The sequence below is a fragment of the Streptomyces sp. M41(2017) genome (genome assembly GCF_002078175.1).
Lineage (GTDB): Bacteria > Actinomycetota > Actinomycetes > Streptomycetales > Streptomycetaceae > Streptomyces.
Genome location: NZ_MWFK01000003.1, coordinates 1 through 56,894 on the forward strand (window position 1 = coordinate 1; position 56,894 = coordinate 56,894).

A 56,894-nucleotide genomic window follows, 5' to 3' on the forward strand; every position below is an offset into this window, starting at 1 on the left:
CCGCGCCCAGCACCCGTTCCGGCCCCACCGGCCGGAAGGACACGCTCCATTTCACGCCAGCCGGCAGTGCACCTTCAACGCTAGAAACTAAACCGGTTGGTCTGTATGTTGAGGCATCTGAGGCGCCCGGTCCGGTCCGGCGCATCATCTCGTTGCCACCCAGGGGGATCAGACATGTCCACGAACACGTTCCACCCCGCAACAGGCACCTCGCACCGCATAACCACCGGCCGGCCGCCGGCCGACACCCGGGCGGCCGCACCCGCCCCGCAACGGCTGACCTGCACGGTGCCCAAGGAGTTCGTCCACCGGGCCGCCCTCGCCGAGGTCCTGCTCACCGGCCGCACCCGCCTCAGCGACAACCGCTTCCAGGTCACCGCCCAGTGGCCCCGCAGCCACAGCTTCTACACCCCCATCGGGGGAACCCACCACGACCCCCTGCTCGCCGCAGAAACGATCAGGCAGGTCGGATTCCTCCTCCCCCACGCCGAGTTCGGCGTCCCCATCGGCCACCAGTTCGTCATGCGCACCTTCCACCTGCAGGTCGACCCCGCCCACCTGCACGTCGGCGCGACCCCCGCGGACCTCGACATCGACGTCACCTTCCACGACGTACGCACCCGCGGCACCACCCACAGCGCCGCCCGCTACGAAGCCGTCATCCGCCGCGCCGGCCACATCGCCGCCACCGGCAGCTTCACCTACACCTGCATCACCCCCCAGGCCTACCGCCGCCTGCGCGGCAACCACGGCCACCTCCACACCCCCCTCACCGCCCCCCTGCCCCCGCAGAACGTGGGACGCCTCTCCCCCACCGACGTCGTCCTGTCCCCCACCACCACCCCCAACACCTGGCAACTACGCGTCGACACCCGCCACCCCGTCCTCTTCGACCACCCCGTCGACCACGCCCCCGGCATGCTCCTCGCCGAAGCCGCCCGCCAGGCAGCCATCGCCACCACCGGCACCACCACCCCCCTCATCCCCACCGAAATCCACAGCACCTACGACCACTACGTCGAACTCGACACCCCCTGCCACATCCACGCCCGCCCCCTGCCCACCACCACCCCCCACCACCACCACGTCGACATCACCGCCACCCAGAACGGCAAAGAAATGTTCCACACCACCCTCACCACCACCCCCCTCCCCTAACCCCCAACCCCCAAGCCCCAACACCCGGCACCCGGCACCTGGCACCCGCTCACGCCCCAGCACCCCACACCCCGCCACTCCGGGCACTCCGGCACCCGCGCCCGCACCCAGCCCGGAGCCCGGCCTCCACAGCCCGTAGCCCGGAACAAGGCACAGCGGAGCGGAACGAGGAAGAACGAAACCGGGCGAAGCCAAACCGGGCGAAGCGGCACGGGGCGAGGCGAACCGAAACGTGGCAGAACGGGGCGAGGCGAAGCGGAACCGGGCGAGGCGAAGCGGCACGGGGGCAGGCAGGGCGGGGCGACCCAGCAGACCAAGCCACCCCGAACACCCGGCACAACACCGCCGGCCCGCCCCACCCCGAAGACCACGAGCCCGCCCCCCAGAAACCACACCCCGCGCAAGACCACAGAACCGCAGCCGCCACGAACACAGGGCCGGGGCCGGGGACCAGCACGGGCGCGAGGCCAAAGGCGGGCGCCTGTCCGGACACGAGCCGGGACAGGAACGGCAGTTCAACGCCGAAGCAAGACCGAGGGAGCCGGGAGCAGAGCCCGCGGGCGGGGGCCCGGGCACGGCAGCCGGGGCCGGGCACTGGGCCGGGGCCGGGCACTGGGCCGGGGCCGGGCACTGGGCCGGGGCCGGGCACGGGGGCGAAGGCCGGGGCCGAGTGCGGGCACCGGACCGGCAGACGGCGGCCCGGGACACCAAGCGAGGCCGGGACACCAAACGAGGCCGGCGACCAGGCCCCGCCCGAAGACGACGGCAAAGGCAGGCCCGGAGACGCGAAGCCGCAGGCAGGGGCAAAACCCGGGAGCAAGCCACCGGGCGCCACACAAGACCAGGACGGCGGCCAAGCCGGATATGAAACGGGGCCCCCAGGTGCGAAGCCAACGCGCGGGCGTCAGACCCGAGGGACCGGGCCAGGACCGGGCCGGAGACCGCAACTCCAGGAACGAGCGCGGATAAGAAGAAGACGCCCAGCACACGGGGAAAGCCACACCCCCCCGCCGCGAAGGGCGACCGGACGGACGCGCACGCACCAGAGCCGCACAAGAGGGCGCCGGGCCCAGCAGACCGGGACGGACACGAAACCGCCGCCCACCCCGCAACCCACCACCCGTATTACCGCCTTGCGCCGCCACGCACACCGTGGGCTGCCGTGCAGACGACAGAGGCAGACGGCAGACGGCGAGTGGGCGGAGTGGGTCCACCCCGCCCAGACCTTGCAAGCGCCAAAGCCCTGAGACAGGACTGAACTTTCCTTTCCGGCAACGGTGTTCAAAACGGAGTAACCCCGTCACACCAACCCACCGCCACACGACCCCCACCGGCCACACCTAGAGCACAGACGCCCCCCGCCATCGAACTTTATGAATAAACCCCTACATAGCCACCCACACCCACCAAAACACACAGCACACACACCAACCGGCCCCACCCCCCACCCCCTCACCACCCCGATCACACCCCCGCGACCCCACGACACCCCCCACCGAAACCGCTAAGATACAAACCTGACGGTTTCTTTTAAGGGCGCCTCCCCAGGCACCACAACCCCGGAGGCGACACCCCATGGCCAAACAAGACCGCGCCATCCGCACCCGACACACCATCCTCGTCGCCGCAGCCTCCGTCTTCGAAGAACGCGGCTACCAAGCCGCCACCATCACCGACATCCTCACCACCGCCGGCGTCACCAAAGGCGCCCTCTACTTCCACTTCCAATCCAAAGAAGACCTCGCCTACGGCGTCATGGCCGCCCAAGGCCGCCACATGGGCACCGTCCCACCCCGCACCTGCAAAACCCAGGAAGTCGTCGACACCGTCCTCCTCCAGACCTACCGACTCCAAAAAGACCCCATGGTCCGCGCCGGCGTCCGCCTCGCCATGGACCAACAAGCAACCGAACTCGACCGCGGCACCAGCTTCCAAGAATGGAGCCACGGCATGACCACCCTCCTCACCCAAGCCAAACAACAAGGAGAACTCCTCCCCCACATCAACCCCACCGACACCGCCGACCTCCTCGTCGGCGCCTACGCCGGCATCCAAGCCATGTCCCAAGCCATCACCAACTACACCGACCTCGACCACCGCACCACCACCCTCCTCACCCACACCCTCCCCAACATCATCCACCCACCCATCCTCACCACCCTCAACCTCACCCCCCAACGCGGCAAAGACACCTACACCGAAATCCAAAACAACCTCAACAACACCAACGAACCCGGCACCGACGGCGAAAGCATCAACAGAAACAGCAACAACATCAGCGAACCCCAAACCGCCAACTAACCCGCCCCCGCAGCACACCACCCCGACCACCCCCAAGGCCCGCCGGCGACACCACCGCCCAGACACACAAAACAGCCCCACCCCCGCCCGACCCCAACCCGACCGACGCCCCCATCCGAAGCTGAAGCCGGCACCGGTGGCGGACAGTCAAGCGGCCCCGAACACCCGCAACTCCGCAACCAGCCCCGCACCCCAGGCCATCCCAGCGCCGGACAGGACGGCCCGGGCCCGCCGGTACTCGCCGCGCGAGGTGATCCGCGTCAACCTGGTCGTGATCGACCACTCGTACACGGGCATCGCACGCACCAGCTACGAAGGCGCCGAGCGGCTGGCCTCCAACCTGTTGCTGTGGCCGTACCCCGACCAGTCGCCCTCCGACTGCTCCTGGCGCGACGCCACACGCATGCGCCAACGCATCCACCCCGGCACGGGGGATCCGACTATGACGGACCTCGAGGAACCAGTGGAGGCACGACCCTGGCGGGAGGGCGTCGACCCGAAGCCGACAGGCAGCGTCAGGTCCTCGCCCATCAACAGATCGACGGGAAAAGAAACGCGATCCCGGCCGTCGGCGCCCTCACTGCACTCGGCCTGCGCATACTCGACGTCGGCTCACCAATACGCCCCCACGGGGTAAAACCAGCGTTGAGACACATTTCGAGGGTGCTCGAAATGCTGGCACCCCACGCTTTCCCACCGTCATCGTTCGTATCGCCCAGCCGCAGCCGAGGAGTTCACCGACTGCGGTCTGCAGAACGAGCCGACACAAGGGGGAACACGCGTGATCGTTCCGGTCCGAAAAATGCCTGGGCTTACTCGCATGACAGCAGTCGCCATTGGCGCGGCATCCGCCGCGCCGTCCGCGAGTCCAGTCTCCTCCTTCGTCAGCCGCGACGGCGTGCGCATCCACTCCGAGCCGAACCCGCCGTCCACGGTGCTGGGGCTGGCCAACTCCGGTGACAACGCGGCCGAGCCTGCTCGCAGCGGCAACACCTACGCCCACGCCACGGACGCCCGTACCGGCCAGCTTCACCGCTTGGTCCTATCTGCGCGACGGCTACGAGTGAGATGCGACGGCGGGACGAAGGCGACACTGACGTGAACCACTGGCAGGCAAGAGCGCGGCCGCTGCCAGCGACAACAGCCGCGGCGGTTATGGCGGCTGCCCTTTTGGCCGGATGCAGCAGTAACCAGCCGCCGTCGCCGGCAGCACCCTTTGCGGCGACCCGCAATGTCCACCCATTGACCGATGCGCAGTTGCTGCGCATCTCAGACGCCCAGCAGGTGCTGCTGCGCAGGTGCATGAACCGTAACGGCTTCGCGTACTGGCAAGCGCAGCGCTTGAGTCTCGAAGAAAGCCGCACGGCGGGCTACGTGTCGGACGACGTCAACTGGGCTCGCAAACACGGATATGGCAGTCGGATCACCGTGAAGGACGATCGCAGCCGGCGTCACAACCCCAACATCGCCTACCACGCGAGCCTTTCCGCAGCCCAGCGCGGAAAATGCGACGCTGCCATGGATGGCGGCCTTGACGCCCCTGTCATAACGGCTGACCTTCCCCGTGGTGGGATAGTCAAGAAGCGAGAAGGGGGGTGCGTGGCCGAGTCGGAAAAGCAGCTGTATGGGGATGTGCGCGGCTGGTTCCGCGCCGACAAACTGGCCAGCAGCCTCCAGGCACTCTACGTCCCCAAGATCATGGCCGACCCAAAGTTCACCACGACGCTAAGCGCCTGGTCGCAGTGCATGAACCGGACTGGCCATCCCTTCACGGACCCAGGGGCGGCCCGACAGGCCGCTGCACAACAGTCATTACAGCTAGATGCCGCCCAAGCATTCCGGGCGGAACGCGACCTCGCAGTCGCCGACGCCACCTGCGCACGACGTACCTCACTCACAGCGATCGGCAAAGAACGCGAGAACCACTACATCAAAGAACTGCCCCGCACATACCGGCAGGCCCTGAACCTCAGCCGCGCGTTCCAGCACCGGGCGCTGCAACGCGCCGCCGCACTCGCACCCCCTCGAACCTGAAACGCCATCTCTCGCAAGGAGTACGACATGCCTCGAATACGCGCGCTCATCGCGGCCGCCAGTCTCGTCCTGTGCCCCCTGCTCACCTCGCCTTCTCCCGCACACGCCTTCCACGCAAGGCGACAACTGCAACGCCAAATGGCCCGGACGTAACGGAAGCATGCACGCCTGGGACTGGACCGACTGCACCGGCACCTACCTCGGCGGAACTACCGGAAACGACCTCGACTGGGGCGACGGCGCCGGCGCGTTCACCAACGCCAGCAACCGGGCCAGGTCCGTCATGAACGCAGGCTTCTTCGGCGGCAGGGACGTCGTCGCCTTCTACTTCCTCCCCGGCGGCAACGGCTCCTACGGATGCCTCGCACCCGGCGAGCTGTATGCGGACTACCTGGGCGACAACACCTTCACCAACGGTGCAAGCATGGACAGGAACATCATGGCCAGCCAGTGGGTAACAGCCTCCGCCTGCGCCGGCAACAGCTGGATCACCTGAGCAAGCAAACACCCGCCCGCGAATCTGGCCCAAGGACCACCCAGCCATCCCTATCCCATTCACACCAGCCCCTGCCCAATCCCGACCTACGACCCCGGCGCGGACACCTCGACACGCACCGCCCGTTCCCTCCCCTCCCGGCGCAAGGCAGCAACCTGACACCGCTGACGCACGCGATCGACGCCGAGCGATGGGGCCCTGCAGAGCAGCCAACCGCCAACCGTGCACACCACAGCCATGCTGCTGGCCTTCGGCGCTCACCCCCAACCCGCCGATCCAGACGGCCGCACCCCCATGCACGTGGCCAAGCACTACAGCCACAACCCGACCGTGCACCTACTGCGGCCACATCAGCGACTGAGCCGCCGGAAAGGGCAGAACCACGGCGGCAACAGCATCCCGGCGGGGCGGACCGACACACAGCCGGCCCGCCCCGCCGCTTCACACCGCAGCCGGCCGCCTCCGGTATCCGTGGCGAAAGCACCCGGCCGGGCGGTCAGCGGTGATGGTGACCGCAGTGGCCGCGGTCACCCCAGGACGCCTCGTCGACGAGACGGCCGTGGTCGTTGCAAAGGGTCGCGGTGTCGGAATCGTCGTCCCACACGTAGCTGCGGCGGTCCTGATAGACATCGCAGCGCATGTCCAGACCGATCCCGGTGTGGACACGGACGGTCGCGCGGCCGTCCAGACGGTAGTGGTCGAAGGTGTAGGCACGGCCGTCCTCATCGGAGAGAGTCCGGCCGCCCAAGTTCCCGCCGTGACGCGAGTAGTTGGCGATCTCCACCCACTCGCTGCATGATTCACACAGCGACACCCACGGCGACCAGCGCCGACGAGAGCCGCCCGTATCCGGCTGCCCGCTCGGTCGTTGGACATAACAGCACGCAGGCTACTTCCCCCAGCCCGCCGCGCAGTCGTTGAGGGCCCCTCCCGTGCGTGCACCACCGGAAGCAGGCCCTCAGCCCTTCCCTCGCCGCGGCGACGCCGGATCGGGGCCGACTTCGCCACAGTCCGTCCGTGCGTCGAGGTCCTTCGCTGAGCAAGGCCTCGCGCGGGCTCCCACCATCAGAGCCGTCATAGACAAGACGTCGGCCTTCGATCCCGCACGCCTCCTCATCCCCGAGCAGCCTCGAAGTGACGCGCGAGACCGTGTGCTCTCGGTACCGGGCGAACCGATAGCGATGGGTGATCGGGGTGTGTGGGCCGATGACGCTGGCGGCCGCGGCGGGATGCCCGGCAGGGACAGCTTCAGCAAGGTCCTCAGCGCTGAGGAGCTCAGGACTACGGCCGAACAGCGGCTGCTGGGAAAGCCGGATGCAACGGATGGTGGCGCGCCGCCCAGCTTTCGTCTGGGTGTTCGTCTGGATCGAACGTCCCCTGACCACTGCGCCACGACTGTCACAGCCGTGTGTCCAGGGGCTGGCAGCGGCCCGGCGCAGCAGGCCGACCGTGCATGATCGCGTCTTCGACTCACTGAGGGGGACTCCCATGCTGACCACCTTCCGCGGTGCTGTGGCCGCAGCCGTCATGGCGGGTGCGCCGCTGGCGCCGGTGGCGGTCGCCACCGACGCTGCAGCTGCTTCGTGCGCCCGCCACACCACCGGCGTCTGCAAGGCCAACTCTTCACATCCGCGTGCGGCGACGGCGAAGTGCAAGGACGGCACCTATTCCTACAGCGCCCACTTCCGCGGCACCTGCTCCCACCACCGGGGCGTGAAGTACCGGTACCAGTAGACAGGACAAGCCAACGCCCCCGCCCTCGGCGGGGGCGTTGGCCAGCCGCTCCGACGCAGCCGGCTTGTCGGAGGGCTGATCTTCCAAGGCGGAGAGCATGCCGGGGCGGTTACGGGACCTGCTCGTAGGTGACGGCGGACGCGGGACAGGCTTCCGCGAGACGATCCAGCACGGCTCGTTCGGCGTCGTCCGCCGTCAGTTGCCAGCGCAACTTGTCCGCGACCCAGTACACGGCGTACGTGCACCGGTCCGCCGGGGCGGGGAGCCAGGCCGCCGGATCCTTGTCCGCCTTGGAGCGGTTGGAGCCGGCCGAGCCCGCGATCAGGCTGTTCGGCGCGCCCTGGTCGTTCGCGTACGCCTCACGCCGCGCCGCCGTCCACGCCGCGGCCCCGGAGTCCCAGGTTTCAGCCAGCGGAACCACGTGGTCGACGTCGAGCAAGGACGCGGAGGTGACCCACACCTGGTCGCACGACGACCACCACCGACCGCCCCACAATGCGCACCGCGGCCCTACCTCCGGAGCGCACCGCCTCGGAAAGCATCACCTCCCTGCGGGTGTCACAGCCGTCTGCCGAGTCCAAGCCCTTGTTCCAGTGCTTGAACTGCTCGCGGCTGTGCCCCGCCCGCGGCGCCTCCGGAGCCGCCTCCACCCACGCGAGCGGCACGTCCGTCCCCGTCGGCGGGGCGCCCTCCCGCGCGGCTGCGGCAGTCGGGCAACCCGCGGACGGCCCGGCGGTCATGCGGGCATGGACGGGTGAGGGGGTGGCGGCCACAGGGCCGGACAGCGGGAGAACGGACAGAGCGAGCGCGGGCACAGCGCGCAGCAGGTTCTTGATCACACGGCGGGTCTAGCGGGGAACAGCAGCTTCCCGCCGACGAACCAGCCCGGTCATCACCCGGGTGGGCAGCAGCATTGACCGCAGGAGCGATCAGCCCCGCAGGCTCCGCAGCGGTGTTCGCTGCCCGGGTTGGGGCCTGGGTCCGCAACGCTCCCGCCACACAGTGAACAGGTTCTTAGAACGAATCCGGGCAGGCTCGGGGTCCGGCGGCACGCGATTGATCTTGCTCGCGGAAAAGACCGTTTACGGGAAGGATCCGTCGCGATCGCAGGGGCCAACTGCTCAGGATCTGGGCGTGTGCGGGTGAAGGTGCTGGAGTCCCATCGGCGCTGCGGGTGGCAGAGGTTCGGCGTGATCGTGGGATCGCATGGACTGCAGGAAGTAGGCGAGCAGTCGCTGGGAGGCGGCAAGGGCAGTCTCCTTCGGTTGTCCGGCCAGGGAGCCGTTGGCCAGGAGCAGGAGGGTGACGTCGGAGAGGTCGAAGTCGGCGCGCAGTTGTCCGGTGTTCCTGGCGCGCTCCACGAGCCTGCTCAGGCCGTCTTCGGCGCGGGCGCGGCGGTGCTCGTGGTCGAGGGTGTCGGGGAAGTTTGCGAGGAATGCGCCGGCGAATCCCCGGTCGGTGGCCTGCATCATGCACACCTTCTCCAGGAGCAGGCGCAGCCCGTGCCAGGGGTCGGGGTCGTCGAGGGCGTCGTCCAGTGCGGCCGCGCACTGGGTGAGCTGTTCGGTGAAGGTGGCGGTGACGAGTGCGGCGCGGGTGGGGAAGCGGCGGTAGAGGGTGGCGACGCCCACTCCCGCGCGGCGGGCGACGGCGCTCAGGGGAACGTCGATGCCCTGTTGTGTGAACGTCTCACGGGCGGCTTCGAGGATGCGTTCGCGGTTGTGCCGGGCGTCGGCTCGCAGTCCGGCGGCCTCCGCTGCGGGATCGTCGCCGGACGGCGGCCGGTGTGCGTTGTGAGATGGCTGAGCAGGCATTTCTCTCACTTCAACGTAAGTGGAAGATGGCGTCCGCTTAGCGGGTTAGCGTGAGTGTACCGGCGGACGTAATCGCTCCGCTCGCCCCCTTCGCCACGCGAAACGAGAGAAAACCATGAGTGAGATGCGCGCCGCGCTCTTCGACCGCTACGGGCCCCCGGAGGTCCTGTACGCGGGCAGCATGCCCATACCGTCCGTCCAGCCCGACGAGGTGCTGGTACGGGTGCACGCCGTGAGCATCAACGGCGGTGAGCTGCCGGGGCGGGCGGGAAAGCTGCGCCTGGTGACGGGCCGCACCTTCCCGAAGGTGACCGGTATCGACTTCGCCGGAGAGGTCGCCGAGACCGGTTCGTCGGTGGCCGGGGTACGGGTGGGTGAACGGGTATGGGGTCTGCTGGGCCGCAAATCCGGCAGCATGGCCGAATACGTTGCCGTCCGGCCCCGGCAGATCGCCCCCGCCCCCCAGAACCTCACCCCGGTGCAGGCCATCTCCCTGCTGGCGGGTGGCACGACGGCGGTGACCGCCCTGCGCGACAAAGCCGCCCTCAAGCCGGGTGAGCGTCTGCTGGTGCGTGGCGCAGCCGGCGGTGTGGGCAGCGTCGCCGTGCAGATCGGCAAACTCCTCGGCGGCCAGGTCACCGCGCTGGCCGGCGCCAGGAATCTCGACTTCGTCCGCGACCTGGGCGCGGACGAAGGCTTCGACTACCGGGCCACCCGCCCCTCACAGCTGGGCCGCTTCGACGTCGTCGTCGACACCGCCGGAACGCAGCAGCACATCTACCGCCGGCTGCTGGCCCCCGGCGGACGCATGGTCGCCGTCACCGTCGACACCAGCAAGCCCTTCATCAGCCTCGCCCGCATCCTCGCCTCGACCGTCCACGGCACAGGCCGCATTCGCGCCTTCAGCGGCAACCCCGACACCGTCCTGCTCACCGAACTCACTCGGCACGCCGAGAACGGCGACATCGTCCCCGTCCTCGACACCGTCTACCCCCTCGAAAAGATCGCTGACGCCCACCGGGCCCTGGAAGCGGGCGGGGTGCGCGGCAAGCACGTCATCCAGATCGTGTAGACCCCACGGATCTTGCCATGATTGCGTTGCTTGGTCGCAGTGCGGCGTGACCAGAAATGCCATTATGGGGGATTGTTGAGCAGGAACAGATACAGGGCACTTGGTGTAATTGGCGCCCTGTTAGCGGCGCTTCTCACTCCGAGTATCGCTTTGGCAGACAGTTCGCGTGACCATCATCTCGCGAGTTCGGCAGAGTCGTCGAACGGAACGCGAACGCTTCAGAATAGGACGAAACACTTCCAGACCCTTCGTGCCTCCAGCGACACGCGAGCGAGTAACTAATGTGCTGAGGTCAAGCACAACCTCGAGGCGCTCCGTGACGCAGGACGGAAAAGGGCAGTCTGCATCGACTGGCAGACACCCCAGGAGATGGCGAAGACTCAGGGGAGGTCTCTTGCGCGAGCCGCAGGGACAGTTGTCTGGCGCAACATCCAGGTACCGAACCAGGTGTACCTCACTCGCTATTCGCTGTGCTCCGTGCGCGGAGTCGTTGTTGTCCTTATGGACACTGTAAGCGGCATGTTCTGGGCAATGCCTACGGCACTGTAGAGCAAGAAATTGACACTCAGAACGCCATCCCGGAGTTCTTCGAGAATGTGAACTTCCGTCTGACGTCGGCCGACGTGGCGACGGACGGGATGACCGTCCAGATCGACTCGACGTGCTCGCTCGACTCCAGTTGCAAGCAGACTTCCGGGCCTTGGACAGCACCTCGCCCGATCACGGTTGGCCAGTCGATCGACGGCACCATCACGCGCCAATGGGCGGGCCCTCAGGCCGCGGGCACCGAGAGAGCGTTCCGGATGAGCTACCAACTGAGCGTCAGCATCGGCGGGTTGAGCGGTTCAACGCGGTAGGGTGGCAACAACGAGGCCGGTGACGGGCAGTACTTTGTGCGCTGCGACTTCAAGGTAAGCGCCCGAGCCGGTTGCGTCGCGCCTGATTTCACTCCCACCTTCGAGGTGGACAAGAAGTACTCAGAAGCGCGCCAGTACGTCGGCATGGTCCAGGCCAGCATGTCCACGCACCCTGGCTGGGAGGGGCGTGGACAGCCTCTGCATCGCGAATCGAGCGAAGCAGAGGCGAGGAAGAACCGAGACGTCGTCTGCGACAGCACCTTCAAAGCCCACGCAAGCACCCCGGCGCCGGCGCAGTGCGACGAGTGGCCGTTCGCCAAGTCGAAGGAGAGCGGGCGCCAGTTCGGTGTCAAGTCCGGGGTGGACTGCCAGCAGTACTACGTCACCTCTTCGACGATCAACGGCAAGGTCTACCTGTCCCTCGGGTGGCCTGGCTCGAACCAGGGGAAGATGCCTCCGGCTACGGCAAAGTGCGCGCGTGCCAGCATGCCGAAAGCCCAGAACGAGGGCGTGGGTGGCGACCTCGGCCGTTTTACGACGGAGCAGCGGCTCCTTGAGAAGGACCCCTACTGGGTAAACGCCGGACAGCCCCTCCCCTAGGCTCTGACGTGCCCTAGCGGCAGCTCGAAGATGCGCGACTCGATCCGCGAGGGCGGACCGAGTCGTGCATTTGTTCACGCCACGAGAGGCTAGAGAATGAATACCCTCATATTTCCGAATTCCAATCTCTACGAGACGGGATATTGCGTCATTTTTGTGCGGGCGATCCCCCCGACTGAGGCGCTTTCCAGGATCCCATACGACAAATCGGAGGTGGTAGACCTCGACAGGAGCGAACTTGATGCAATCAAGGAGCTCGGGAGCGAGGTCGACCAAGATGATGTACTGGGGGTAGATTTTGACGGCTTGGAAAACAGTGGGATTCTGGATTCAAGAGGGCCGCTTCTGCGTTCGGGCAGCCATGCGGGTTGTACATTCATAGTTGAGCCCGAGGGACCTTTTCTCGCGCAGGAGGAGGTATTGAAAGCTGTGTCACGCGGGACCAGCGCGCTTCTTGCGCAGGTGAGCGAGACTGCGGCCGCCTGGATTTTCTATGCGGAGGACGGCGAGATCCTCTCGTCCTTCGATCCACTGTTTCCGGACAGCGACTTTGGAAAGCAGCCGACGGTTTTGGAGGGCCTGACCGGATATCGGAGGGCCATCGACAGTGGTGAACGTGCCGATGCTTACGAGAACTCCCTTCGACAGATCCAGGAGTCGCTGGAGTACGCCATGCCTGCAACCGTAGACGCCCCTCGATTGCCGTCAGTTCGGGTCCCCAACGGCTACTAGCCTCGAAGTTTGATGACGGTCCGCCGACGGAGTCGGTGAGCCGTCCGGCCAACATTCAGAAACGGGCGCGCGCTACGGCCCGGGCAGCATGGACCGCTGCCAGAGCCTTCTCGACGGAGGCGGCGCGGGTCTCGATGGGACGGGAGATTGTCGGGTCGAAGGCCACCGGCCCGAACACAGCCGGATCCGCCCGCTGCATGCCGGCATCCGCGAGGCAGTCACCCTTCAAGGCGACCGCCAGGCCACGTTCAGGAGGACCTTGCAAGGATCGTGGCCGGCCCTCGGGCAGGAGACCAGGTGAGCTGACCCCGTCAAGGCACTAGCGCCGCAGAGCAGCCGCGGCTTCGGCGATAGCCGCTCGTGCTTGGCTTCTGCTTCTGGGTGCTTACAGAGGAAGAGGTATCCCGAGCTCCCGCATGGCCGTGGAGGGCGGACCGCCCTCGGAGCGCTCGGTCTTGTAGCCCTTGACGCGGGCTTCGAGCGTGCGGGGGTCCACGGCTTCAGCGGGTGCGCTCTTCGCGTAGAGCCCGTGGGACTCGATGTCCCGGTCGTGGGGCAGGAGCCAGAACACGCGACGGCGGAAGGTGCCGGAGGCGCGGGAGGGTTGTCACCCTCCGGTGTCCTCTGTCACCGGTGGTCAACCTTTCACGGCCCAGAGACGGCCCGGTAGCCCATGCCTGGCTTTCAGAGACGGGCAGCCGACCTGGCCTTGGGGATCTTGACCTCGCCTGCGTCGGGAAACGGGTACCGGCCGGGCGGGAACCCGTGTAGCGTCACGCTCTTCGCCCGGCTCACGGTGCGGAGTCCCGGTAGGTAGCCGCCATGCTCGATCAGCCTGTCCCCGACCCGTACACGATGTGGCGGCTCGCCCTCGCCGAGGTGGACCGGATCTTCGCCTCCCCTCCGGAACTCGACCGGCCGGTGGAGGGGTGCACTCATTGCTTCACGGAAGCGGAACTGCGCATCCTTGGCGGTGATCCGCGAGATGTGCCGGATGACGTCCTCGAAGGCTTCATGGGCAAGGTCGTCGATCACTGGGACACGGACCAGTACCGGGTCCTGTGGCGCCGCCTCATACCGCGTGCCTTGCGTCACTGGGGCCCGGAAGGCCCCGGCACCGACCCGTCCCATGAACTGCGCGGTCTCGGCCGACACGGGGCCGAACTGATCAGCTGGCTGGTCGCCGAGCGCACCGCGGTCGAGCAGGCGTTCCGGGCACTGCTCACCCTCGCCCTCACCGGCGGCCAGTCCCCGGCGGACATCCGCGACCTCGTCGAAGGCGTCGCCCACGCCACGGGCGGCCTGGAGCCGTGGCTGGACCACATCGCCGGCCTCTCCGGCCCCGCCGCGGATGCCGGCCTCGTCCGACTGACACTGGGCTGGGGGACGGATTTCCTGTGGGAGGAGTTCGATTTCACGTGGTGGTACGACGGCGACCCGCGAGCCGTCGCCGACTGGCTGCTCACGCAGCGCCCCCGCATCGCGTCCTTCACGGCACGCCACCCACGCTGCAAGAACGCCGCCGACGCACTCATCGCGATCTCCCACCTTCAAGAAGGTGACTGGAGCCCATGGCTCTACCCCTACGGCCCGCGCCCGCGTCCCCTCCTCCACCTGGTCACCAGCGGGTGAAGTCCTCGCTTTCGACTGGTGCGACGGCCGGACAGAGATACTGGTGTAGGACTCCGTCCGGCGCCGTAGATGTCAGAAGCCTTCTGACCCGTAGCTCTAGAGAGACCCTCAACGGTGGCCATATAGGTTGCCTTACGGTCTCCGGCGGGCACTGTTGGACGAGAAATGGTGCTGTGGTTGCTGTACTTCGCTGCTGTCCGCGAGGGGCTCAGTAGCGGCGCGGCGGACTCCACGAACGGCACTGGCCGGACGTCACCCGCCGCGTGCCCTCTTCGTCGAGGCGGACGTACGCGACCTGATCGCGGCCGGGTGCCTCAACGGCATGCCCGCCGTCATTAAGGCCCGGACGGAGACCCGCTGCGGCGCATGCAGGTCACGGACTAGCGGGACAGGCGGCCCACCACCGCACGGAACCTCTCCCGCCCTGCCATGACGCTCGCGTCCCAGAGGCCTGAAACGTCACCGCTCAGCGAGAGGGACTGGAGCCGTTGTTCCTCGGCGAGAAAGCTGGCACCCGCCACGTTCTGGTCCAGCATGCCCATCGCGGTGAGCGCCGCATGGCCGCAGGACGCCGCTTCAGTGCTTCCCGAGCCGTGGGCTAGCAAGGCATACCGCAGGCAGAGAGCAGCGAAGAAGGCGTAGGTGTCGGCGACATCCGTGATCCCCTCCTCCGTCGGCTGAAGCTCCGGGAACCGCTCCAGCAGGCGCACGCGCTCGGGGGCGTCGACGAGCGGCCGGTCGGCATACCAAAGATCGCGCACGGACTCCGCATAGAAGTCCATGTCGGCTTCCCGCCCCGGCTCGCCAGCACGCAGGCCCACGAACAGCGGCGCCATGCGTTCGGTGCAGGCGGCAACATACAGGCGGATCCCCTCGCCGCCCCCGCCATGCAGCGCCTCGGCGACAGCCTCCTCCACAAGCGTCTCCACGCCCCACCCCATCCCGTTCGAACAGATCGACAGGCTACACAGCGGACCGAGGACCGCATGCTTGACGAGTTAGTACCCTGAGGTGTCTACGCGGCCCCACCGCCGTCACCTGACCGGTGAGTGTCAGACCCGACGGCAATACTCACCTCATGGCGAGCTACGGAATCCGCTGGACCGACCGCGACGGCGTGCCGCGCGTAGCAGGGGTCTCCTACGACAAGGCCAGCGCCGAGGACCGCAAGACGCGACTGACCGCGGAGAAGTGCACGGGCATCGAGATCGTGCCGGTCAAGCCCGGGGAACGGCTTCAGCCTACGAGCTGACAGCCGCATAGCCTCCCGTGGGGAGCCGGGAGGAGCGGCGGGCGCCCGACCACGGCCACACGGCGGGGCCCGAGCGGCTTCCGTGCCGGGGACGTCAGGAAGACCGCACCACCACCATGCACCCCTTCCAGCCAGTGCGATAGATCACGGCCGGAAATAGGTACCTGTCCAGCGCTCAGACGCCCGCTCCCTGGGCGGGGAGCTCGGCACTTGTGTGCGCTGAGGTCCTTCACGGCCCTGTTTGAAGCCCTGGTCACGGAGCACTATGGGCCTGAGAAGTAACCTGCCCTTCGAGCTCGATCGAGGTGCCGGCCGTTCGGGTGTACAGCCTCGGCGGGGGGCCTGAGTTCGTGGATCTGCCCGGGCGGCGTGTGCCGTCCGGGCATCGTGGAGTGCTGGAGTCATGCATGCGTGATGCGCAGTTTCGTCGCCCTGTCGTAAGCGTCGGCCCTCGGCCGGTGGCCGAGCCCAAGCCGCGGTGGCAGGACCTCTTCCTGGCCCCCGCCTACAGCCCTGGGTTCACCTTCGCGGACGAGCTCATCGAGGAGCCCGCGGTGGACTGGTCGAACGTGTCGTCACTTCCTCAGCGCCGTCGGCACGCTGGCCGGCGTGCCAGCGGACGCGCAGCCTGACGCACGGGCGGCCGTTGGCGGTCACGGGTGGCGGAAGCCGCGTTCAGGCCTGGCAGATCTCTCTCATCTGCCAGGGCGAGACGGTGGCACGGCACTTCACGACCGACGACGGGATCCGGCCACGCTCCACCGGCGAGGAGATGGCCCTGCATTTGGGCATCGCACGTGCACAGGTCGGCGGTGGACTGGTCGCAGGTGTCGTCGATCTATCAGCGCTGTCGCCTGGCCGCCGCCGCATCACTGGACGCGCGGCCTGACCCGGAGGAAGCCGGGGGCCGCCTCTAGGAGGAAACGTGAGGGCTCGTCAGTGCGGCTCCGAAGTAGCCCTGCGTGTTGCGGATGGTGATGCCGGCGCTCTTGCCGCACAGGTTGACGGACCCGCTCAGGACGGGCCCGGAGGCTGAGCCGCGGGCGATCCACACGCAGCCGTCGGTGTTCTCCCCGGGTATGCCGACGACCGTCTCGGCTTTGCCGTCCCTGTTCAGATCGGTGAGGTGGACCGCTGCGCCGAACTGGTCTCCGTTCTCGGCGTTGCCGGGCACGCTCGCCGTGTCCTGGGTGTATCCAGCGGCCGTGGCGGTGGTCAGGCCGTTAGCAGAGCCACGCAGCAGGACAGCCGTTCCGGCGTAGAGGCGTGTGCCGACCGCCTCGCTGGGTGAGCCGACGAGGACGTCGGCGTATCCGTCGGCATTGACGTCACCGAGGCTGAGCGACTGGCCGAACTGGTCGCCGTCCTCAGCGGTGCCGGGGACACCTGCCGTGGCCTGGTGGAACACCGTCGGCCTTTGGTCGACGGTGATGCCGTGCGCGCTGCCGTACAGGACCTGGATCTCCCCGCCGCGGTGTGCCGCCCCGGTCTCATTCATCCTGAAGTCGTCGTCCGCGATGCCGGTGACCAGGTCACCGTAGCCATCGCCGTTGATGTCGCCGATCTGGCCGGTGTGGCCGTCGGCGTTGGTGAGTTTGACGAGCTCACCGCCCGCACTCTCCTCATGGACCGGACCACGGAGGTCGCCGGTCGTGGGGCCGGCCATCCAGAAACGCTCTGCCGTGCCGTCACCGTTGACGTCGCCCATCACCACACCGCGCGCCTCACCGGTGCGCCACTCCCGGTAACCGGAGACGGCCTTGCCGGTACGCGTGAAGGGCCCGCTGTAGGCGGCACCCTCGCAGCGCGAGCCGATAGCCACCTCCGGGGCGCCGTCGCCGTCCATGTGGCCCGTGGCCAGGGACATCCCGAAGCCGCAGTACGTCATGCCGCCCCCGTACCCGGCCGGAGGGGACACGGTTGCGCCGCCCTGCAGACCGCCGGGGCCGCCCCACACGACGGTCACCGAGCCCCGGGACTTGTTGTCGCCGACGGTCTCGTCCGGAGTGCCGACGAGCAGATCCGCATAGCCGTCCCGGTCCAAGTCGGCGCTGGCGACCGCCGTGCCAAAGGCGTCCCATTGCTCGGGGTCGCCGGGGATTCCGGAGGTCGCCTGGGTGATGACCGCGCGGCGCGTGGTGCTCACCGAGGATGCCGCCCCGTACAGGACGACGACGGCGCCGGCCTTCTCCACACCGCTGTTGGCGGCGCGGGGCGCACCCACCACCAGGTCCCGGTAGCCGTCACCGTTGAAGTCGTCCTGGACAGCGGCCGTGTTGGCCCCCTTGAAAGGGGCGGTTGCCGAGGCCGGCGCCGGACTGAGAGTGACGGTGAGAAGGGGGGCGAGCACGGCCGCCGCCCTGACTGCTCTGTGCAACGGAAACTCCTCGGCGGGGCAAGTACGGCAGAACGGCGACAACGGGCGGCGCGGCCTGAAGCTCAATCGCTTCACCGGAGGCACGAGATCCCCTGAGGGCTGTGCCCGACTGTCCGTCCTTCCCGGCTGCCGTCACGGTCGTGGGAGAGTCGCTGATCTTCCTACCTCCTGTCAACTGGGTTCTCCTGCAGCCGAGTTTGGCCACCCTCGCGGATCGGGTGCAGGTCCTCACACTCGTCGACGAGAGCACTCCGGCCGACCAGACACTTCTGTCCTCTCTCGTCGCCGCGGGAGACGCGGACATGACCACGGCCTACCGCCTGATCGCGGGTGCCCAGGGCCTGGACATGCCCGCCACCCACGACGACCTGCGTGACATCGTGGAAGCCGACGCGCACAAGGTCCTTCGCGCACTTACTGCTCACCACCGCTGTCGTGATCGTCCTCGCGCTGTCGGCCGCCGTTGTCGCGGGCAAGGTCGCCCGCATGGACCACGCCGGCTATCCCACCGCCCTCACCCGCGCCGCCGCCAGCTTCGCCGCGGTCATCACCCGTGCCGCCGTCGTGACCGGCGCCCTCACGCCCTGCACACGATCCCGCGGCAGCCGACAGGATCGGTGGCCGTGTGCGCGCCATGCCCGCAGTGCGACCAGCCAGGCGGTGGCAGTGTGCTCATGTGCAGCGGCTCCGCGGGGTCGGGGTGAGCAGGCCGGGACACGGGTAGGGACGTGCCGGCGGCGGGCTCGGTTCAGGCGATTGTGCTCGAACGTCCGTCCCCGGCATCGGCAAGAAACTGCGGTGAGCGAGTCACGCAGCGTGCCCGTCCCGGCTGTTGACGCCACCCCAGGCGCCTTTTTGAGCGGTCGCTGGGGTGCCCTGTTGACCCCGGGCGCCTGGAGCCGTCAGCGCGTCACGGAGGGCGTGCGGCACCACCCGGGAGCGCGCCTGAGCTGGGAAAACAGCGCTAGGTTCGATGCCGCCCCCACCCCCCTGCTCTCCTGGAGTGATTCTTGTCCAGCCCTGCGCAAAAGACGGCTGCGCCCGCCTCTGACAGCATGTCCTCGACGGCCTCCGGGCGGCGGCTGGGCTTCCTGGTCCTGGCTTCGCTGACCGCTCTGCCGTCTCTGTCTTCCGACGTCTACCTGCCGGCCCTGCCGGACGTCGCCGAAACCTTCGCCACGACCGCGGTCGTCGTCCAGTTCACCTTGACCTCGTGCCTGATCGGCATGGCCCTCGGGCAGCTCGCCATCGGTCCCCTCTCCGACCGCCTGGGCCGCCGCCGCCCCCTCCTGGCGGGCATGACCCTCTACACCGCCGCGTCCCTCGCCTGCGCGCTGGCCCCCACCGCGGGCACGCTGATCGGACTGCGGTTCGTCCAGGGCGCCGCCGGGGCCGCCGGTATCGTCATCGCCCGTGCGATCATCCGGGATCTCTACGAGGGCGTGAAGATCGCCCAGGCCTTCTCCACCCTCATGCTCATCTCCGGCGTCGCCCCCGTCATCGCCCCGCTCTTCGGAAGCACGCTCCTGCACGTCACAAACTGGCGCGGCGTCTTCGCCGCCCTGGCCGTCCTGGGCCTGGCCGTCGTCGCCGTCATCGCGCTCGGCCTGCCCGAAACCCTTCCCGCCACGTCACGCCGCAGTCGGGGCGTGGGCCTGGCGCAGATGCGGAGCCTGTTCGCCGACCGCGTCTTCACCGGCTGCCGCATCGCCGCCGACGGCGCCTTCGCCGCCTTCTTCGCCTACCTCGCCGCTTCCCCCTTTGTCCTGCAGAACCTCTACGGCGCCAGCCCCCAGACCTACGCCCTGCTCTTCGGCCTCAACGCCGCCGGTATGGTCGCCACCGGCCAGCTCAACGGCCGCTACCTCATCCGCCGCTTCCCCCTCCACACGATCATCACCGCGGGCCTCGGCCTGCTCCTGCTGGCCGGCCTGGGCATGCTCGCCCTCGCCACCGGCCTGCTCGGCCACCCCAGCCTGACTATCGTCTGCAGCGTCCTCTTTGTCCTCGTCTCCAGCCTCGGCCTGCTCATCGGCAACGCCAACGCCCTGGCCATGAACCGCACCGCCCATGCTGCCGGAGCCGCCTCCGCCCTCCTTGGCTCCTCCAGCTTCCTCGTCGGCGCCCTCGTCTCCCCTCTGGCCGGCCTCACCAACAGCGCCGTTCCCATGGCCCTCATCCAGACCCTCGCCGCAGCAGCCGCCCTCACCTCCTACACCGTCCTCACCCGCAGCCACCTCAACCCAGAGCCGCAATAGCCACCGAGGCGCACGCCGAGACCTCTGCTTCAACGCCCCGATCACGGAGCACAATGGAGCCTGTGCCCCCTGCGCTGTCCACCTTCCGGCGGGATGGCCAGCCGGGGCGCGTGGATCTGACCAAGCGTCCGCGGTCCGATCGCTGACCCAGTCCGTGAACTTCGTGCCAGCCCGGGCAGGTCTGGCAAGCGGGACCCTGCGGAGGTGAGCGTGACGAGGAGTGACTCGTTCGGACAGACATGGACCCGTCTGACCGAGTGGCTGGCCGTGATGGCCCCGGAGAGTCTGGCCGCGGTGCGGCCGGCTGTTGCCAGACAGGGCATCCCCCAGGAACTGGGGGAGTTGTACGCGCATTGCGACGGATCGCTCCCCACCGAGGCAGGGCGGTTCCTGGTGTCCGGATGCGGTCTCCTCGGCCTGGACGAGGCCATGGCGCTCCGTGCGCGCCTGGCGTCCCTGGTGGACGGACCGGATGTGGAGACCGACTGGTGGCGCCTGGACTGGGTTCCGTGGGCGGCGAACCACGACGGAGCGAGCTGCCTCTTCGTCGACATCGGGACCGGCCCGGGCCGGGGCAGCATCGGCTACTTCTTCCAGGAGTCAGGTGGGGAAGAACAGCTGTGGCCCTCGATCACCGCCTTCCTGGAAGCTTTCGCCCACGCCGTGGAGGAGGGCACACCGTTCTTCGGCGAAACGCCGATCGTGCACGGCGGGGCACTGGGCTGGGATTGAGAACAGGGCCGATCCCACGGTGTGACTGGGACCGACCCTGATGCTGAGAGGGAAACACCAAGGCGGAGCGTGCCCTTCGGTGGAGGGGGCCGCACGGGGCAGGATGCGTGCCGAAGCCGGCGAAGAAGCGCGGGGTGCGGATCCCGTGGGTCACCGACGCCCGCGGGGAGCGCTACGACCGTTCCGAGGAACCGCCGGGCGGCATGTTCGTCGAACCCCGAGACCACGGACTGGACCGCTCACGCGGTGGGTTCACCACCAAGGTCCACCTGGCGGTTGAGCAGGGTCAGAAGCCCATGGCGATCGTAATCACGGCAGGACAGTGCGGTGACTCGCCACAGTTCGAATCTGTGCTGGACAAGGTTCGCGTGCCCCGCATCAGGCCCGGCCGGCCACGCGTCCGTCCCGCTCGGGTGCGGGCCGACAAGGCGTACGCCTCCCGCAAGAACCGTGCCTACCTGCGCCGGCGCGGGATCCGTTACACCATCCCGGACAAGGCCGACCAGGCCCGCAACCGTCGGAAGCTCGGCTCCCGCGGCGGCCAGCCGCCGCGCTTCGATTCGGTTGACTACCGCGAACGTCACGCGGTCGAGTGCGGGATCAACCGGCTCAAGAGGCACCGCGCCGTCGCCACGCGTTACGACAAGCTCGCGGTCTGCTACGAAGCGACTGTCCTCATCGCTGCCATCGACGAGTGGCTGTGATCCCCGGCCGTCATACGGCGGGATCCACGTTCCACGTCTCCGGCAGATCGCCGCCGCAGAATACGCAGACGAAGTCGCCCTCGCGCACGATGTTGTGCTCCTGGCAGTCGGGGCATCGTCGGAACACCATCTCGTGGGTGAAGCCAGAGGGCCGCCCAAGTTCTAAGTCGTCCAGAGCATGAGCGACTGCCGCCCAAGAGGTGACGTCCGGGCAGTACCCGGTTGACTGGTTGCTGACCTCGCCCACCGTCCACCGGTCTGCCTCGCGCACGAAGCTGATCTCGCCAGCACCCAGAACCATGTTCCCGCCAGCGCAGGCCACGTGCTCGCTTCGCCGCGGCGCCAGCCGAAGCACACCATCCGTGCCGACCACGAAGGTCCACGGCTCGGTCAGCTCTGCCGCCGATCGCTCAGCGATCCAGTCGTCGAAGTCAGCCGCCGAGCTGATCCGGCACCCGCCGCTGCCAGACCGGACCGCAGCCTTCAGCTCCACCGGTCCCACATATCGGTAACTCCGCCCCCGCACACTCACATCAGCCAACCTAGAGCACTTCCGACACACGCCCTAGTGCGGCGGGGGCCGCTGTCGTCGCAGGGAGGCCGGTGGCGGGATGGTAGGCGAGGAAGTCATGGGGGCCTGGCGTTCCACCTCGCTGATCGCGGTGGGTGTCACGTTGCGTAGTGGACGCAAACGGGCAGCGACTTTCTGTTGCTGTGGTCAGCGCCGACAGGGCAGGGGTGATCGCTTTCGCGACACAGCGATAGCCCCTCACCAAGGCCGTCGAGGGTTCCGAGCACGGGGGTGTGCGCTACGAGATCACGAAGGAGCGGTGGGAGCAGCGGCAAGCGTAGGCGGCGCGCGTCGCCGATCACCGCCCCTTGTGTTGCAGGGCACCTGCAGCCGCTGAATCCCGGACCGCAGCCCACCCCCGGCGGGGTCGGGCAGTTGGCGAGGCCGACATCTCCGCCGGAAGGCGTCGCGATCTTGTCGACGCAGGTCACGGACGTCTGGGTTGTGACTGAAGTACTGCTGTCGGTGCGGCTGTTATTGCCGAGCTGGCCGGAGCCGTGGGCGCCCCAGGAGCGCACCGTGCAGCCGTCGAGCAGGCGATGCTATGTCCGCGGCCGCGGCCCGTGTCAGCGCTCAGCCTGTCACCGAAGCTCGACGGTGCAGGGCTCCTGCTGAACTCGCAGCCGTCGGTACCCACTCCAACGTCGGAGAGGATGACCGGCTAGCAGGCAATGACTGCTGGCTAGCCGAGCCCCCGTCCCACTACGCTCCTGAAGCGCAACGTGGCTGGTGAAGGCTGTCACGCCTGTCACGTCGCGCGTCTGAGACTGAATGGGCAGGGGCTGTCGGGTGACGAAGCGACTGACCCGGCTGTGTGACGGTGCGACAACGAGGGGGGCGTACATGGAGTGGGGAACAGTTGCCAGCGTCATCGCTGGCGGGTTAATAGGCCTCAGCGGCGACACCATCGGCAGAATCGGTGCCCGGCGCCAAGCTCGGCGGGCCCGGCAGGAAGCCCTGGAGGATGCCGAGACAGCGCGACAGCACGCGATCGAGGACGAGGGCAGGAAAGCACGGGAAGACCGTCAACGCCACGCGGTGGAGAAGATTCTGGGCGCCTACCTGGAGCACCCGATCCTGCTGGTCGGTCAGGAGCATGAGGACACTGTGCGGAGCGCCACCGACATCTATCGCGTCCTGGCGTTCGAGCAGTCGTTCCTGCTGGACGACGACCTACGCCACCGCATCGTGGAGATCAGCGATCTTCTGGACCTCGCCGTAGCTGGCGCGGTACCGGGATACTCCCTCCCGGAGGTCGCGTTTTTGTCGAGGAGCGAGACACGGATGCTCATGGGGGTCTGGTCCCGCGGCAGCGAGCTGCCGGACTCCATCAAAAGCTGGCACGACATACGGCAGTTGCGCCCACAGATCGCAGCCCAGTGGCAGCAAACGCTCCGCGACGGGGGCCTGTCCATCAGCCTCCCGCCACTCTCCATCTACTGAGTCCGGCGCCGACGCAGCGCCGAACGCTGCCCGGGCATACAGCAGCCCCCGACCGGAATCCGGTCGAGGGCTGCTCGCCGCGCTGTGGCCGTGAAGGGCGGTCGCCTTGCGGTCGGACACCTCCGGTGACGACCTGCGCGTCCTGGAACTCGATGTGCAGTCCCAGGAATCCGCGGACGTTGCGGTGCGGGTCGTCATTGACGAAGCGGGGCCTGGACGTGGTCGTGCACAACGCGGCTCACCTGCTCGTCGGCTATACCGCGGCGTTCACCGCCGACGACATCGCGCACCTGTTCGATGTCAATGTGCTCGGTGCGCAGCGCATCAACCGGGCGGTGCTCCCGCACCTGCGCGCGCGCCGGGCCGGCACACTGCTCTATGTCGGCAGCACGACCAGCGTCATCGTGCCGCCGTTCCTGGGGCCCTACGTCGCCTCGAAGTCCGCGTTCGACGCGCTGGCACAGGTCACCTCCTACGAGGCCAACCACTTCGGCATCGAGACCGTGATCGTGATGCCCGGACGCTTCACCCAGGGCACCGAGCACTTCCCGAACTCCGGCCGGGCGAGCGACACCGCGGTGACCGCGCAATACGCCGAGCTTGACGACTTGGTGGCACGGAACGAGGACGCCACCAACGGCCTGTTCGACCCGCATACGACGCGAACCCGACCGCCGTCGCTGACGAGATCGCCCGTATCCTCGCCCTGCCGGCCGGCGCGAAGCCGGCGCGCAGCGTGGTCGACTTCTCACACGGCGGGGTCGAGAAGGTCAACGACCTGGCGTTGACCGCGCAGCGCGACTACGTGCGGCGCATGGGGTTCGGCAACCTCCTGGGCAGCCAAACCCGCTGACCGCAAGCCCGGCCGGGCACCGCCTCACGAGCGGGCGGGGCCCGGCGTATCAGGCAGTGGCATTGCGGCGCAGGACCGCCGCGAGGGCGTTGCGCAGATCATTCTGCGCGTCCGCGGAGAGCCCGCCGAGAAGGTCGGCCTCCATCTGCCGGATGTCGTGGCGAGTGGCCAGGACCAGGTCACGACCCTCCTCGGTGAGCCGCACCGTACGACGACGGCGGTCCGCCCCGTCGACCTCGCGGGCGATCAGGCCACGGTCGCCGAGGGCGTCCAAGTGGCCGATCAGCCGGGTGGGATCGCGGCGGCTGCGACGCGCGAGCTCCTTCTGCGTCAGCCCGGACTCGCCCATAAGGCGGCTCAGGATCACGTACTCCCACGTAGTGACGCCGTGAGCCTTCAGGATCGGCGCCTCGCGCTCGACGACGAGGTCCAGCAGCCCACTGAGCAGCGCGCCGAGCTCCTCACCGGGCCCGTCATCCCTTGCAGCCATTCATACACCCGCGTAGATTATCTACTATGACAAACGAAGTTGCGGCCGGAGCCGCGTCTGACAATACCGACCAGGACACCCCACCAAGCCGCGTGCGTTTCGGCATGGTCGTGCTCTACGTCCGCGATCTTCACGCCTCGATCGCGTTCTACCGCCTCCTCGGGCTCAACATGCCCGATCCCGACCCCGAGCGCCCGGTCGCGGCCTACATGGAGGGCGGCGCCACAAGGATGATCATCACCACCGACCTCGTCGCACAGCGCTTTGACCCCGGATGGATCCGCCCCGAGCGGAGCGGCTACCAGCAGGTCGTCGAGTTTTTTGTCGACAGCGACTCGGCCGTCGACGCCGCGTGGGAACAACTGACTGCCGCAGGCTACAAGGGCACCACGGCCCCCGGACACCTCCTCGGGCCCTACGCGACGATGGTGGAGGATCCGGACAACAACGTGGTACTGATCACCAACGAACCGGCCGACGCGGAAACGCCCGCGCCCGCGGAGTAAAGCAACGAGTATCGCGCGCATCGAAGACCCCCGTACACGCGACACCACAGCGCTGCTGGAACCGGCAGAAGCGTCATACACGGCTGGCGAACGGTCACATGTCCACCTCGCGCAGAAGCCGGCTAGTGAAGCGCGCCGCGGACAAGAGCCCACCGCTGAAGGTTCGTAGCGACAGTTACGTCGGCGGCAGCCGGCCAGGACATGGTGCGTTCAATGACCCAGCGGCGACGCCCCAAGCGTCGCGAGTGCACCTGACCTGGTCCTTGCTCCAACGGGCAAAGCGTAGGTAGGCCGTTGGCCAGGCCGGCCCGAACACTGGCGGGACGTGCCGCTATGCATAGTCCGAAGTCGCCATGAACCCGATCGGGCAATCACGATCCCCGGCACACCGAGAAGTGTCGCCCCACTGACTCGGCGTGAGAAGAAGGCCCATGGGGCCTTTTTCCGGGATCCGCGGACGGGCTCTGCGGGCGCCGGGCGTCCACGGCTTGCCACGCCCCGGCGCACGACCCGCACGCACTCCCCGCGTGCACCCCGCACCTCTCGCACCCTTCTGTACGCGCTCCGCCACGGTACGTAGCGTGTCCCCCGTAACCTGTCAGGGCAGGTCAACTCACCACGCAACGGGCCCCGTTCGCAACGCGGCGGGCCACCGGTGCATCAGGGGGAAGCGATGTCCAGGGGTCAGCGACGTGAGCACGTCCGGGCAATCGGCGTCAGACACATCAGAGCGGTCCCGTCCCTGGGGCGCTGGAGACGTCGTGCGACCGGCGCGCTGTCGTCACTGGCACTGGCGGCCGTCGCGGTGGTAGCGGTCCCGTCGGGCCCGGCTGCGGCCGTCCCGTCCGGACCGTACCTCTACATCGCCGGTTACGGCAGCGGCACCGTGTCGGTGGTCGACCCGGCGACCGACACGGTGGCCGCGACCATTGCCGTCGGCGGCGCTCCCCGCTCCGTTGCGCTCGCGCCGGACGGCACCCGGGCGTACGTCTCCGACTACAGCAGGAACAACAGCAAGGTGTCGGTGATCGACACCGCCACCGACACTGTGACCGCCACTGTCGCCACCGGCAAGAACCAGGAACAGCTGGGCGTTACCCCGGACGGCTCCCGGGTCTACGTCGCCAACGCCGGCAGCGCGAGCGTGTCGGTAATCGACACGGCCACCGACACGGTGTCGTCCACCGTTCCGGTCAGCGGGAGTCCTCGCGGACTCGCGGTGTCGCCGGACGGCTCGCACGTGTACGTCACCAACTCCGGCAGCACGGTGTCGGTGATCGACACCGCGACGGACACGGTCTCGGCCACCATCGAGCTGGGCAACAGCAGCGGACTCGCGGTCGCCTTCGCGCCGGACGGCGTGCACGCCTACGTCTCCAGTGCCGGCGACAACAGGCTCTATGTGATCGACACGGCCACCGAAGCGGTGACCGCCTCCGTCGGCGTCGGCGTCAGCCCGCACGGGGTGCTCGTGTCGCCTGACGGCTTACGCGTGTACGTCGCCAACTACTTCAGCAACGACGTCTCCGTGATCGACACGGCGACCAACGCGGTGACCGCCACGATCGCCGTCGGTCAGTATCCATGGGAGGTGGCGCTCCAGCAGGGCGGCGACCAGCTCTACGTCTCCAACAGCGGCAGCAGCGATGTGTCGGTGGTCGCGCTCGCCACCAACACGGTGACCTCCCGCTTCGGCGGCGTCGGCAGCACGCCTCTAGGCATCACGTCGGGCCTGGCGCGCCCGGCGAAGGCGGACCTCGCCGTGGCGCTGAAGGCCAAGGCCAACGCTCTGCTCCCGGGCGCCATCGGCTACACGCTGACCGTGCACAACGCCGGTCCGAACAAGGCGGCATCGGCGAAGGTCACCGCGACACTCCCCGCGGGAGCCTCCCCGACCGGACTCTCACCCGGCTGCACCGCCACGGGCAACACAGTCGTCTGCGCGTTCGCGAACATTCCCGCGAGTACATCCGTCACGGCCGACTTCAAGCTCCCGCTGTCGCTGCTCAGCCTCGGACAGATCACCGTCCAGGCGGCACGCACAACCTCGTCCCCGACCGATCCCGACCCCTCCAACGACACATCGTCGGCGTCCTGCACGGTGATCTCCCTCCTGCTCGCCACCTGCTGACGTCCCAACACGGATCGAATATCTCCGCTGCGCCACCGGGTGACCGCCGCTACCCGAACGCGCGTCGCAGTAGACGAGCTGAGAAGCCGTGCCGTCGTCCAGGACGACGGCGACCGCCCCGGTGTGGCGGGCCTCGAACTCTGGGAGCCGGCACCCACCAGGCCGCAGCCTGGATGCCACCGCCGCCCCCGCAGTTTCTGACAGTGCCCGCGGCCCTAGCCTCTGAGCTACGGCATCACAACGATGCCGTAGCTCACGGACCGCAGGAGAGCCGCGTGATCTTCCCTCTGGCCGACATCGACATCTATCAACAGGGTGTCACCGAGATCACCCCGCCCGGCCACTGCCTCGTCACCGGCATCGGACCCGACGGGCTGCTCCGCATGTTCCTGTACCACGGTCCGGCCCCCGCGGATGCCGGGCTCTGCGGATCAGTGGTCCTCCCGAAACCGGACCTGCTCATAGCCGGACATCCCTTCACCGCCCGCGCGCCCGACGGTGCACGCGTGCCCAGCAAGACCCAGAGCCCCGAGCTGATGCTCGCCCACCTTGCCGAGCTGGCGGCCGCAGCCAGAAAGGCGCCGTGAGCGCGCCGTCTCGTCGAATACCTGGCAGCGGCGGGGTTCGGCAGGTCTGCGGGGCGTCAGTTGCTCGATCCGGCGCCCGGCAGTTCGGACGGCTCACGCGCCGCAGGGGTTGATGCGGGAGGCTGACCGAACCGGGGCTAGGCGTCGGGTTTTTGGCTCACCCGGGTCGCGAGTCGTTCGATCCCCACGGGCTGTCGCGCAGCGCTCGGCGAGCAGTTGCTGGATGGCGAAGGCGGTTGCGTCGTCGGCGGCCGCGATCTCTACCACCGCAAGGCCCGGCTCGGTTACGTGCGCGTCGAGGATTGACCTCATGCCTGGCAGAACGCGCCGCGATGGCTGGCAGTTCTCGGAACAGGGCAGCGTCACCCGACCGGGTAAGGGCTGACGCTGCCATCGTGATCAAAAGACCTGTTCTGCGGCCTTGGATGCGCAGAAGCTGTGGCCCGCCAGGCTGAGAACATCGTCCGCGGCTGATAGCACCAGCCCGTCGACGCCCGAGGCCGCCAAGAGCCGCAGGCTGACGCACATCGCGTGAAGAGGGGCCCGGCGCAGTCGGGTCCCTCCGCTGTCTTCGCGCCCGATCCTGAGGGGATCACCGTGGGCGCAGCTTGGTCTCGCCAGAGCATCACAGGACCAGGCTGCGGCTGAAGCCCGTGGCCGTGCGCGGCCACTGATTCAGCTCAGGGTCCTGGCCTACTTCGGGGTGAGCTCCGCCGCGGACGCGGCGCCGTCGCTGATGCTCGCGGCGATGGCGTGCGCGCTCACTCCGCCCGGAAGGCGTCTGGTCATCGAGGACTCGCCCGCGGCGGTGCGCGCCTTTCTGCGGCTGCGGCCGGTCCGGGAGTTGCGGGGGGGGTGGGCGCCCGCGCGGCCGCGACGGTCTCCGGCTACGGGCTCCACACCGTCGCCGACGTCCCCCAGGTCACCCTGCAGCGCCTCCTCGGTGCCCGCCCGGGCCGCATCCTTCACGAACGCGCCCACGGGCACGACACCACCGCCGTCGACCCGACCCCGACGCCGGCCAGCATGAGCAGCGAGAACCGCTACGACCACGACGAACTCGACCCGGCCCAGCACCGGCGGGCCCTGCTCGCCCTCGCCGACGACCTCGGCGCCCGTCTTCGCAGCTCTGACCAGATCGCTGCCGGCCGGGGAAAGCCCCCAACTGGGAGCCGAAGGCGCACAGCGGGCCCGCAGTCGCCCTCATGAACGCCGACCGCGACGAACGTCACCGACCTCACCCAGGCCGTCGCCCTGGTCGACGGCATCCCGCCCGTGGGCCGGACGCCCGTGCCCGCCGCGCCGCCGCCCCGATTCGCTGCTCAGCGACCAGGGCTACGACTCCAACCCCCACCGCGAGAGCTGCGCAAGCGCTGGATCCTGCCGCCAGACCGCTTCGACCAATCGGAAGACGTAATCAGGCCCCGAACACCCGCAATTCCGCGACTTGTCCAGCAGGCCACCCCGTATTGGCCGTGAAGACAAGTCGGAGATGACGTGTGGTCGTGCCCGCGGGAAGGCTCAGGGTGGCCGTGTTCTCGGAGGACGGGTCGAAGGTGTAGGCCGCAGAGCCGAGGAGCTGGCCGAACGACGTGCCGTCGGTGCTTCCTTGGACGGACATGGTCTGAGAACGAGTGGCCCAAGCGGTGGCGGGAGGCAACGTCAGGACGACGCGGCGAACGCCGATTGCGGAGCCCAGGTCCACCTGCAGCCACTGCGGAAAGGCACTGTTGGCGCTCTCCCAGTATGTGTTTGCGTTCCCGTCCACGGCGTTGCCCGGTGCATACGACTGCGTGTAACTGCTCGCCATGGTGGGCCGGTTCAGGACCGCGTTGACCGCGGAAGAGCCACTGGCGCTGGTGGTCGTCGTGACCTGGCTGGACGACGTGGAAACGCTGCCTGCCGCGTCCAGAGCCTGAACGTCGAATGTGTAGGGCGTCGATGCGGTCAGTCCTGTCACCGTGAAAGCGGTGACATCGCCACCCGCAGTACCAACCGGAGTAGCCGTAACACCCACAAACCGACGAACGCGATAACCCACCACCCCGACGTTATCGACGGACGCGCTCCAGGCCAGCGTCACGCTCGTGTCGCTCACGGCGGTGACACGCAGATTCCCCGGGGCGGTGGGAGGCACGGTGTCGCCGCCGGTGACCGGAGGGGTCGGCCGGACCGCGGTAACGGCGATCTGGCCCTTGAGCATCCTGCCACCGTCACCTGTAAGTCTCAGGTAGTAGTCGGAGGAGCACGCGGTTCCGTCCTCGTCGAGGGCGAGGAGACCTGATCCGGTCGGCACCCACACCTGGGACTCGGCGGTCTTGGCGATCTGATTGCCTTCGTTGTACTCGTCGAACATCGAGATGTAGACGCTCGCCACACCGGCGCGACCCATGTTGTAGAACTGCCGCCACATGAAGTCCCCGTGAGCGCGCTGCCGGTCACCCACAGCGCCAGGCAGAACACAGGGCTGATAGTCGATCCCCCACGCCGCGCATTCGGCGAGATCGGGCACGGTCGCGACGTTGTAGAAGTTGTCGGCGTCACTGACGTTGCCGATACGACCGACCATCCACGGCGAGAGCATGTCGAACGCGTGATACACCGCGGAGAATCCGGGCCGGGAGTCGCGGTCTCCGGTCCGCCACCAGGTCGGCACTCCGCCGATCACGTAACAGCCCTGCTGTTTGAACCAGTTGACCACATCCAGGCTGGCATCCGGAGTGAAGGGCCGCTGGCCGTCGTTGAACCCGAACCCCCAGACGCAGACGACCGGCTTGCCGTTCTGCCGCGCGTACGCGGAAGAACCGGCGTGCTGTCGCATCTTGTTCGTCCAGTCGGCCTTGATCTCCGTCTGCATGGCTGTCCAGTCGGAGACGTCATACATCACGTAGAACTTGACACCTTGTGACTCTGCCGCGCTGCGCACCTTGCCCGCCATCGCGTCGCGCGTCGGTCCTTCACCCCCCGTGGGGTTGAAACGCTGCAGCGCGGCCGTGTCGATGCCGTACTGCTTCATCCAGCGGAAGTGCACGTCGACGGTCGACTGGTCGTAGGACGAGAACAGTGCCGCCGGCTGCCCATTGCCGAGGTTTCCGAAGGCGGTGCGGTACGTGGTCGGATAGTCGCGGGAGTCCGGCCAGGCCACGATGGCCGAGTTCGACACCGACGGCGTCTGTCCCCAGTTCCGCGCCCAGTGCCACCAGCCGTTGATCGGGGCGCCGTCCCCGGCGCAGGCGAACCAGCCCTGGTAGCCGACGGTCACCTTGCCCACCACGTCGCCAGGCGCGCTCGCCGCCGTGGCGGCCGCCGCGAACGCCGTACGGCCGAGTCCGACGGAGCCGGCGACTCCCGTGACCGTTGCCACCTGCAGGACTGTTCGACGTGTGACACCCATCTGGATCGCCTCCGACTGATCGTCAACATCGCTGCCGATAGCACCGGTTGAGCCAGAGGCGGCAGCGCGGGCCTGTCGCGGGAGAGGGTATTGAGGCACACAAGAGACTGCAAGAGATTGGCAGACTCCTGCAAAACTTCAATTGACAGCCGCAACAATGAGCCATGGGTGTCAGATTCGCTCGGCAGGGGCCCACCGGAACGTGGCCAGGCGGTTTCGCGGGCGTCGGCACGGCGGCCTCGACATCGGGGGGTGTCCTGTAAGGGCTCATTCCCCACACCTGGGCTGGAAGGTCAAGGCACAGCACCGGGAGTGCCACAGGAGACATGCCGACAAGAGATCGCGGCGTAGGCGGCCATGCCCGCACCGGAGCCGACTCCGAGGCAGGCCGCCGAGCCGTGTGGACGACTCTCCAGGAGACCTGCCGCAGTAGACCGCCGCCGTTCAGGGACGGTCGAGTCTGAAACGGTCCGGGCCGGGGATTCCGTGGGTGAGGTCGGCTGCCAACTCGCCGAGCAGCGGGGCGAATTTGAAGGCGTGTCCCGAGCAGCCGCCCAAGACGGTGACGGGGCCCTGCCGGTCGGCGATGAAGTCGTGCTGCTTGGTGGTGGTGTAGAGGCACGTGAGAGGTTCGGGCGCGGTGTGCTCCACGCCGGGCAACCAGCGTTCCGCGTAGGCGGCGAGTGCCCGGACCGTGTCGGGGTCGGGAGTACGGTCGCGGTGCTCGGGGTCGACGACCGGGCCGATGCCGTGGAATCCGGCCTTCACTCCGTCGACGCTGCCGAGTCCGTAGACGCCGTCCACGGTCGGGCCGACGGCGGGCAGGGCGGCGCCGGGATGGTGGATGAAGCTGGGCCAGGACAGCGGGTCGGCGGCGGGGAAGTGCGCGGGCTGCTCCTGAGTGACGCGCAGCGCCGGAAGGCTGCGGAGGGGGCCTTCGGCCCCGTTGACGAGCAGGTCGGCCGTCCAGCTCCCCGCGGCCACGACCGCGGCATCCGCACGGATGTCGTCCTGGCCCTCGACGCGGACCCGAACGCCGTCACCCTGGACGGACACCCCACTCACCCGCACTCCGTGCCGGATGTCGGCACCGTGATCGCGGGCCGCCTGCTGGAACGCGGCGACCGATTCATCGGCGTGCAGCCGCCCCGCTTCGGGGTGGTAGAGGGCGCTGGTGTCGGCGCGCAGACCGGGCCAGCGCTCGGCGACCTGATCCGGGACGAGCCGTTCGGCCGGGCGTCCCACACGGGTCAGGCCGTCGTGCAGTGCTTCGATGACGGCGGCCGGGCCGTGGTCGACGGCCCCGGTGAGCGTGAGGATGCGACGGCCGGTGGCCTCCTCCAGCCGCTGCCACAGTGGCAGCGCCCGAACGGTGAGGTCGACGTAGAAGGGGTCGGCGTACGCGAGGCGGAAGATGCGCGAGGTCCCATGGGAACTGCCGCGGTCGTGGCCGGGCTGGAAGCGCTCCAGCAACGTCACGTCGTCACCACGTGCGGCCAGCCGCCATGCCGCCGCGGAGCCCATGGCGCCACCACCGACGACGACAACTCGACGAACAGACACAGCTGATGGCCCTTCGTAGTGGTTCCGCTCACCATCGCCAGTCAGCATGCACGGGAGATGGGTCGCTTCGGCCGATTCTTGCAGGTGGGGTCACCCCGGCTGCTCACCGGCCCGGTGTTCCGACGCGCGGGCGACGGGACGGGTGGGGGTGCGTGCCGTCATGGTGCCCGTCATGCGCGTGACGGGAAGCGGCGGGAGGATGGCGGACGGAAGCATGCGCACGTACGGCGGACCACATGGGCAGGGTGGCGACATGAGTGATCCGATGGTGATCGCGGCGGGGCAGGGCCGGCTGTTCCGCGGTCCGACCGGGGCACCGATGGCCGTGAAGATCGACGGTACGGCGACGGGCGGCGCGTACTCGGTCATCGAGTACGCGCATGCCGCGGGAGCGCCCGGGCCGCCACCGCACGTTCACCGACATCACGAGGAGGCCTTCCGTGTCCTCGACGGCGAACTCACCCTGGATGTCGGAGACCGGACTCTCACGCTGGGCTCCGGCGACTACGCCGTGGTGCCTCGGGGGATGGCGCATCGGCCGTACAACGTCAGTGACGCCGAGGTCCGGTTCCTGTTCATCACCTCCCCCGCGCTGGACGGCTTCTTCGCCGAGATGGCGGATCTGAACGCGGCGACGGACGGCAATCCGCCGGCCGAGGCGCTGAAGGAGCTGGGCGACCGCTGGGACTGCGTGTTCACCGACTTGCCCGCGGGCGACAGGACGACGCGGATGGTCAACGAGTCGGGCGAGGCAGCGTCCGATACCGGCTGAATCCGGGCAGGCCGCTCCCGGCACAGCAGGCCCCCCGTTCCCCTCCGTAGGACGGGCTGACGGACCATGGCCGGTGCGCCCATAGGGTGATGCCATGACTGCCCCGTTGAGTTCCACGAGAACCCGTGCCGCCCTGCGGACATCCGCACGTCTTTCGGTCGAACTGCTGCTGATCCTCGTGATGGTTTGGGTGGCTCTGTGGGTCGTGGGGCAAATGTGGTCCGTTGTCTGGCCGTTGATCGTGGCGTTGTTCCTGACCACGCTGACGTGGCCCTTCGCTCGGTTCCTGCGTCGGCGCGGTTGGCCGCCCGCGTTGGCGGCGTCAGCGGTGACCGTGCTGTTCCTCGTCGTCGCTCTGGGGGTCGTGGCGCTGATCGCGGTGCCGGTGGCGTCCCAGACGGGAGAGCTGACGGATGGGGTCGTGCAGGGCATCCACAAGGTCAGGGAGTGGGCTTCAGGTCCGCCGCTGAACATCGGTGACGACCAGATCTCGAAGGCCTCGGACGCCACGGTCACCCGGATCCAGAACAGCGTGGGCAGCGTCGTCACCGCCCTGGTCACGGGGGTGAGCACGATTCTGAACGGTTTGGTGACCGCCGTTCTGGCCCTGTTCCTGATGTTCTTCTTCCTCAAGGACGGGCCGCGGTTCCTTCCCTGGCTGACCCGTCAGCTTCCCGGGCGCCTGGCCACGGACATTCCGACGGTCGCGGAGCGCAGCTGGGACACACTCAGCTCGTTCGTGCGTTCACAGGCCCTCGTCGGCCTGCTGGACGCCGTACTCATCGGCGCCGGCCTGTGGATCCTGGGGGTGCCGCTGGTGCTTCCCTTGGCCGTCCTGACTTTCGTGACCGCGTTCGTCCCGATCGTGGGCGCGGTGTTCGCCGGCTTTGTCGCGGTCCTCATCGCCCTGGTGTCGAACGGCCTGACCGACGCCCTGATCGTGCTGGCGATCATCCTGGTGGTGCAGCAGCTGGAGGGGAACGTCTTCCAGCCGATGATCCAGAGCCGCGGACTGGGTCTGCACGCCGCCGTCGTGTTGCTGGCGGTGACCCTCGGCGGAGCTTTGGCCGGTGTGGTGGGCAGCCTGCTCGCCGTACCTGCGGCGGCACTCGTGGCGGTGATCTGGAACTACCTGCGCGAACAACTCGCCGAGGTGACGCCCCTTCCGGAGCCGGAAGAGGCCTGAGGGGCGAGCAGTACGGGGCCTGAGCGGCGAGTGGGAGGGCGTCGGAGGGGACCCGCGGCACCACCGCCGCAGCCGGAGCCCCTCGTCAGGGCACGCGTGCGGTCCAGTCCGGCGAGGTGAACTTCGTACGCGCCAGTTCCTGTGCGCGGGCCAGTTCCTCGTCGGTCACCTTTCCGTCGGCGAGTCCGTGGCGGAGGCGGAAGGAGTCGATCATCCGCTCGATGACGGCCTCGCGTGCGAGGCCGGTCTGCCGTCGGAGGGGGTCGACCCGCTTCTTCGCGCTTCTCGTGCCTTTGTCGGACAGCTTCTCCCGGCCGATGCGCAGCACATCGAGCATCTTGTCGGCGTCGATGTCGTAGGCCATGGTCACGTGGTGCAGTACGGCGCCGGGGCCGCCGTCCGGTCCCACGATCCGCTTCTGAGCGGCTCCCGCGATCTTTCCCTGGTCGGTGGCGATGTCGTTGAGCGGCTGATACCAGGCGGTGATGCCCATGTCGCCGAGCGCACCGAGGACCCAGTCGTCGAGATAGGCGTAGCTGTCCTGGAAGGACAGTCCCTGAACGAGCGCCTCGGGTACCGAGAGCGAGTAGGTGATCGTGTTGCCCGGCTCCACGAACATCGCCCCGCCCCCCGAGATCCGGCGCACCACGTCGATGCCATGTCGCTGGGCGCCCTCGGGATCGACCTCGTTGCGCAGGGACTGGAAGCTGCCGATGATCACCGCCGGGTCCGCCCACTCCCACACCCTGAGGGTCGGCGGCCGGCGCCCCGCGGCGACCTCCGCGGTCAGGACCTCGTCCAGGGCCATGTGCAGGGCGGGGGCCTGCGGTCCCTCGTGGATCAGCTGCCATGCGTAGTCGGTCCAGTCGGTGGCGTGCGCCAGCGCGCGTCGCACCGCGATGGCGATGCCCTCCGCGGTGAGCCCGTACATCACGGTGCCCCCGGGAAGGGCCGCTTCGATCCTCGCGGTCAGGCCCGCGGCGTCGGTGTCGACGGGAGCCCCGTCCAGGGCGTGGTTCACCGCGTCGAGCGCCTCGTCCGGCTCGAGGAAGAAGTCTCCGGCCACCCTCGTGTTCCGCAGGACGCCACCAGACTCGTCGACGTCCACATCCACGACGACCAGCTTGCCGCCGGGAACCTTGTACTCACCGTGCACGATCTCCGCCTTCCTCCGCTGATGGACTCAGCACCGTGGGCGGCATTGATGTTCCCGTCGGCGCGACGGGAGACCCCGCTCATCCGCGAACACCCGGTTCCGCCCGATCTATGCGGCGAGCGCGGCGGGGTCACCGACGTGTGCCGCCGCCGTCTTCCACGCGCTGGTGACCGCCGCGCGGGCCCGGGCGGTACCAACGGTGCTGTCCCCGGACAGGACGATGGGGGCACCCACGTGGACGTGCAGGTCGGGGCGGCGCAGGGGCGCTGTGGCGAGGCCCGCGATCTGCTTGATCATGCTGCCCGAGATGACCCGCCGGGCACCGGCCTGGCCCACGGGCACGACGGGGGCTCCGGTGAGCTCGGCGAGACGGGCCAGGCCGCTACGGAACTCTCCGGGCGCGGCATCCGCGGCGTCCTTACGGCGAGGCAGGCGGCCTTCGGCATAGATGAGCACGAGTCGCCCCTGCCGCAGCGCCTCTGCCGCGAGGTCGAGCGCATCGGCGGCTCGCCGGTCGCGGCGGTGCACGGGGATGTGCCCTTCGCGGGTGAGGGCTCGGCCGAGCAGTGGGACGCGCCAGAGCCCAGCGGTGGCCATGACGACCGGCGAGACGCCGAGCCGGTGCAGGGCGGCGATCACGATCGCGGGGTCGGCGAGGGAGCTGTGGTTCGCGGCGATGATGCTGCCCGGCATGAGCTCCGCGCCGGGGGCGCGGGTCACGGACAGCCGTCCGACGGCGGGGATCAGGGCATGGGCGGCACGGCTGAGCACGAGCAGGCTCCCGGTCTGGGCGATGGAGAGCTTCATCGTCGGCGCTCGTCACGGCCGGGGCATGAGCTGCCGTACTCATCTTCCGGACCGCGCGGTACCCACATGGCCCCCCGTCGTGCGTTCACGATCTCCTGCGAAGGCACTGGTAGCTGCGAGCGGCCGCCGGGAATGGGAACAGCACGAGGGGGCACATGTCGGAAGCAATGGTGGGAGACGACGAGTGAGTGAGCAGCAGGCGCGCGACTGGACGCGGATGACCCCGGACGAGTTCGACCGGGACGCGCCGCTGCGCCAGGGCGACCCCGGTCCGGCCGTCGTCCCGGCCGTGCCCGACGAGTGCGGTACGGCACCGCTGTTCGGTGACGAGAGGCCCGCCCCGCACGCTCGTACGACCGAGCGTCGTCGAGCCCAGGTCGTCGAGCAGCCGGAGTTGTTCTGACCACCTGCGTGCCGTTGTGGTGTCCACGGCTCTGACGCGTCTGAAGATTCGGGAGGATTGCGATTCAGCCCCGGTTCCGGGCACGGTCACGCCGCTTCAGCCTCGGTTCAGGGCGCGGTCGTGCCCGCCGCGACCCCTGTTCCGGTGACCGGTCCAGCGCCCGCTCGCGGGTTCATCGCAGGGGTGCCACCCGGCCGGACAGGGGCGGATTGTCGGGGGCCGCGGCGACGGAGTCGGCCCGCACCGGGAGGAGGCGTCCGGCGACCACGTGCTGCGGGGTGAAACGGACACGGCGGCCGGTGTGGTCGTCGTCGCCGGGGGCGCCCGGGTCGGTCCATTCCACGACGGCTCGGCCGGACAGGTGCAGGGTGCGGCCGGTGGTGAAGTCGCAGAAGAGCAAGGCGGTTTCGGGATGGGCTTCGATGTTGCCCAGCGTGTTGAACATGTTGTTGCCCGCGTAGTCGGGCCACCACAGCTGCCCGTCCTGGACGCGCACGAATCCCGGCTCCCCTCCGCGGTGCGAAGCGTCGTTGCCGCGCGTGGGATGCGTCGTGCCGACCAGGAGGGTGTCGGACCGACCGATGAGGTCGGCGTCGTCCGGGGCCAGGGCGCCGGCGTGCCGGACCGCTTCCGTACCAGCGGTCGGGAGGTCGGCGGTATGAAGGTGCCTGCGCTGGATGTACCGGGGACAGTTGCCGTACGCCTGCTCCACGTCGATGCGCAGGCCGTTGCCGCCCTTGCCGGACATCTCACCGTTGATGCGCAGGCGCCGACGGGTGGCGAACTCGACCACGATCACCCCGACCGGCTGTCCCGCGGGGAGGTGTCTCAGCGGATCGCCCTCGACGGGCAGGGCCCGCACGTCCAGCGTGGTCGGCGATGTGACGTCGAGGAACCCGGCCGAGCCCGTGAGCGGGGAGATCCACAGCGTGCCGTGCTCGTCGCGTGCGGTGATCGCGGCGAAGGTCCGGTCCTCCAGGAACCGGGCGATTCCGCCGCCGAGTCGTGCGGGGGCCAGCATGCCCGAGAGTCGGGACGCGTCCCTCGTCACGCCCGCTCGATGCTGCACGGCCAGTTCCCCTTCGTGGAAGCCTGCCGCGGGCTTGTCCGCCGGGACGGTCATCGTTATCCCCTTCCGCATACGGGCGCGGGCCTACGGGTCTGCGGTGGAGCGACCGCGCACGCCCGCCGCGCGGGAGCCATCAGTCCGCAGACCCCGCCCGGCCGGGTTGGCCGATCACTTCTGACGCTTAGATTCACCCTCAACCATTAGAACAAGCCTGACACGCGACCTCCCTCATGTCAACGGATGACGCCTCCCTCAACCGTTAGAATCGCGATACTCTCGATCCCATGGACACCAGCGCACCCCTCCTGGGCGAGCCGCTCCCCGTGGAACTGATGAACACGATCTGGGCCGATCGGGACGGGGTGCACGACGCCCTGATCGACGCCGTCGGCACCAGTGCGTGGCTGCGGGCCGTCGCGCCCCGGACGGAACTGCTGACGCCGGACGAGGTCGCCGCACTCCCTCCGTCCGCCCTGGAACAGCTTCGCGGCCGACTGACCGACCTTCGTGACGCTCTGCGTCGCCTGGCCGCGGCGGCCACCGAGGACACGCGTACGGCGGCCGGCACAGGGCCCGGCGAGCTGCAGGAAGCTGTCGCCCGCCTCAACCGGGCCGCCGGTGACACGCCCCACTGGTCCGCACTGTCCTGGACCCCGGGCCAGGAGCCCTCGCGGCACCTCCGGGCCGGGGGCGAGGGGGCGGCGGCAGCCGTCTCCGCCCTCGCCGACGAGGCCGTCGCACTCTTCGGTCAGGACACCCGTCACCGACTGCGTGCCTGCCCGGGCCCAGGATGCGTCCTGTACTTCATGAAGAACCACCCCCGCAGGGAATGGTGCTCGGCGGGCTGCGGCAACCGCGCGCGCTCGGCGCGTCACTACCAGCGCCACCGCCGCACCACCGTCTGACAACTACGCATGCGGCCACGGCGCAGAGGTGCCGGCCGCCCACCCGCTCGGTCATCCGGGAGCGGCGCGGCAGCCATGATCCGTCCTGGCCGTACCGTGAGCCCATGACGGATGCGAGCGCTGCCGAGGCGACGTCCCGGGCCGACACGGAACGGCTGGTGACACTGTCCGACGGCATCTATGCCATCGCCATGACCCTGCTCGTCCTCGATCTGCGTATCCCGCCGCACCTCACGGGCGCGGCTTTCCAGGAGGCGCTGCGGTCGTCATGGCCCAACCTCGGTGCCGCCGCTCTGAGCTTCGCCGTGCTGGCCGGATTCTGGCGTGACCAGCGACGCATTCTCGCGCCGCTGTCGACCGTCTCTCCTCTGGTCACGCGGCTCACCCTTCTCGGGCTCGGGCTGGCCGCGGTACTGCCCTACCCGACGACGCTGCTCGCCGAGTACGCGTCGCACCCGCAGACCATCGCGCTCTACGCCGGCACCATCGCGGCCGTGGAGGCCGTGCATGTCACGGTGTTGCTGCTCACCCGGCGTCAGGCACATGTGTCGTGGGAGGCACCGGCGTCCGCCGCTCGCCGCGCGTTCACGGCGCAGCTCGTGTCCAGCATGGTCGTCTTCGCGGTGTCGATCGCGGTGGCCTTCTACGACACCGACGTCGCGATGCTGACGTGGATCGCGATCGTTCCGGCCCACCACCTCATCGCCCACCGCGGGCGGACCGGAAGGCGCTGAACACCCGGGGATCGCCACCGGCGTGGCTGCGGGCTGGGCCGTCGGCGTGTGGCTGCCGACGGCCCGGCGGATCCGGGTCGTTCAGCCCTTCACGATGGCGCGTACGGAGTCGACGCTGCCGCAGTCCGCCGCCAGCTGCTTCTCACGCTCCTGGAGAAAGGCCGCGCCGAGCTCCGCCCGACGCTCGTCGGGGACGCTCTCCCGGGCGCCGTTGAGGATCGTCCGCTCCTCCTCGTCGAGGTGGTGCGAAACCGCCTGCGCCAGCGCTTCGAGGCGGGTGTCCCAAGTGTCGGAGCCGACCTCGGACACCTCCAGGAGCGCCAGCAGCGCCGCGTTCCCCTCGTGATGTTCCTCGGCGCCGTGCTCGACCTCTTCGTCGTCGACGTCCTTGAACCGCTTGAGAGCGCCGTACACCTGGGACTCCTCGGCCTCCCCGTGGGCGATGAGCAGGGCCGAGAACTGTTCGAGCGCCTTGGCGCGGTCCGCTTCCACGCTCCGCATCCGACGGAGGAGGTCTTCCATGCGGCGGTGGTCCTTGAGGATCATCTCGACGACGTCGTGCTCGGTGGTCATGCTGTTCTCCCTGCTCGGTACGGCTGTTGCGGGCGAGTGGCCGGCTGCGGGGCCCACGGGCGAGCCTGCAGCAAGTGCATCGTGCGTGCGCGGCGGACTCGCCGGGCCAGGCGGCCGCCGTCCGGTGGAACAGTGGCCTCCCGACCCAGTTGCGCGATGCATCCGGCCAGACCCGCGTACCCCTGATCGGCCGGAGCAAGGGGGAGGGTGCGGAGCGCGATGTCACCGACCGCCGTCGCCGCGGGGCAGCGGCGGCGGACCTGCGCCCGCATCGACCATGAAACGCTGAAGTCGCACCCCGTCACCGATGACAGCGCTGCCCTAGCCGCTGGGGTACGCCGTCGGCGGCACGCCGACCGTCGCGCGGAAGTCCCGTACGAGATGGGCTTGGTCGGAGTAGCCCAGTTCGGCCGCGAGAGCAGGCCAGTCGACGTCGTGCTGACGGCCGGCCGTCTCCACGGCCTCGTGGATGCGGTAGCGCAGGACGCACCACTTGGGGCTGACGCCGACGTACTCGGTGAACAGGCGTTGCAGCGAGCGCACGGACAGGCCCTCGTCGCGAGCGAGGTCGGCGACCCGGCGGACGCCGTGGCGTGGGTCGCGGATACGGGCGACGAGCCGGCGGGCCAGTTCGGCCTGAGGATCCGGAGCGGCCGGGGCGAGCGCGAGGAGGCAGGCGTCCAGTGCGGCGACGCGGTCGCGGTCGTCGGGGTGGCCGAGGATCGCGGCCGGGTCCGGGGCCTGCGGGAACACGTCCTCGTACGGCGACACCTTGCCCGTCCAGGCGGCGACCGGCACGTCCGGGGCGAAGGGGCGGAAGGCACCCGGCCAGAACTTCACCCCGCAGACCCGGCCGCGCCCGTGCAGCTTGCGGGTGTAGAGGCCGGGGGCGCTGACCCCGGTCAGTTCCCCGTAGGGCGGCCCCTCGTCCTCCTCCCACTGGAAGGTGAGGTTCACGAAAGGGTGCGGGAGGACGTGCGAGGCGTACGGAGAGGGCAGGTCCCAGTCGATGAACCAGTACGTCTCCACGTACGGACGCAGGGGCGCGGCGGGTTCGTGCCGTCGGAACCGCACGCGGGTGAGCAGCGCAGAGGGATCGACGATTCCCCGGGTGTCCCGAGGCTGCTCGTCATGGTCGGACATGCCGGGATCGTACGGGGGCAAGGTGACGGCTGGCGCGTTTGTTCAAGACGGCCCTGGCGTGTCGTCCGTACGGTCGGAGCATGGACGAGAACAAGAATGTGGACAGTCTTGGTGAGCTCCTGGACATCTCGGTGTCTCGGGCCGTGCCGGTGGTCGGAGCCCTGTCGGACGCCGACCTCGACCGCCCCACCCCGTGTCCGGAGTACGACGTGAAGGGGCTGCTCAACCATCTGCTCCACGTCATGGTGGAGTTCCGGAAGCTGGCCGCGAAGGGCGAGTCGGACTTCACCATGACGCCGGACCGGGTGGGCTCGGGGCCCGACTGGCGGGAGCTGTTCGCCACCCAGGCCCACGCGTTGGCCTCCGCGTGGGCGCAGCCGGGCGCGGAGGACGGCCTGGCAGGTGCGATGAACATGCCCGCCCGGCTCGTCGGCTCGATGGCGTTGCTCGATGTGACGATCCACGCGTGGAACTTGGCCCGGGCGACCGGACAGCAGTACCCGGACGACGCCGGGCTCGCGCCTGTCGTCGCCGAACTGGACTCCCCGGTCGTCGAATTGGGCGACACGGCCCGCTCCATGGGGATGTTCGGGAGCGTGGTCGACGTGCCCGAAGACGCCCCTCCCCTGGCCCGCCTCCTCGCGGCAACGGGTCGCGACCCGTACGCGACGGTCCGGCACACGACGTGATCATGGACGCCCGGCGAACTCCCGCATCCGTCAACGTCCGTGCCTGCTGCTGCACTTGGGCCGACAGGTTCCGGTGATCGAGGGACTCGACGACCGGCACCGGATCGTCGCCGCGTTCCGCTACCTTGGCGGACTCGGGCGAATCGTGGAGGTGCGGGTGACGAGCAGGCGATGGCGGGCTGTCGGAGTGGCGGTGGTGACTGTCGCGGCAGGCCTCGGCATCCGGTCGCAGACGGGCGGAGCGTTCGCGAAGTACGCGGGAGACGCTCTCTACACGGTGCTGGTGTGCGCCGTCGTGGTCCTGGTGGCGCCCCGGCTGCGACCGACCGTCGCGGCGGGGGCGGCCCTGGCCTTCAGCTGGGCCGTGGAACTGTGGCAGATCGCGGGGATCCCGACCGCCCTGCACCCTCTCTTCGGAGCGACGTTCAACGCGCCGGATCTGTTCTGGTACGTCGTGGGCGCCCTCCTCGGCTGGTGCCTCATGTCGGGAGGCCGAGATGAGGCGCGCGAGCGCGCGGCCGGTCCCGGCTCCGCGACCGAAGGGGCCCCCTCGGTCCGGTCTCGGTGAGTTCCGACCGGACGCCTCCGGACGAGAGTGCGGCCGGACCGCGACCTGGCCTTGCAGCCCGCCGACCCGGGCAATCGCCCGGGAAGGGTGCGCTCCGGCACGCTTGGGCCCTGTCGACAGCAGGTGCGGCAGCGTCCGGGGGCAGATCCCCGGGTTCGACTCACCCCGGGGCCACCGCGAAGGGTCGTGCACCGCGATACGGATACCCCCGGGCCGCACCGGCGCTCTTGACATGTCTGACAGCGCACGACGTACGGTGAGCCCGCACATCCGGACGGGTGGAGGCCCTCGATGCACGTACCTTGCGCGGCGCCCCACGGTGCCTGCACGGGTACGCGGCTGATCACCCGGCGGCACGTCGACTACTGCCGCACCTCCTCCGCGGTCTGTCCTTCCGTACACGTCTGACTGCCCTCCGCCGCCTCGCCCTGCCCGGGCGGCCGCCTGCTCACGTGTACTCGGAAGGATCACCCATGTCCGGCTCCGCCCTGCACCTCGCCGTCGAACTCGACGGCGACGGCGCCCATCCCGCGGCCTGGCGCCGCGCCGCCCACTCCCCCGACCAACTCCTCACTCCACGCCGCCTGGCCGGCACCGCCGCCGTGGCCGAGAACGCCGGGTTCACCCTGGTCACCCTGGACGACGGCTCGCTGCCGCCCGGTGCCTCGCCGAACCCCGTGGGCCGGATCGGCGCGGTGGAGCGGGCCGCGTTCGTGGCGGCGTCCACGACCACGATCGGCATCGCACCCGTAGTCGCGGTCACCTACGCCGAACCCTTCCACGTGTCCAGCCAGCTGGCGTCTCTGGACCACATCTCCGAAGGCCGGGCGGGCTGGGTGGTGGCAGAGGAGGACCGTCCCGAGGCGGCCCGGACCTGGGGGCGGCCAAAGGTGCCCGGTCCGGACGCGCGCGCTCGGGAATCCCGTGACGGAGTGCAGGTCGCACGCGCTCTGTGGGACTCGTGGGAGGACGATGCGGTCATCCGGTCCGTGGCCACCAGCCGCTACCTCGACCGCGAGCGGCTCCACTACATCGACTTCACCGGGGAGTCGTACGCGGTGAAAGGGCCGGCCATCGTGCCCCGCCCGCCGCAGGGGCAGGTCGTCGTCCTCGGCCGGCCGGACTCGGTTCCCGCCGCGCTGCTCGACGTCGCTCTCGTGACCGGCCGCGACCTCGCGACGGTCGGCGGCGCCGCAGCTTCCGCCGGGACCCCCCTGGTCCTCGCCGAGGTCGAGGTGGCGCTCGACACACCGGACGCCACCGGCGCGGAGCGCGTCGCCGATCTGGAGCGCCACGCGTCCTGGACGGATCACGGACGGCTGCGACTCACCGGCTCGGCCGAACAACTGGTGCTCTTGCTGGCCGAGTTGAGCACGGTCGTCGATGGCGTGCGCCTGCATCCCCTGGTGATCGACGAGGATCTTCCCGTCCTCTCGCAACGCGTCCTGCCGGCACTCGGCGAACGGCGCCTCGTCACCCGGCGCCTGCCGGGTACGTCCCTGCGCACGACCCTGGGTCTGGAACGTCCCGCCAACCGCTTCGCCGCCGCGGCCGTCCAGGAGGAAGCCCGATGACCCGCACCGATCCTCTCGACGTCCCCCGCCCGGACGCACAGCTCCACTTCGGGGTCTTCTTCCAGGGCGTGAACCACTGGACCATCTGGTCGGCGCCCGACAGCGGCTCCCAGATCGACCCCGCCTCCTTCCGCCGCGTGGCCCGGACCGCCGAACGGGGTCTGTTCGACGCGTTCTTCCTCGGCGAGGGGCTGCGGCTGCGTGAGGTCGACGGCCGCATCCACGACCTCGATGTGGCCGGACGGCCCGACGCGATCACCCAACTCGCCGCCCTCGCCGCCGTGACCCGGCACATCGGGCTGGTGAGCACCTCCAACTCCACCTTCAACGAACCCGCCGATCTCGCCCACCGCCTGTCCGGACTCGATCTGCTCTCCGAAGGCCGCGCCGGCTGGAACGTGGTGACCACGGACAACGCCTGGACGGGCGCCAACTTCCGGCGCGGCGGCTACCTCGACCACGCCGACCGGTACCGGCGCGCCGAGGAGTTCCTCACCGTGGCCCGCGCGCTCTGGGACGGCTGGCAGGACGGGGCGATCGCCGGGTCCCCTGGTGCGCCCGCCTGGTCGGCGCCGTCCGCCGTGCGCCGGGTACGCCACCAGGGTGCGCAGTTCGACGTCGATCTCGCGCCGACCCTGCCGCGCAGCGTTCAGGGGCACCCCGTCATCTTCCAGGCCGGCGACTCGGGCGAGGGACGCGATTTCGCCGCTCGCAACGCCGACGTCATCTTCTCCGCCCACGGCACCGACTTCGACGACGCGCTGGCCTTCGCCGAGGACATCCGCCGCCGGCTGCGTGCCGTGGGGCGGCCCGACGACGACGTACGCATCCTGCCCGGTACGGAGATCATCATCGGTGCCACCGAAGCGGAGGCGCTGGAGAAGAAGCGCTGGATCCGACTGCAACAGGTCACTCCGGCCACGGCGTTGGGCATTGCGGGGGCGCTCTGGGGTTTCGACCTGTCCGACCGTGACGCCGACGGACCGCTTCCCGAGGAGGACCCGGTCGTCGGCGAGAACGACGGCTCCTTCGGCTCCCGGCGGATCGCCGATCCTCGGTCGGTCGTGTCGGAGTGGCGTGCCAAGGCCGAGGCTCACGGGTGGTCGCTGCGTGAGGCCGTCATCCATCTCGGGCCGCAGCGCGGCCACGTCGGCACACCGTCCGGTCTCGCCGACAGGTTCGCCCGCTTCGTCCGGAACGGCGCCGTCGACGGCTTCAACGTCACCCCGTACCTGATCCCGGACGGCCTCGACGACATCGTCGACCTGCTCGTCCCGGAGCTCCAGGAACGCGGCGTCTACCGCACCGAGTACACCGGTACGACCCTCCGCGAGCACCTCGGCCTGCGCGAACCCCTCACGCGACGCCCGGCGAGCGAACAGCGGCAGGCAGGCTGACCATCGGGTAAGTGAGCAGGGGCTCCCGACGTCGAGTCGGTGAGCTCCTGCTTTCCCTGTCCGCCCGCGGCGGTGGGGAACCGCGGGCAGACCCATTCCTCCGACGCGGGTCGTCAGGGGTCGGCGGGTTCGTCGTCGCCCCCTCCCGACGGGCGGACGACGTCGGAGGACGCTCGTGGCATCCGTGGGCCCTGCTCACACCCGATCACGAGGGCTCGAGGTCACTTCGACGAGCACGACAAGCGGGATTTCGCCCTCCCGAAGGCCTGGCAGCTGGGGTTGACCGCCCGCTCGTGCGGGGCGGTCGGGGACAGCCGTTCCGACCTGCCGCTGTGTGCGTCGGTCGCCGTGAGCGTGGCGTTCAACGCGTCGGCAGGAGCACGGGCGGCGGCGACCATCGCGGTGGACGGCGGCGACCTGCACGGCGTCGTCCCCGCCCTGGCCCCGACGCGCCTGCCTGCGCCGTGGACGAGAAGCCACTCAAGGGCCGCAGCCGGGGACGCAGCCGGCCCCGATGCCCGAGACCGGAACAGCCCGCTGTGCTGTCAGGCCTTGCGAGCCATCCCCGCGGCGATGAGCTGTTCCCAGACGGTGAGCTCTCTTTCGCCGCTGTCGTTCCACGCCTTGCCTGCGGTTTGCGGGCGCCACAAGGAGGCGGGGACGACTCCGGGGTCGAGGATCTCCAGACCGTCCAGCAGGTGCGCGATCTGCGCGTCGGTGCGCCAGCGGCCGCGGCCGAACGTCTTCTGGAGCACCTTCTCCGCCTCGGCCGTCTCCGGGTTGTCTCCGGAACGGAAGTGGCTGACGAAGAAGAGGCTTCCCGAGGGCACGCGGTCCCGCCAGTACCGAACGATCCCAGCAGGGTCTTCCTCGTCGTTGACGTGGTGGAGGACAGCGCTGAACATGACGGCCACAGGGCGTTCGAAGTCGATCAGCGCCCGGGTCTCGGGATGGTCGTAGACGGCTTCGGGGTCGCGCACGTCAGCCTCGATGACCCTGGTCCGGTCGTTCTCCTCCAACAGGGCACGCCCGTGGACGAGCACCTGAGGATCTATGTCGACGTACACGACGCGGGATTCCGGAACGTACAGTTGCGCCACCTGGTGAACATTGTCGGCGGTCGGCAGGCCACTGCCCAGGTCGATGAACTGGGTGATGTCCGTGGTCGTCGCGATCTCCCCGACCGCCCGGGTCAGGGCCGCACGATTGGCGAAGGCGATCGCCACCGATCCGGGGAGGTCGCGTTTGAAGACATCGCCGATCTCCCGGTCCACGGCATAGTTGTCCTTGCCACCCAGCAGGTAGTCGTACACCCGCGCGATGCTGGGCTTGGTGGAATCGATCGAAGTGCCTTCGCTCGTCATGGTGGACATCCTCCCTTGTGAAGGAACCCGCTGCCCAGACTTTTGGACCATCAAACGGACGGCGCAGCATGGAGAGTTGACCTCTTGGTGGGCCACCTCGCCCCGCAGGACGACACCCGGCTCCTGGCTGACTCGTCCGGGACCGTACGGACCGCGATGTCTCCGCAGCACGCGAGCGGAAGGTCAGAGCACGACGCGGTAGTGGGTGGTGAGGCGCCGGTCGTCGTCCAGGATGTGGAACGCGAGGCCGGGCGGCTGGTCACGGTCCGCGGCCTGGTCGCCCTCCCAGGGCAGGCGCAGAGTCCAGGTGATGGCCGGTCCGACAATGAGCGGACGTGCCGCGAAGGTCGAGGCCGCCGCGGTGTGGGCGTGGCCCGTGAGGACCGCCACGACCCGCGGATGTGCGTGGAGCAAGTCCGCCAGACGGTCGGCCTCTTGGAGCATGCAGGAGTCGGGCAGCGGGTGGTGGAGTTCGACCGGCGGCTGATGGAAGGCGATGAGCGCCGGGGTGTCCTGCGGCAGAGCGGTGAGCGTGGTGTCGATCCAGGCGAGGGTCTGGGCGTCGAGGCGTCCCTCGTCGCGGCCCGGGATGGTGGAGTCGCACATCAGGACGGCGGTGCCGCCGATGTGGTGGACCTGATTGATCGGACCCTGGTCGGGCACCTCTCCGAGCAGGCCCTTGCGGTAGGCCGGTCGCGCGTCGTGGTTACCGGGACACGTGAGCACGGGGAAGGGGCCGGTCAGGAGCTGAGCGGCTTCCTCGTACTCGGCCTCCTCGCCGTGATCGGCGATGTCCCCGGTGACCAGCAGCGCGTCAACCGGGCGGGGCAGCGCGCGCAGGTAGTCCATGACGCGAGTGGCACGTCGAGTCGCCCTCTCGCTGCCGTCCAGGTGCAGGTCGCTGATGTGCGCGAGCAGCGTCATGCGCGGTCTCCCCCAGTGGCGGCCCAGCCGCCGTCCCGTGCCGGTTCGGCGTCTCCGCCCGCTCCGACCTCTAACGGAAGTTTTCAGTTTTCCGTTAGGACCATAGAGTGTGCCTCGGGACACGTTCAAGTGGTTGACCACCTGGCACCGGCGGGGAAGGGCTGTCTCGTGGAGCGTTGGCTGGCACTGGAACTGGCGAGTACGGTCCGCCACGACGGAGACGGCGGCATCGTCGACGACCTCGCCACGGTCCGAGGAACGACGCGCTGGATCCAGGAACAGGGTCATCTACTGGCCGGCCACATCGCGGTAGGGCACCTCACGGCCGATGAAGACCTCAGGCTGGGAATCGTCGAGCTGCGGCAGGCAGTCCGGGCCCTGTTCGCCCGCGTGGTGAGCCCCGCTCCCCCCAGCCCGGCGGACGCGCACCGTCTGATGAGTCCCGACCGGGCAAGGGCCCACCTCAACGCGGTTGCCGCGCGAGAACCGGTCGCCCCGCAGCTGGAGTGGCCGGACGACGGAGCGCCTGGCGCCCGGGTGGTGTCGGCGGAGACCGATCCGCGCGTTCAGCTTGGCGCGGCCCTGGCCCGAGCCGCCATCGACTTTCTCACCGGCCCGCAGCGCGCCCAGTTGCGCTCCTGCACAGCGCCCCGCTGCGTGCGCTATTTCGTCAAGAGCCACGGACGGCAGGAGTGGTGCAAGCCGTCCTGCGGAAACCGCGCTCGCGCGGCTCGCCACTACAGGCGCCAGCGCACGGCGGCCGATGACGGTTCCACGGCTCCCACTGCCACATCTGCCGGACCGAACTCTGATTGACGCGGTCGGCGTCGATCCGCAGTCCCTCGCTTCCGGTTGCCGGGCCGTCGGTTCGCGGCGAATCAGCAGTAGTCGCCGCGTCCTCCCGGCGCGGAGGAGGTCACGACCCCGTCCCCGTGTCGTCCTGCAGATGCAGTGAGCGCAGCGCCGCTTCGAGTGCGAAGCGGTGGTCCGGGTCGGTGAGGCGGTCGCCGAGGCGTGCGTCGAGGCCGCGCAGACGGTAGCGGACCGTCTGCGCGTGGACCCCGAGCATGTCGCCGACCTGTTCGGCCGGCGCGCGGGTGGAGATGTGCACCCGGAGCGTCTCCACCAGCCGTTCACGTCGGCTGGCCGGCAGGCCTGCCAGGGGCGCCAGTTCGCGGGCGGCGACCTGGCGTACCAGGGGCGGGTCGGACAGGAGCCACAGGGTGGTGAGGTGGTCCTCGCAGCGGACGACGGGGGCGTCGGGGACGATCCCGTCGTCGATGAGCTGGAGGACGCGCCGGGACCAGCGCAGCGAGTCGGCCGCCTGCGCCGTCGGCAGCGTCAGACCGATGACGGCGCGGGTGCCGTCGAGTGCCCGGCCGAGCATGCTCTGGCGTTCGGGGGTCAGCGGCCCCGGGACCAGGAGGTGGGGGTGGGGAGCGTCGAGTTCGGTGAGCACGTCGTCGGCGAGGCCGGCCTCGATGCCGTCGGGCACGGGTGAGCGGAGGGCGACCAGGGTGCACTCGGCCGGCAGGGGCCAGGCGGCGGCCTCACAGAGATCCGTGATCGTCGGCTGCGGCAGTGGAGGTGCGCCCAGTATCAGGTGCAGCAACTGCCTGCGCAGCATGGCGACTTCGGAGGTGCCGCGGGCCTGCACCTCGCTGTAGCCCTCGCGGGAGACCTCGGCCAGCTCCTCCACGTAGGCGAACAGGGCGTCGGCGAAGGCGAGGATGAGGGTGGGCGAGAGGCTGTACTGACGGCCCACGGACTGCGCGCGCCGCAGGGCGATGCGGGCGCCCAGCCGGTAGGCACCCTGGAGGGACTCCAGGTCGCGCCCCTCGTACGCCTCCACGCGACCGAACCGGCGCAGCAGCGTGTCGCGGAGCGTGGAGGGCTTGTCGGGCTCGGCGACGCGGTCGACGAAGGCGGTGATGGCCTGTTCGACGCCCTGCCGGATGGTGTCCGCGTCCGGTCCGTCGAGGAGGCGGCCGTATACGGGATAGGCGCGGGTGACCTCGGCACGGATCTCCTTGACGAGACTCGGTAACTCCGGTCTCATCAAGGCGGCGAACCCGATGGGCAGTGGATCGAGCGGCTCACCGACTTCCGGTGTACGCGCGGGTGAAGGCATCCGTGATCCCTCGCTCTTCTTGTGCCCAGGGGAGGTCGCCGGCACGGACACCGAGGTGCCGAACGAGCGGGCTCGGCGTCCGGGCCGGACGTCGGACGCATGACGTCCTTGGCACCTGAAAGTAATTCAACTTCTCCAGCGCGTACACACTTTGGGCACAGATAGGTCTGCCGAGGCGACTGTGCGTTGCCGGGGTGGCTGAGAACAGTCGCCTCGCAGACCCTACTTGACGGCGCTGTGCCAGTTCTTGGAGAGCTCCTTGCCCGCGTCCGGTGCGGCGGTTCCCGGGGCGCCGAGTCCGGCGAGGGACGTGGAGGCGCTGTTGAGCGTCAGGCTGTTGTTGCCCGCGGCGGAGGGCAGGCCCGTCTTCAGGTTCACGGCGGCGTCGATCAGACCGAACAGGCCAAGTCCGCAGCCGCTGGCGCCCGGAACCGCGAAGGTGCTGTCCTTCTGTGTGGCACCCGTGAGGTTGACGCGGCTCATGGTGCCCTCGTCGTTCAGGTTGCCGGCTCCGTCGAAGAAGGTGAGTCCGAAGTCGGGGTAGTTGACGTTGCTCGGGCGGAGCACCACCGGCTTGGACGCGGACCCGATGTAGCACTTGCTGCCCAGGAGGGGGTTCTCCAGGTGGATGCGGACGGGGATGGAGACGATGGGCAGGTCGGTCAGGGCGCCGGCGCTCTGGTCGAAGTTCGAGGGGGTGCCGACGGATTCCACGGTTGCCGTGATCTTGTTGAGGCTCGCGTTGGTGATCTGGTTGCAGATCGCGGTGACCGCGGGCACGTTGCTCGGGCACATCAGGCCGATGAGGCCGCCCGGCACGGTGGCGGAGTCGGCGATGAGGGCGCCTCCGGCCGGGGCCACCACGGTGCTGCTGCCGTCGGAGTTCTGGATGACGCCTATCTGCAGGTCGGTGCGGCCCGTGGTCACCGTGGTGTTGCCCAGTTTGATCGAACCGCTGGCGGAGGAGGACGCCACGCACTGCGGGGTCCGCTCCAGGCCGTCGGCGGCGACCATGGCCGGGGCGTCGACAGGACACCTGGTGAACGGGGCCCACTCACCGTTCAGCTGTGCGGTGGCCGCGGTGGCCGTGCCCATCGAGGCGAAGGCGCCGACAGCGGTGGTCAGTGCGGTGGCGACGGTGGCGGATCTGGCCGAAAAGCGCAGGCGGGTCATGAGGTGCCTTTCGTGACGGAAGGGGAGGTGCGGCGGCTGTCGAGCGGTTCGGGTGCGTTTCAGCGTTCGGGAACGGGAACCTTGAGGGGCTGGCGGTCCTCGGTGCATTCGTCGGGGTTGGGCACCTCGGCGGCGGCGAAGCAGGTCTGGCCCTGCATCTGTTTGATGTAGTTGCCGGTTCCGGACACGGCCGCGGTGAAGAGGCGGTCCAGGTTCTCGCCCGCGTTGTCGCAGCCGTGGAAGGCGGGGATGGTGACCTCGCCGGTCAGGGGTCCGCCGGAGAGCAGTTGGTAGCCGGTCGCGGGCTCGCCGGAGTTCTGTTCTCCCCGCCCGTGCAGGACGAGGTGGTCTCCGGGGAACTTGGCGCTGTCGGGCTCGGGCGACTTCAGCGAGCCGCTGGTGCGGCAGGCGGGGCCGACGTTCAGCGGAGTGCCGTCGACCTCCAGTTTGGTCACCCGCAGGACGAGCGGCACCCGGATGTAGGTGTCGGTGCTGGTGAACACGAAGTCCGTGGCGCCGAGGGAGTCGACGGTCAGGGGCCCGGCCTGCTCCAGCACCATGGTCGCCTTGGCGGGCATGAAGCGGAAGGTCAGGAAGGTCGCCGTGAACGGCATGCTCTCCTTGCGGCCGTTGTTGTAGAGGTCGCCGGTGGAGTGCTGGCGGATGACGCCACCGCTCCAGTCCGGGTACGGCTCGAACTCGGGCGATCCTTGTTCGAGCATGGTGCAGAACGGCGGGATGAGGGCCGCGGCGTCCTGCTTGCGCACGTTGGAGTACCCGGCGACGTAGCTGTTCAGGGACATCGGACCGAGCGGGTAGCCGGCGTCGTACTTGCACCGTGGTGCCGCCGGACGGGCGTCGGCCTGAACGGACGGCCGGCCCGCGACCTTCGGGGCGCGCTTGTCCTGGACGCCACCCGGCGTCCCGTCCTCCTGGCCCGGCGTGCCGGACGGGGAGGAGGAGGGCGAGGCGGACGGGGAGGAGGAGGGCGAGGCGGTCGGTGAGTCGTCGGGGCTGCCCGTGCCGGCGCCGACGGTGACGGTGCCCAGCAGTGCGGTGGCGTCCTTGCCGGGCGTGCAGTCCAGGGTGATTGACGCGGGGTCGGTGTCGGGCGTCGCCGCGGCCGGCGCCAGGTCCACGCCGAGAGCCCCGGCGGTGAAGGTCAGGCCACCGTCCTCCTGTCCGGTGACGGTGGGGACGTCCCCGGTGGTCCTGAGCGTCAACGGTCCCGTCGACGGGACAGGCTGTGCGGTCGCGGAGCCGCGCCAGAGTGCTTGTGCGGTGGAGTCGCCCTGCGCCACGTCGATCGTGAGCCGGGTGCCGGCCGTGACGGTGGTCGCCTCCTTGTCGATGAGGTTGTGCACCGCTGTCTCGGACAGTTCGACGGAGGTCTCCACGTCGGAGGCCCGGATGGCCTGTCCCACGTCGACGCGGTCGGGCAACGACGCGGAGACGCGCACGGTCGCGTCCACGTCTCCGGACGGCAGGCTGCACGTGTAGGGCAGCGTGACGTGGACCGTCTGGTCGGCGGCGACGACGGCTCCGGCGGGCACCATGGCGGCGAGGACGACGAACGCGGCGATCGTGGCGTTGCGGCCACGGGTGCTCTGCCGGGTGGCGCCCACCGTCAGGTGCATTCTCATCAACTGGCTCCGCTCGTTCGGATCAGGGGTGTGCGGTGGTACGGGGTAGGGCGCGCAGGCGACTCGGATGCGCCCGGCCGGTGGTCCGGCCGGGCGCATCCGAGCACGGGACCACCTACGGGTTGGAACCCTTGATGGTCGGGATGGTGGTCGTGTTCTTGACCTTCACCGCGTAGTTGCCCTTGAAGGTGGGCTTCGTCGAGGTGGTGACGACCGTGCCGCAGCCGGTCGCCGTCGTGACCGTCAGCTCACCGGAGACACTGGCGACCGCGAGGATGCCGGTCGAGTTGGTGTAGGTGGCGGACGCCTTGCCGACGACCTTGAACACGCAGGCGCCGACGGTGATGGTCGCGTTCACGTTGCCGATGTAGCCCTTGGTCACGCCGGTCGCGGCGGTGTAGTCCTGGGCGACGACGGTCCACGGGGTGGTGGCCACGGTCGTCACGTTGCCGAGGACGCTGGTGCAGGGCGCTCCGCTGGTGCCGAAGTTGATGGCGGAGATGCTGGCGACCGTCGCGGGGTTGCCGGTGGCGCTCGCCATCGTGCCGGAGGCGGAGGACGTCGTACACGTCATCGGGATGTTGGCCGTCAGCACGATGTTGCCGCTGTTGGTGGCAGTGAAGCTGGACGGTGTCGGGTTGACGGTCCAGACGGTGGACGGCACGGCCGACGACGGACCGATGGCCAGACCGAAGGCAGCAGCAGCCGCACCCGCGATGACTGCGGTTCTCTTGAGGGACTTCTTCATAACTCTCGGACGCTCCTTGTGGATTGACCGGCAGAGGGTGCACATCGCCCGCCGGTAATTTACGGGCTTCTGGCTCCCGCGGCTCTGGATTCCTCGACCGCGCTCCGACGTTACTTGCGAGAAACATGGCTGAACAATGGCGCAGACCATGATTCTTTTGGCTCTTTTCTGGACTGTTTCCCAGGTGAGCGGTCCACTGTCGCCGTTAGTCATCCGATGCCAAATCCCGGCGACAGGGCAATCGTTGGGCGAACAGCCACGCAGCACGCCGCCACACGGCGCCCCCGGCGCGCCGGAAACGGTGGATTGCGCACCCGGTGACAAGGTTTCGGACGGCCTTTGTCTCCTGGCGCACACATCGGGTTTGGCCGAAGCCTGTCGCTCCAAAAACTCGGCAACTGGTATTGCCCGGCCAGGTTACTGGGCCGTAATGTTCCGGTGCGCAGCTGCGGTCCAGGTCGGCGCCCCTGCCGGCCGGACTCACGACGGGCGGTTTCGGCCTCACCCTCCTTCGAGGCCGGATCGCACGTCAGCAGGGCCTCGTACAGCCGACCCCCCGGAGGTACGAGGCCCTGCTATCTCCACGGAGACAAGATCCGATCGGGCTTTTGTCTCCGCGGTGACAAAGTCGGGGAGCGTCCCCGAGAGCGGGTTCCCTACCCATTGTCAACGAACGACAGAACCACCTAGCGTGCGCCACACGGTGCACACGCGAACCGCGCCTGCTGGAGGTGAAATGGGCATCGAAGTCGTGGTCGAGGGACTGACCAAGTCTTTCGGCCGGCAGAACATCTGGCAGGACGTGACGCTGACTTTGCCGGCTGGAGAAGTGAGCGTCATGCTCGGTCCGTCCGGCACCGGAAAGACTGTTTTCCTGAAGTCGCTCATAGGGCTGCTCAAACCCGATAGGGGACGTGTCCTCATCGACGGAGTGGACATGGCGAACAGTCGGGAACACGAGATTTACGAGACCCGAAAAATGTTCGGGCTCATGTTCCAGGACGGCGCCCTGTTCGGCTCCATGTCGTTGTTCGACAACATTGCCTTTCCGCTGCGCGAGCACACGCGTAAGAAGGAGTCCGAGATCCGCCGCATCGTCATGGAGCGGATCGAGGTGGTCGGCCTGCTGGGCGCCGAGGGCAAGCTGCCCGGCGAGATCAGCGGCGGCATGCGCAAGCGGGCGGGGCTCGCCCGGGCGCTGGTGCTCGACCCGCAGATCATCCTGTGCGACGAGCCGGACTCCGGCCTCGACCCGGTCCGCACCGCCTATCTGTCGCAGCTGCTCATCGACCTGAACGCGCAGATCGACGCGACGATGCTGATCGTCACCCACAATCTCGACATCGCCGCGACCGTGCCCGACAACATGGGCATGCTCTTCCGGCGCGAGCTGGTCACGTTCGGCCCCCGCGAGGTGTTGCTGACCAGCGAGGAACCGGTGGTGGCGCAGTTCCTGCGGGGTCGCCGCGAGGGCCCCATCGGCATGTCCGAGGAGAAGGACGCCGCGACGCTGGCCGCCGAGGCCGCCGCGACCCGCCACCCGGAGCAACCCCGTGAGATCGTGCCCCAGTTGGAGCCCTCCCCCGGTCTCCCCGAGCGCCGCGCGGTCGCGCGACGGCGCGAGCGGGTGCTCGGCATGATGGACCGGCTGCCGCCGGCCGCCCGGGCCGCCATCGAGCGCACCTACGCGACGAGCGGCTCCAACGCCCCGACCGTGCCGATCCCCGTCTCGGGGAGCGGCGCGTGAACGCTGCACTGCGCCAGACCGGACTCATGTTCGCGCTGGCCGCCGAAGTGTGCCGGGCCGCGTTCCGACGTCCCTTCCAGTTCCGGGAGTTCGTCGAGCAGTTCTGGTTCGTCGCGAGCGTCACCATCCTTCCCTCCGCACTCGTCGCCATCCCGTTCGGCGCCGTGATCGCCCTCCAGGTCGGCTCGCTGACCGAGCAGCTCGGCGCCCAGTCCTTCACCGGCGGCGCCAGTGTGCTGGCCGTCGTCCAGCAGGCCAGTCCGCTGATCGTGGCCCTGCTCATCGCCGGCGCGGGCGGCTCCGCGATCTGCGCCGACCTGGGATCGCGCAAGATCCGCGAGGAGCTCGACGCGATGGAGGTGATGGGTGTCTCGCCCGTCCAGCGCCTGGTCGTCCCCCGCGTACTCGCCACCATGGGCGTCGCCGTGCTGCTCAACGGGCTGGTCTCGGTGGTCGGCACGCTCGGCGGCTACTTCTTCAACATCGTCCTGCAGGACGGCACGCCCGGTGCCTACCTCTCCAGCTTCTCGGCGCTGGCCCAGCTGCCCGACCTGTACATCAGCGAACTCAAGGCCCTCATCTTCGGGTTCATCGCCGGCATCGTCGCCGCCCAGCGCGGCCTGAACCCGCGCGGCGGACCGAAGGGCGTCGGCGACGCCGTGAACCAGTCGGTGGTCATCACCTTCATGCTGCTCTTCTTCGTGAACATGGTGCTGACGGGCCTGTACCTGCAGATCGTCCCCCCGAAGGGAGGCTGAGCGACCGTGGCCTCCCCGCTCGTCTGGCTCGACCGCTCCGGCGACCAACTCATCTTCTACGCCAAGACCTTGCTGTGGATCCCGCGCACCCTGCGCCGGTATCTCAAGGAGGTGCTCCGGCTGCTCGCGGAGGTCGCCT

The 56,894-nt window shown here is 69.1% G+C and carries 50 protein-coding genes and 6 pseudogenes (1 of these 56 running past the window's edge); 33 read left to right on the plus strand and 23 right to left on the minus strand.

Annotated features, from left to right (window positions below; translation table 11 throughout):
• Positions 1-174: 174 nt before the first annotated feature.
• The 4 genes from B0675_RS36545 (at position 175) to B0675_RS36565 (ending at position 5,989) form a co-directional block, all read left to right on the plus strand.
• On the plus strand, positions 175-1,158 hold the full coding sequence (locus tag B0675_RS36545) for a ScbA/BarX family gamma-butyrolactone biosynthesis protein (protein WP_081222099.1): 984 nt from the start codon (positions 175-177) through the stop codon (positions 1,156-1,158).
• A 1,575-nt stretch (positions 1,159-2,733) separates the two neighbouring features.
• Positions 2,734-3,459 (plus strand): ScbR family autoregulator-binding transcription factor, encoded by a 726-nt coding sequence (locus tag B0675_RS36550; protein ID WP_081222100.1) that lies wholly within the window; start codon positions 2,734-2,736, stop codon positions 3,457-3,459.
• A 1,098-nt stretch (positions 3,460-4,557) separates the two neighbouring features.
• Complete coding sequence (locus B0675_RS36560; protein ID WP_143661143.1) at positions 4,558-5,493, plus strand: hypothetical protein; 936 nt, start codon at positions 4,558-4,560, stop codon at positions 5,491-5,493.
• A gap of 160 nt (positions 5,494-5,653) precedes the next feature.
• Positions 5,654-5,989 (plus strand): hypothetical protein, encoded by a 336-nt coding sequence (locus B0675_RS36565; RefSeq protein ID WP_241540131.1) that lies wholly within the window; start codon positions 5,654-5,656, stop codon positions 5,987-5,989.
• Between the two features lie 496 nt (positions 5,990-6,485).
• On the opposite strand, the pseudogene B0675_RS36575 reads toward B0675_RS36565, so the two are convergent.
• A pseudogene (locus tag B0675_RS36575) lies at positions 6,486-6,779 on the minus strand (lamin tail domain-containing protein); the annotation flags it as partial.
• A gap of 698 nt (positions 6,780-7,477) precedes the next feature.
• Between B0675_RS36575 and B0675_RS42295 the strand changes: the two are divergent.
• Positions 7,478-7,723 (plus strand): DUF3761 domain-containing protein, encoded by a 246-nt coding sequence (locus tag B0675_RS42295; RefSeq protein WP_081224097.1) that lies wholly within the window; start codon positions 7,478-7,480, stop codon positions 7,721-7,723.
• 109 nt (positions 7,724-7,832) lie between these two features.
• Here B0675_RS42295 and B0675_RS36585 read toward each other — a convergent pair.
• A pseudogene (locus B0675_RS36585) lies at positions 7,833-8,562 on the minus strand (HNH endonuclease family protein).
• Positions 8,563-8,844: 282 nt separating this feature from the next.
• Complete coding sequence (locus tag B0675_RS36590) at positions 8,845-9,537, minus strand: TetR/AcrR family transcriptional regulator (protein WP_081224098.1); 693 nt, start codon at positions 9,535-9,537, stop codon at positions 8,845-8,847.
• Positions 9,538-9,652: 115 nt separating this feature from the next.
• Between B0675_RS36590 and B0675_RS36595 the strand changes: the two genes are divergently transcribed.
• The 3 genes from B0675_RS36595 (at position 9,653) to B0675_RS41130 (ending at position 12,798) form a co-directional block, all read left to right on the plus strand.
• On the plus strand, positions 9,653-10,609 hold the full coding sequence (locus tag B0675_RS36595) for an NAD(P)-dependent alcohol dehydrogenase (protein WP_107482969.1): 957 nt from the start codon (positions 9,653-9,655) through the stop codon (positions 10,607-10,609).
• 962 nt (positions 10,610-11,571) lie between these two features.
• A complete protein-coding gene (locus B0675_RS36600; protein WP_143661144.1) occupies positions 11,572-12,066 on the plus strand; it encodes a hypothetical protein in 495 nt (164 codons plus the stop codon).
• 96 nt (positions 12,067-12,162) lie between these two features.
• Entirely contained in the window at positions 12,163-12,798 is a 636-nt protein-coding gene (locus B0675_RS41130) for a DUF6461 domain-containing protein (RefSeq protein WP_143661145.1), read from the plus strand.
• A 76-nt stretch (positions 12,799-12,874) separates the two neighbouring features.
• Here B0675_RS41130 and B0675_RS42300 read toward each other — a convergent pair.
• Positions 12,875-13,039: pseudogene (locus B0675_RS42300) on the minus strand (IS1380 family transposase); the annotation flags it as partial.
• Positions 13,040-13,183: 144 nt separating this feature from the next.
• A pseudogene (locus B0675_RS36610) lies at positions 13,184-13,405 on the minus strand (DUF6009 family protein); the annotation flags it as partial.
• Between the two features lie 215 nt (positions 13,406-13,620).
• Here B0675_RS36610 and B0675_RS36615 point away from each other — a divergent pair.
• Positions 13,621-14,430: a hypothetical protein gene (locus tag B0675_RS36615; RefSeq protein ID WP_081224102.1), complete on the plus strand. Its 810-nt coding sequence runs from the start codon at positions 13,621-13,623 to the stop codon at positions 14,428-14,430.
• Between the two features lie 380 nt (positions 14,431-14,810).
• On the opposite strand, the gene B0675_RS36620 is transcribed toward B0675_RS36615, so the two are convergent.
• Positions 14,811-15,359 carry a hypothetical protein gene (locus B0675_RS36620; RefSeq protein ID WP_241540132.1) on the minus strand — a complete coding sequence of 183 codons (549 nt, stop codon included), beginning with the start codon at positions 15,357-15,359 and terminating at the stop codon, positions 14,811-14,813.
• 149 nt (positions 15,360-15,508) lie between these two features.
• Between B0675_RS36620 and B0675_RS41640 the strand changes: the two genes are divergently transcribed.
• Complete coding sequence (locus tag B0675_RS41640) at positions 15,509-15,682, plus strand: hypothetical protein (protein WP_179165541.1); 174 nt, start codon at positions 15,509-15,511, stop codon at positions 15,680-15,682.
• A 913-nt stretch (positions 15,683-16,595) separates the two neighbouring features.
• Here the strand turns inward: B0675_RS41640 and B0675_RS36625 are convergent.
• On the minus strand, positions 16,596-18,059 hold the full coding sequence (locus tag B0675_RS36625; protein WP_081224103.1) for an FG-GAP-like repeat-containing protein: 1,464 nt from the start codon (positions 18,057-18,059) through the stop codon (positions 16,596-16,598).
• A 1,055-nt stretch (positions 18,060-19,114) separates the two neighbouring features.
• On the opposite strand from B0675_RS36625, the gene B0675_RS36640 reads away from it, so the two are divergent.
• From B0675_RS36640 to B0675_RS36650, 3 genes and pseudogenes are all read left to right on the plus strand, one after another.
• Entirely contained in the window at positions 19,115-20,317 is a 1,203-nt protein-coding gene (locus B0675_RS36640) for a multidrug effflux MFS transporter (protein WP_081224105.1), read from the plus strand.
• 210 nt (positions 20,318-20,527) lie between these two features.
• Positions 20,528-21,049 (plus strand): SMI1/KNR4 family protein, encoded by a 522-nt coding sequence (locus B0675_RS36645; protein WP_143661146.1) that lies wholly within the window; start codon positions 20,528-20,530, stop codon positions 21,047-21,049.
• Between the two features lie 230 nt (positions 21,050-21,279).
• Positions 21,280-21,753, plus strand: a pseudogene (locus B0675_RS36650) (IS5 family transposase); the annotation flags it as partial.
• Positions 21,754-21,763: 10 nt separating this feature from the next.
• On the opposite strand, the gene B0675_RS36655 reads toward B0675_RS36650, so the two are convergent.
• Positions 21,764-22,240: a hypothetical protein gene (locus B0675_RS36655; protein ID WP_241540189.1), complete on the minus strand. Its 477-nt coding sequence runs from the start codon at positions 22,238-22,240 to the stop codon at positions 21,764-21,766.
• Positions 22,241-23,113: 873 nt separating this feature from the next.
• Between B0675_RS36655 and B0675_RS36660 the strand changes: the two genes are divergently transcribed.
• Together B0675_RS36660 and B0675_RS36665 are read left to right on the plus strand one after the other, a co-directional pair.
• A complete protein-coding gene (locus B0675_RS36660) occupies positions 23,114-23,767 on the plus strand; it encodes a hypothetical protein (RefSeq protein ID WP_143661147.1) in 654 nt (217 codons plus the stop codon).
• 218 nt (positions 23,768-23,985) lie between these two features.
• Entirely contained in the window at positions 23,986-24,555 is a 570-nt protein-coding gene (locus B0675_RS36665) for an SDR family NAD(P)-dependent oxidoreductase (protein WP_241540133.1), read from the plus strand.
• A 114-nt stretch (positions 24,556-24,669) separates the two neighbouring features.
• On the opposite strand, the gene B0675_RS36670 is transcribed toward B0675_RS36665, so the two are convergent.
• The gene (locus B0675_RS36670) at positions 24,670-25,110 is read right to left on the minus strand and encodes a MarR family transcriptional regulator (RefSeq protein WP_081224109.1); all 441 of its coding nucleotides are present in this window, start codon (positions 25,108-25,110) and stop codon (positions 24,670-24,672) included.
• Positions 25,111-25,136: 26 nt separating this feature from the next.
• On the opposite strand from B0675_RS36670, the gene B0675_RS36675 reads away from it, so the two are divergent.
• From B0675_RS36675 to B0675_RS36685, 3 genes are all read left to right on the plus strand, one after another.
• Positions 25,137-25,616 (plus strand): VOC family protein, encoded by a 480-nt coding sequence (locus B0675_RS36675; protein ID WP_081224110.1) that lies wholly within the window; start codon positions 25,137-25,139, stop codon positions 25,614-25,616.
• 673 nt (positions 25,617-26,289) lie between these two features.
• A complete protein-coding gene (locus B0675_RS36680; RefSeq protein ID WP_241540134.1) occupies positions 26,290-27,747 on the plus strand; it encodes a beta-propeller fold lactonase family protein in 1,458 nt (485 codons plus the stop codon).
• A 275-nt stretch (positions 27,748-28,022) separates the two neighbouring features.
• Positions 28,023-28,334 carry a hypothetical protein gene (locus B0675_RS36685; RefSeq protein ID WP_081224112.1) on the plus strand — a complete coding sequence of 104 codons (312 nt, stop codon included), beginning with the start codon at positions 28,023-28,025 and terminating at the stop codon, positions 28,332-28,334.
• A 93-nt stretch (positions 28,335-28,427) separates the two neighbouring features.
• On the opposite strand, the gene B0675_RS42305 is transcribed toward B0675_RS36685, so the two are convergent.
• Entirely contained in the window at positions 28,428-28,646 is a 219-nt protein-coding gene (locus tag B0675_RS42305; RefSeq protein ID WP_081224113.1) for a DUF6207 family protein, read from the minus strand.
• Positions 28,647-29,189: 543 nt separating this feature from the next.
• Between B0675_RS42305 and B0675_RS41645 the strand changes: the two genes are divergently transcribed.
• On the plus strand, positions 29,190-29,543 hold the full coding sequence (locus B0675_RS41645) for a hypothetical protein (RefSeq protein WP_179165542.1): 354 nt from the start codon (positions 29,190-29,192) through the stop codon (positions 29,541-29,543).
• Positions 29,544-29,751: 208 nt separating this feature from the next.
• Here B0675_RS41645 and B0675_RS36700 read toward each other — a convergent pair whose 3' ends face one another.
• Both B0675_RS36700 and B0675_RS36705 read right to left on the minus strand, forming a co-directional pair.
• Complete coding sequence (locus B0675_RS36700) at positions 29,752-31,728, minus strand: discoidin domain-containing protein (RefSeq protein WP_081224114.1); 1,977 nt, start codon at positions 31,726-31,728, stop codon at positions 29,752-29,754.
• A 444-nt stretch (positions 31,729-32,172) separates the two neighbouring features.
• Positions 32,173-33,291: an FAD-dependent oxidoreductase gene (locus B0675_RS36705; protein WP_241540135.1), complete on the minus strand. Its 1,119-nt coding sequence runs from the start codon at positions 33,289-33,291 to the stop codon at positions 32,173-32,175.
• A 253-nt stretch (positions 33,292-33,544) separates the two neighbouring features.
• On the opposite strand from B0675_RS36705, the gene B0675_RS36710 reads away from it, so the two are divergent.
• Positions 33,545-34,063 (plus strand): cupin domain-containing protein, encoded by a 519-nt coding sequence (locus B0675_RS36710; RefSeq protein WP_179165543.1) that lies wholly within the window; start codon positions 33,545-33,547, stop codon positions 34,061-34,063.
• A gap of 94 nt (positions 34,064-34,157) precedes the next feature.
• Positions 34,158-35,249, plus strand: coding sequence for an AI-2E family transporter (locus B0675_RS36715; RefSeq protein ID WP_081224117.1), 1,092 nt, complete (start codon positions 34,158-34,160; stop codon positions 35,247-35,249).
• 85 nt (positions 35,250-35,334) lie between these two features.
• Here the strand turns inward: B0675_RS36715 and B0675_RS36720 are convergent, their stop codons facing one another.
• Positions 35,335-36,405 carry a biotin/lipoate A/B protein ligase family protein gene (locus B0675_RS36720; protein WP_081224118.1) on the minus strand — a complete coding sequence of 357 codons (1,071 nt, stop codon included), beginning with the start codon at positions 36,403-36,405 and terminating at the stop codon, positions 35,335-35,337.
• Positions 36,406-36,513: 108 nt separating this feature from the next.
• The gene (locus tag B0675_RS36725) at positions 36,514-37,176 is read right to left on the minus strand and encodes a lysophospholipid acyltransferase family protein (protein WP_081224553.1); all 663 of its coding nucleotides are present in this window, start codon (positions 37,174-37,176) and stop codon (positions 36,514-36,516) included.
• A 220-nt stretch (positions 37,177-37,396) separates the two neighbouring features.
• Between B0675_RS36725 and B0675_RS36730 the strand changes: the two genes are divergently transcribed.
• Entirely contained in the window at positions 37,397-37,615 is a 219-nt protein-coding gene (locus tag B0675_RS36730; RefSeq protein ID WP_081224119.1) for a hypothetical protein, read from the plus strand.
• Positions 37,616-37,787: 172 nt separating this feature from the next.
• On the opposite strand, the gene B0675_RS36735 is transcribed toward B0675_RS36730, so the two are convergent.
• Positions 37,788-38,738, minus strand: coding sequence for a pyridoxamine 5'-phosphate oxidase family protein (locus B0675_RS36735; RefSeq protein WP_081224120.1), 951 nt, complete (start codon positions 38,736-38,738; stop codon positions 37,788-37,790).
• 230 nt (positions 38,739-38,968) lie between these two features.
• Between B0675_RS36735 and B0675_RS36740 the strand changes: the two genes are divergently transcribed.
• Both B0675_RS36740 and B0675_RS36745 read left to right on the plus strand, forming a co-directional pair.
• Entirely contained in the window at positions 38,969-39,589 is a 621-nt protein-coding gene (locus B0675_RS36740) for a CGNR zinc finger domain-containing protein (protein ID WP_081224121.1), read from the plus strand.
• A 104-nt stretch (positions 39,590-39,693) separates the two neighbouring features.
• Positions 39,694-40,323 (plus strand): TMEM175 family protein, encoded by a 630-nt coding sequence (locus tag B0675_RS36745; protein ID WP_081224122.1) that lies wholly within the window; start codon positions 39,694-39,696, stop codon positions 40,321-40,323.
• 81 nt (positions 40,324-40,404) lie between these two features.
• Here the strand turns inward: B0675_RS36745 and B0675_RS36750 are convergent, their stop codons facing one another.
• A complete protein-coding gene (locus B0675_RS36750) occupies positions 40,405-40,896 on the minus strand; it encodes a hemerythrin domain-containing protein (RefSeq protein WP_081224123.1) in 492 nt (163 codons plus the stop codon).
• A gap of 321 nt (positions 40,897-41,217) precedes the next feature.
• Positions 41,218-42,039 (minus strand): helix-turn-helix domain-containing protein, encoded by an 822-nt coding sequence (locus tag B0675_RS36755; RefSeq protein ID WP_081224124.1) that lies wholly within the window; start codon positions 42,037-42,039, stop codon positions 41,218-41,220.
• Positions 42,040-42,119: 80 nt separating this feature from the next.
• On the opposite strand from B0675_RS36755, the gene B0675_RS36760 reads away from it, so the two are divergent.
• From B0675_RS36760 to B0675_RS42310, 5 genes and pseudogenes are all read left to right on the plus strand, one after another.
• Positions 42,120-42,728 carry a TIGR03086 family metal-binding protein gene (locus B0675_RS36760; RefSeq protein WP_179165544.1) on the plus strand — a complete coding sequence of 203 codons (609 nt, stop codon included), beginning with the start codon at positions 42,120-42,122 and terminating at the stop codon, positions 42,726-42,728.
• Positions 42,729-42,873: 145 nt separating this feature from the next.
• Complete coding sequence (locus B0675_RS36765) at positions 42,874-43,296, plus strand: DUF2809 domain-containing protein (RefSeq protein WP_241540190.1); 423 nt, start codon at positions 42,874-42,876, stop codon at positions 43,294-43,296.
• Positions 43,297-43,769: 473 nt separating this feature from the next.
• Entirely contained in the window at positions 43,770-44,870 is a 1,101-nt protein-coding gene (locus tag B0675_RS36770) for an LLM class flavin-dependent oxidoreductase (RefSeq protein ID WP_081224125.1), read from the plus strand.
• Positions 44,867-46,267, plus strand: coding sequence for an NtaA/DmoA family FMN-dependent monooxygenase (locus tag B0675_RS36775; protein WP_081224126.1), 1,401 nt, complete (start codon positions 44,867-44,869; stop codon positions 46,265-46,267). The genes B0675_RS36770 and B0675_RS36775 overlap by 4 nt, the downstream gene beginning before the upstream one ends.
• A 222-nt stretch (positions 46,268-46,489) precedes the next feature.
• Positions 46,490-46,711 (plus strand): annotated as a pseudogene (locus B0675_RS42310) (haloacid dehalogenase); the annotation flags it as partial.
• Between the two features lie 101 nt (positions 46,712-46,812).
• Here B0675_RS42310 and B0675_RS36785 read toward each other — a convergent pair.
• Together B0675_RS36785 and B0675_RS36790 are read right to left on the minus strand one after the other, a co-directional pair.
• Positions 46,813-47,631, minus strand: coding sequence for an SAM-dependent methyltransferase (locus tag B0675_RS36785; RefSeq protein ID WP_081224127.1), 819 nt, complete (start codon positions 47,629-47,631; stop codon positions 46,813-46,815).
• Between the two features lie 183 nt (positions 47,632-47,814).
• The gene (locus B0675_RS36790; RefSeq protein ID WP_081224128.1) at positions 47,815-48,555 is read right to left on the minus strand and encodes a metallophosphoesterase; all 741 of its coding nucleotides are present in this window, start codon (positions 48,553-48,555) and stop codon (positions 47,815-47,817) included.
• A gap of 168 nt (positions 48,556-48,723) precedes the next feature.
• On the opposite strand from B0675_RS36790, the gene B0675_RS36795 reads away from it, so the two are divergent.
• On the plus strand, positions 48,724-49,371 hold the full coding sequence (locus B0675_RS36795) for an ABATE domain-containing protein (protein ID WP_081224129.1): 648 nt from the start codon (positions 48,724-48,726) through the stop codon (positions 49,369-49,371).
• Positions 49,372-49,471: 100 nt separating this feature from the next.
• Here B0675_RS36795 and B0675_RS36800 read toward each other — a convergent pair whose 3' ends face one another.
• The 4 genes from B0675_RS36800 to B0675_RS36815 all read right to left on the minus strand — a co-directional run bounded on the left by B0675_RS36800 (position 49,472) and on the right by B0675_RS36815 (position 54,250).
• A complete protein-coding gene (locus tag B0675_RS36800) occupies positions 49,472-50,686 on the minus strand; it encodes a helix-turn-helix domain-containing protein (protein ID WP_081224130.1) in 1,215 nt (404 codons plus the stop codon).
• A gap of 222 nt (positions 50,687-50,908) precedes the next feature.
• Positions 50,909-51,859 (minus strand): hypothetical protein, encoded by a 951-nt coding sequence (locus B0675_RS36805; protein ID WP_081224131.1) that lies wholly within the window; start codon positions 51,857-51,859, stop codon positions 50,909-50,911.
• A 59-nt stretch (positions 51,860-51,918) separates the two neighbouring features.
• Positions 51,919-53,502: a DUF6801 domain-containing protein gene (locus B0675_RS36810; RefSeq protein WP_107482970.1), complete on the minus strand. Its 1,584-nt coding sequence runs from the start codon at positions 53,500-53,502 to the stop codon at positions 51,919-51,921.
• A 115-nt stretch (positions 53,503-53,617) separates the two neighbouring features.
• Positions 53,618-54,250 carry a hypothetical protein gene (locus B0675_RS36815; protein ID WP_081224133.1) on the minus strand — a complete coding sequence of 211 codons (633 nt, stop codon included), beginning with the start codon at positions 54,248-54,250 and terminating at the stop codon, positions 53,618-53,620.
• 736 nt (positions 54,251-54,986) lie between these two features.
• Here B0675_RS36815 and B0675_RS36820 point away from each other — a divergent pair.
• The 3 genes in view from B0675_RS36820 to B0675_RS36830 are tightly spaced (at most 26 nt apart) and all read left to right on the plus strand, a layout consistent with a single transcriptional unit that may run on beyond the window.
• Complete coding sequence (locus tag B0675_RS36820) at positions 54,987-55,997, plus strand: ATP-binding cassette domain-containing protein (RefSeq protein WP_081224134.1); 1,011 nt, start codon at positions 54,987-54,989, stop codon at positions 55,995-55,997.
• Positions 55,998-56,023: 26 nt separating this feature from the next.
• Complete coding sequence (locus B0675_RS36825) at positions 56,024-56,755, plus strand: ABC transporter permease (RefSeq protein ID WP_081224556.1); 732 nt, start codon at positions 56,024-56,026, stop codon at positions 56,753-56,755.
• Positions 56,756-56,761: 6 nt separating this feature from the next.
• Positions 56,762-56,894, plus strand: the beginning of a protein-coding gene (locus B0675_RS36830) for an ABC transporter permease (RefSeq protein ID WP_081224135.1). It continues 674 nt past the right edge of the window; the window shows 133 of its 807 coding nt (coding positions 1-133); it begins with the start codon at positions 56,762-56,764; the stop codon falls past the right edge of the window.

Excerpts from the sequence above, each read along its gene's own strand:
- B0675_RS36545 (WP_081222099.1), top strand. The coding sequence starts at position 175 with ATGTCCACGAACACGTTCCACCCCGCAACAGGCACCTCGCACCGCATA.
- B0675_RS36550 (WP_081222100.1), top strand. The coding sequence starts at position 2,734 with ATGGCCAAACAAGACCGCGCCATCCGCACCCGACACACCATCCTCGTC.
- B0675_RS36565 (WP_241540131.1), top strand. The coding sequence starts at position 5,654 with ATGCACGCCTGGGACTGGACCGACTGCACCGGCACCTACCTCGGCGGA.
- B0675_RS42295 (WP_081224097.1), top strand. The coding sequence starts at position 7,478 with ATGCTGACCACCTTCCGCGGTGCTGTGGCCGCAGCCGTCATGGCGGGT.
- B0675_RS36590 (WP_081224098.1), bottom strand. The coding sequence starts at position 9,537 with ATGCCTGCTCAGCCATCTCACAACGCACACCGGCCGCCGTCCGGCGAC.
- B0675_RS36595 (WP_107482969.1), top strand. The coding sequence starts at position 9,653 with ATGAGTGAGATGCGCGCCGCGCTCTTCGACCGCTACGGGCCCCCGGAG.
- B0675_RS41130 (WP_143661145.1), top strand. The coding sequence starts at position 12,163 with ATGAATACCCTCATATTTCCGAATTCCAATCTCTACGAGACGGGATAT.
- B0675_RS36615 (WP_081224102.1), top strand. The coding sequence starts at position 13,621 with ATGCTCGATCAGCCTGTCCCCGACCCGTACACGATGTGGCGGCTCGCC.
- B0675_RS41640 (WP_179165541.1), top strand. The coding sequence starts at position 15,509 with ATGGCGAGCTACGGAATCCGCTGGACCGACCGCGACGGCGTGCCGCGC.
- B0675_RS36640 (WP_081224105.1), top strand. The coding sequence starts at position 19,115 with ATGTCCTCGACGGCCTCCGGGCGGCGGCTGGGCTTCCTGGTCCTGGCT.
- B0675_RS36670 (WP_081224109.1), bottom strand. The coding sequence starts at position 25,110 with ATGGCTGCAAGGGATGACGGGCCCGGTGAGGAGCTCGGCGCGCTGCTC.
- B0675_RS36675 (WP_081224110.1), top strand. The coding sequence starts at position 25,137 with ATGACAAACGAAGTTGCGGCCGGAGCCGCGTCTGACAATACCGACCAG.
- B0675_RS36680 (WP_241540134.1), top strand. The coding sequence starts at position 26,290 with ATGTCCAGGGGTCAGCGACGTGAGCACGTCCGGGCAATCGGCGTCAGA.
- B0675_RS42305 (WP_081224113.1), bottom strand. The coding sequence starts at position 28,646 with ATGAGGTCAATCCTCGACGCGCACGTAACCGAGCCGGGCCTTGCGGTG.
- B0675_RS36700 (WP_081224114.1), bottom strand. The coding sequence starts at position 31,728 with ATGGGTGTCACACGTCGAACAGTCCTGCAGGTGGCAACGGTCACGGGA.
- B0675_RS36710 (WP_179165543.1), top strand. The coding sequence starts at position 33,545 with ATGAGTGATCCGATGGTGATCGCGGCGGGGCAGGGCCGGCTGTTCCGC.
- B0675_RS36715 (WP_081224117.1), top strand. The coding sequence starts at position 34,158 with ATGACTGCCCCGTTGAGTTCCACGAGAACCCGTGCCGCCCTGCGGACA.
- B0675_RS36735 (WP_081224120.1), bottom strand. The coding sequence starts at position 38,738 with ATGACCGTCCCGGCGGACAAGCCCGCGGCAGGCTTCCACGAAGGGGAA.
- B0675_RS36740 (WP_081224121.1), top strand. The coding sequence starts at position 38,969 with ATGGACACCAGCGCACCCCTCCTGGGCGAGCCGCTCCCCGTGGAACTG.
- B0675_RS36745 (WP_081224122.1), top strand. The coding sequence starts at position 39,694 with ATGACGGATGCGAGCGCTGCCGAGGCGACGTCCCGGGCCGACACGGAA.
- B0675_RS36750 (WP_081224123.1), bottom strand. The coding sequence starts at position 40,896 with ATGACCACCGAGCACGACGTCGTCGAGATGATCCTCAAGGACCACCGC.
- B0675_RS36755 (WP_081224124.1), bottom strand. The coding sequence starts at position 42,039 with ATGTCCGACCATGACGAGCAGCCTCGGGACACCCGGGGAATCGTCGAT.
- B0675_RS36760 (WP_179165544.1), top strand. The coding sequence starts at position 42,120 with ATGGACGAGAACAAGAATGTGGACAGTCTTGGTGAGCTCCTGGACATC.
- B0675_RS36770 (WP_081224125.1), top strand. The coding sequence starts at position 43,770 with ATGTCCGGCTCCGCCCTGCACCTCGCCGTCGAACTCGACGGCGACGGC.
- B0675_RS36775 (WP_081224126.1), top strand. The coding sequence starts at position 44,867 with ATGACCCGCACCGATCCTCTCGACGTCCCCCGCCCGGACGCACAGCTC.
- B0675_RS36785 (WP_081224127.1), bottom strand. The coding sequence starts at position 47,631 with ATGACGAGCGAAGGCACTTCGATCGATTCCACCAAGCCCAGCATCGCG.
- B0675_RS36790 (WP_081224128.1), bottom strand. The coding sequence starts at position 48,555 with ATGACGCTGCTCGCGCACATCAGCGACCTGCACCTGGACGGCAGCGAG.
- B0675_RS36800 (WP_081224130.1), bottom strand. The coding sequence starts at position 50,686 with ATGCCTTCACCCGCGCGTACACCGGAAGTCGGTGAGCCGCTCGATCCA.
- B0675_RS36805 (WP_081224131.1), bottom strand. The coding sequence starts at position 51,859 with ATGACCCGCCTGCGCTTTTCGGCCAGATCCGCCACCGTCGCCACCGCA.
- B0675_RS36810 (WP_107482970.1), bottom strand. The coding sequence starts at position 53,502 with ATGAGAATGCACCTGACGGTGGGCGCCACCCGGCAGAGCACCCGTGGC.
- B0675_RS36815 (WP_081224133.1), bottom strand. The coding sequence starts at position 54,250 with ATGAAGAAGTCCCTCAAGAGAACCGCAGTCATCGCGGGTGCGGCTGCT.
- B0675_RS36820 (WP_081224134.1), top strand. The coding sequence starts at position 54,987 with ATGGGCATCGAAGTCGTGGTCGAGGGACTGACCAAGTCTTTCGGCCGG.
- B0675_RS36825 (WP_081224556.1), top strand. The coding sequence starts at position 56,024 with ATGTTCGCGCTGGCCGCCGAAGTGTGCCGGGCCGCGTTCCGACGTCCC.